The 55,102-nt window shown below is 65.0% G+C and carries 48 protein-coding genes and 1 pseudogene; 1 reads left to right on the top strand and 48 read right to left on the bottom strand.

Annotation, left to right across the window (positions count from 1 at the left end):
* Positions 1-66 precede the first annotated feature (66 nt).
* The 48 genes and pseudogenes from flhA to flgG form a co-directional block, all read right to left on the bottom strand.
* Complete coding sequence (gene flhA / locus ABS769_RS13330) at positions 67-2,160, bottom strand: flagellar biosynthesis protein FlhA (RefSeq protein ID WP_023903920.1); 2,094 nt, start codon at positions 2,158-2,160, stop codon at positions 67-69.
* Entirely contained in the window at positions 2,157-3,287 is a 1,131-nt protein-coding gene (flhB, locus tag ABS769_RS13325; RefSeq protein WP_317060726.1) for a flagellar biosynthesis protein FlhB, read from the bottom strand. Before flhB ends, flhA begins: the two co-directional genes overlap by 4 nt.
* A 265-nt stretch (positions 3,288-3,552) precedes the next feature.
* The gene (locus tag ABS769_RS13320; protein ID WP_317060755.1) at positions 3,553-5,115 is read right to left on the bottom strand and encodes a putative bifunctional diguanylate cyclase/phosphodiesterase; all 1,563 of its coding nucleotides are present in this window, start codon (positions 5,113-5,115) and stop codon (positions 3,553-3,555) included.
* A gap of 74 nt (positions 5,116-5,189) precedes the next feature.
* A complete protein-coding gene (locus ABS769_RS13315) occupies positions 5,190-8,111 on the bottom strand; it encodes a ligand-binding sensor domain-containing diguanylate cyclase (protein ID WP_317060727.1) in 2,922 nt (973 codons plus the stop codon).
* A gap of 291 nt (positions 8,112-8,402) precedes the next feature.
* Positions 8,403-11,351, bottom strand: coding sequence for a ligand-binding sensor domain-containing diguanylate cyclase (locus ABS769_RS13310; protein WP_317060728.1), 2,949 nt, complete (start codon positions 11,349-11,351; stop codon positions 8,403-8,405).
* A 107-nt stretch (positions 11,352-11,458) separates the two neighbouring features.
* Entirely contained in the window at positions 11,459-12,250 is a 792-nt protein-coding gene (gene fliR / locus ABS769_RS13305) for a flagellar biosynthetic protein FliR (protein WP_006449774.1), read from the bottom strand.
* 14 nt (positions 12,251-12,264) lie between these two features.
* The gene (locus ABS769_RS13300; RefSeq protein ID WP_005917968.1) at positions 12,265-12,534 is read right to left on the bottom strand and encodes a flagellar biosynthetic protein FliQ; all 270 of its coding nucleotides are present in this window, start codon (positions 12,532-12,534) and stop codon (positions 12,265-12,267) included.
* A gap of 312 nt (positions 12,535-12,846) precedes the next feature.
* Positions 12,847-13,686, bottom strand: a complete 840-nt coding sequence (gene fliP, locus ABS769_RS13295) for a flagellar type III secretion system pore protein FliP (protein ID WP_317060729.1) — start codon at positions 13,684-13,686, stop codon at positions 12,847-12,849.
* Between the two features lies 1 nt (position 13,687).
* Positions 13,688-14,095: a flagellar biosynthetic protein FliO gene (fliO, locus tag ABS769_RS13290; protein ID WP_006449776.1), complete on the bottom strand. Its 408-nt coding sequence runs from the start codon at positions 14,093-14,095 to the stop codon at positions 13,688-13,690.
* Entirely contained in the window at positions 14,092-14,430 is a 339-nt protein-coding gene (gene fliN, locus ABS769_RS13285; protein WP_006449777.1) for a flagellar motor switch protein FliN, read from the bottom strand. The genes fliO and fliN overlap by 4 nt, the downstream gene beginning before the upstream one ends.
* Positions 14,427-15,440 carry a flagellar motor switch protein FliM gene (fliM, locus tag ABS769_RS13280; RefSeq protein ID WP_023903929.1) on the bottom strand — a complete coding sequence of 338 codons (1,014 nt, stop codon included), beginning with the start codon at positions 15,438-15,440 and terminating at the stop codon, positions 14,427-14,429. Before fliM ends, fliN begins: the two co-directional genes overlap by 4 nt.
* Positions 15,441-15,449: 9 nt before the next feature.
* Positions 15,450-16,001, bottom strand: coding sequence for a flagellar basal body-associated FliL family protein (locus tag ABS769_RS13275; protein WP_006449779.1), 552 nt, complete (start codon positions 15,999-16,001; stop codon positions 15,450-15,452).
* 165 nt (positions 16,002-16,166) lie between these two features.
* Positions 16,167-17,468, bottom strand: coding sequence for a flagellar hook-length control protein FliK (locus ABS769_RS13270; RefSeq protein WP_317060730.1), 1,302 nt, complete (start codon positions 17,466-17,468; stop codon positions 16,167-16,169).
* The gene (fliJ, locus tag ABS769_RS13265) at positions 17,465-17,920 is read right to left on the bottom strand and encodes a flagellar export protein FliJ (RefSeq protein WP_006449781.1); all 456 of its coding nucleotides are present in this window, start codon (positions 17,918-17,920) and stop codon (positions 17,465-17,467) included. The genes ABS769_RS13270 and fliJ overlap by 4 nt, the downstream gene beginning before the upstream one ends.
* Before the next feature lie 3 nt (positions 17,921-17,923).
* Positions 17,924-19,306: a flagellar protein export ATPase FliI gene (gene fliI, locus ABS769_RS13260; RefSeq protein ID WP_176341940.1), complete on the bottom strand. Its 1,383-nt coding sequence runs from the start codon at positions 19,304-19,306 to the stop codon at positions 17,924-17,926.
* Positions 19,303-19,923 (bottom strand): FliH/SctL family protein, encoded by a 621-nt coding sequence (locus ABS769_RS13255; RefSeq protein ID WP_317060731.1) that lies wholly within the window; start codon positions 19,921-19,923, stop codon positions 19,303-19,305. Before ABS769_RS13255 ends, fliI begins: the two co-directional genes overlap by 4 nt.
* On the bottom strand, positions 19,920-20,909 hold the full coding sequence (gene fliG / locus ABS769_RS13250; RefSeq protein WP_317060732.1) for a flagellar motor switch protein FliG: 990 nt from the start codon (positions 20,907-20,909) through the stop codon (positions 19,920-19,922). Before fliG ends, ABS769_RS13255 begins: the two co-directional genes overlap by 4 nt.
* A 10-nt stretch (positions 20,910-20,919) precedes the next feature.
* Positions 20,920-22,650 (bottom strand): flagellar basal-body MS-ring/collar protein FliF, encoded by a 1,731-nt coding sequence (fliF, locus tag ABS769_RS13245; RefSeq protein ID WP_317060733.1) that lies wholly within the window; start codon positions 22,648-22,650, stop codon positions 20,920-20,922.
* A 13-nt stretch (positions 22,651-22,663) separates the two neighbouring features.
* The gene (gene fliE, locus ABS769_RS13240; RefSeq protein WP_006449786.1) at positions 22,664-23,035 is read right to left on the bottom strand and encodes a flagellar hook-basal body complex protein FliE; all 372 of its coding nucleotides are present in this window, start codon (positions 23,033-23,035) and stop codon (positions 22,664-22,666) included.
* Positions 23,036-23,499: 464 nt separating this feature from the next.
* Positions 23,500-27,000, bottom strand: coding sequence for a glycosyltransferase (locus ABS769_RS13235; RefSeq protein ID WP_317060734.1), 3,501 nt, complete (start codon positions 26,998-27,000; stop codon positions 23,500-23,502).
* A 213-nt stretch (positions 27,001-27,213) separates the two neighbouring features.
* Positions 27,214-27,945 (bottom strand): FkbM family methyltransferase, encoded by a 732-nt coding sequence (locus ABS769_RS13230; protein WP_317060735.1) that lies wholly within the window; start codon positions 27,943-27,945, stop codon positions 27,214-27,216.
* Positions 27,946-27,977: 32 nt separating this feature from the next.
* A complete protein-coding gene (locus tag ABS769_RS13225) occupies positions 27,978-28,727 on the bottom strand; it encodes a 3-deoxy-manno-octulosonate cytidylyltransferase (RefSeq protein WP_317060736.1) in 750 nt (249 codons plus the stop codon).
* Positions 28,728-28,770: 43 nt separating this feature from the next.
* Positions 28,771-30,045, bottom strand: a complete 1,275-nt coding sequence (locus ABS769_RS13220) for a hypothetical protein (protein ID WP_317060737.1) — start codon at positions 30,043-30,045, stop codon at positions 28,771-28,773.
* A 29-nt stretch (positions 30,046-30,074) separates the two neighbouring features.
* Positions 30,075-30,352: pseudogene (locus ABS769_RS13215) on the bottom strand (hypothetical protein); the annotation flags it as partial.
* Positions 30,353-30,402: 50 nt separating this feature from the next.
* Complete coding sequence (locus ABS769_RS13210; RefSeq protein ID WP_317060738.1) at positions 30,403-31,926, bottom strand: FkbM family methyltransferase; 1,524 nt, start codon at positions 31,924-31,926, stop codon at positions 30,403-30,405.
* Entirely contained in the window at positions 31,923-32,546 is a 624-nt protein-coding gene (locus ABS769_RS13205; protein WP_317060739.1) for a UDP-3-O-(3-hydroxymyristoyl)glucosamine N-acyltransferase, read from the bottom strand. Before ABS769_RS13205 ends, ABS769_RS13210 begins: the two co-directional genes overlap by 4 nt.
* A complete protein-coding gene (locus ABS769_RS13200; RefSeq protein ID WP_317060740.1) occupies positions 32,536-33,681 on the bottom strand; it encodes an aromatic ring-hydroxylating oxygenase subunit alpha in 1,146 nt (381 codons plus the stop codon). The genes ABS769_RS13205 and ABS769_RS13200 overlap by 11 nt, the downstream gene beginning before the upstream one ends.
* Positions 33,682-33,694: 13 nt before the next feature.
* The gene (locus tag ABS769_RS13195) at positions 33,695-34,339 is read right to left on the bottom strand and encodes a NeuD/PglB/VioB family sugar acetyltransferase (RefSeq protein ID WP_074375666.1); all 645 of its coding nucleotides are present in this window, start codon (positions 34,337-34,339) and stop codon (positions 33,695-33,697) included.
* A complete protein-coding gene (locus ABS769_RS13190; RefSeq protein ID WP_317060741.1) occupies positions 34,336-35,073 on the bottom strand; it encodes an SDR family NAD(P)-dependent oxidoreductase in 738 nt (245 codons plus the stop codon). The genes ABS769_RS13195 and ABS769_RS13190 overlap by 4 nt, the downstream gene beginning before the upstream one ends.
* Complete coding sequence (locus tag ABS769_RS13185; protein WP_317060742.1) at positions 35,070-35,834, bottom strand: SDR family NAD(P)-dependent oxidoreductase; 765 nt, start codon at positions 35,832-35,834, stop codon at positions 35,070-35,072. The genes ABS769_RS13190 and ABS769_RS13185 overlap by 4 nt, the downstream gene beginning before the upstream one ends.
* Entirely contained in the window at positions 35,831-36,871 is a 1,041-nt protein-coding gene (locus ABS769_RS13180) for a ketoacyl-ACP synthase III (RefSeq protein WP_317060743.1), read from the bottom strand. Before ABS769_RS13180 ends, ABS769_RS13185 begins: the two co-directional genes overlap by 4 nt.
* A 5-nt stretch (positions 36,872-36,876) precedes the next feature.
* A complete protein-coding gene (locus ABS769_RS13175; RefSeq protein ID WP_317060744.1) occupies positions 36,877-37,101 on the bottom strand; it encodes an acyl carrier protein in 225 nt (74 codons plus the stop codon).
* Positions 37,102-37,165: 64 nt separating this feature from the next.
* Entirely contained in the window at positions 37,166-38,275 is a 1,110-nt protein-coding gene (locus tag ABS769_RS13170) for a DegT/DnrJ/EryC1/StrS family aminotransferase (protein ID WP_317060745.1), read from the bottom strand.
* 121 nt (positions 38,276-38,396) lie between these two features.
* Positions 38,397-39,881 carry a sigma-54 dependent transcriptional regulator gene (locus tag ABS769_RS13165; RefSeq protein WP_317060746.1) on the bottom strand — a complete coding sequence of 495 codons (1,485 nt, stop codon included), beginning with the start codon at positions 39,879-39,881 and terminating at the stop codon, positions 38,397-38,399.
* Complete coding sequence (locus ABS769_RS13160) at positions 39,874-40,257, bottom strand: response regulator (RefSeq protein ID WP_005997154.1); 384 nt, start codon at positions 40,255-40,257, stop codon at positions 39,874-39,876. Before ABS769_RS13160 ends, ABS769_RS13165 begins: the two co-directional genes overlap by 8 nt.
* An 8-nt stretch (positions 40,258-40,265) precedes the next feature.
* Positions 40,266-41,669: an RNA polymerase factor sigma-54 gene (rpoN, locus tag ABS769_RS13155; RefSeq protein WP_317060748.1), complete on the bottom strand. Its 1,404-nt coding sequence runs from the start codon at positions 41,667-41,669 to the stop codon at positions 40,266-40,268.
* Positions 41,670-41,893: 224 nt separating this feature from the next.
* Complete coding sequence (locus tag ABS769_RS13150; RefSeq protein WP_003482986.1) at positions 41,894-42,526, bottom strand: response regulator transcription factor; 633 nt, start codon at positions 42,524-42,526, stop codon at positions 41,894-41,896.
* 70 nt (positions 42,527-42,596) lie between these two features.
* On the bottom strand, positions 42,597-43,163 hold the full coding sequence (locus ABS769_RS13145; RefSeq protein WP_317060749.1) for a PilZ domain-containing protein: 567 nt from the start codon (positions 43,161-43,163) through the stop codon (positions 42,597-42,599).
* The gene (locus tag ABS769_RS13140; RefSeq protein WP_317060750.1) at positions 43,163-43,456 is read right to left on the bottom strand and encodes a hypothetical protein; all 294 of its coding nucleotides are present in this window, start codon (positions 43,454-43,456) and stop codon (positions 43,163-43,165) included. The genes ABS769_RS13145 and ABS769_RS13140 overlap by 1 nt, the downstream gene beginning before the upstream one ends.
* 8 nt (positions 43,457-43,464) lie before the next feature.
* Positions 43,465-43,878: a flagellar export chaperone FliS gene (gene fliS / locus ABS769_RS13135; protein WP_023903949.1), complete on the bottom strand. Its 414-nt coding sequence runs from the start codon at positions 43,876-43,878 to the stop codon at positions 43,465-43,467.
* 151 nt (positions 43,879-44,029) lie between these two features.
* Positions 44,030-45,355 (bottom strand): flagellar filament capping protein FliD, encoded by a 1,326-nt coding sequence (gene fliD / locus ABS769_RS13130; RefSeq protein ID WP_317060751.1) that lies wholly within the window; start codon positions 45,353-45,355, stop codon positions 44,030-44,032.
* Positions 45,356-45,595: 240 nt separating this feature from the next.
* Positions 45,596-46,798, bottom strand: a complete 1,203-nt coding sequence (locus ABS769_RS13125) for a flagellin (RefSeq protein ID WP_317060752.1) — start codon at positions 46,796-46,798, stop codon at positions 45,596-45,598.
* A 318-nt stretch (positions 46,799-47,116) separates the two neighbouring features.
* The gene (flgL, locus tag ABS769_RS13120) at positions 47,117-48,322 is read right to left on the bottom strand and encodes a flagellar hook-associated protein FlgL (protein WP_317060753.1); all 1,206 of its coding nucleotides are present in this window, start codon (positions 48,320-48,322) and stop codon (positions 47,117-47,119) included.
* On the bottom strand, positions 48,322-50,196 hold the full coding sequence (gene flgK / locus ABS769_RS13115) for a flagellar hook-associated protein FlgK (RefSeq protein WP_317060754.1): 1,875 nt from the start codon (positions 50,194-50,196) through the stop codon (positions 48,322-48,324). The genes flgL and flgK overlap by 1 nt, the downstream gene beginning before the upstream one ends.
* Before the next feature lie 11 nt (positions 50,197-50,207).
* Positions 50,208-51,398: a flagellar assembly peptidoglycan hydrolase FlgJ gene (flgJ, locus tag ABS769_RS13110; RefSeq protein ID WP_023903954.1), complete on the bottom strand. Its 1,191-nt coding sequence runs from the start codon at positions 51,396-51,398 to the stop codon at positions 50,208-50,210.
* A 1-nt stretch (position 51,399) separates the two neighbouring features.
* Positions 51,400-52,518 carry a flagellar basal body P-ring protein FlgI gene (locus ABS769_RS13105; RefSeq protein ID WP_006452264.1) on the bottom strand — a complete coding sequence of 373 codons (1,119 nt, stop codon included), beginning with the start codon at positions 52,516-52,518 and terminating at the stop codon, positions 51,400-51,402.
* Positions 52,519-52,528: 10 nt separating this feature from the next.
* Positions 52,529-53,221, bottom strand: coding sequence for a flagellar basal body L-ring protein FlgH (flgH, locus tag ABS769_RS13100; protein ID WP_115038945.1), 693 nt, complete (start codon positions 53,219-53,221; stop codon positions 52,529-52,531).
* A 38-nt stretch (positions 53,222-53,259) separates the two neighbouring features.
* Complete coding sequence (gene flgG, locus ABS769_RS13095) at positions 53,260-54,045, bottom strand: flagellar basal-body rod protein FlgG (protein ID WP_006452262.1); 786 nt, start codon at positions 54,043-54,045, stop codon at positions 53,260-53,262.
* Positions 54,046-54,945: 900 nt separating this feature from the next.
* Between flgG and ABS769_RS13090 the strand changes: the two genes are divergently transcribed.
* A partial coding sequence (locus ABS769_RS13090) for a transposase (RefSeq protein ID WP_233368074.1) occupies positions 54,946-55,102 on the top strand: 157 nt, incomplete at its 3' end.

Here is a 55,102-nt window from a genome sequence, read left to right as displayed (position 1 = left end):
GGGCGCGACGGGCTGTCCCGGTAGAGCCCGTCGCGCCCAAGGGCGCTCCTACGAGGGGCGTCAGCCTCAGCTGATCGTGCCGACCAGCTTCAGGCGCTTGTCTTCCGGCACTTCGCTGTACGCCAGTACCGACAGGGTCGGCACGCTGTGGCGGACCAGGCGAGCCAGCGCGGCGCGGACCTGGCCGGGTACCAGCACCACGGCCGGTTCGTTGCGGGCCTCCTGCTTGCCGACGCAATCGGCCAGGCTCTGGTGCAGGCGCTCGGCCAGGCCGGGTTCCAGTGCCACGCCGTTGCCGTGGGTGGATTCCTGCAGCACGCGCTCCAGCTGTGGGGCCAGTGTGTAGACCGGCAGCTCGGCCGACATGCCGGCGATTTCCTGCACGATGAAACGGCCCAGCGAAGTGCGCACCGCGGCGGTGAGGGTGGTGGGGTCCTGGCTGTGCGGGGCGTGCTCGACCAGCGCTTCGACGATCTTGCGCAGCTGGCGCACCGGAATGCGTTCGATCAACAGGTTCTGCAGCACCCGCACCACCACCGACAGCGGCAGCGCCTTGGGGGTGAGATCTTCGACCATCTTCGGCGCGGTCTTGGCCAGGGTCGCCAGCAGTTGCTGCACTTCCTCGTGGCCGAGCAGTTCCGGGGCGTGTTCGCGGATCAGGTGCGACAGGTGGGTGGCGATGACGGTGGCCGGGTCGACCACGGTGTAGCCCATCGATTCGGCATAGGCGCGCTGATGCGGCTGGATCCAGGTGGCGTCCAGGCCGAATGCCGGGTCCTTGCCGGGAATGCCGTCGAGCTGGCCGAGCGCGCCGCCCGGGTCCAGCGCCAGTTCGCGATCGGGATAGATTTCCGCAGTGGCCACCGGCACGCCGTGCACCAGCAGGCGGTAGGCGTTGGCCGACAGCTCCAGGTTGTCGCGGATATGCACCGGCGGCACCAGAAAGCCGATGTCCTGGGTGAGCTTGCGGCGCACGCCCTTGATGCGCGCCATCAACTCGCCGCCCTGGTTCTTGTCCACCAGCGGGATCAGCCGGTAGCCCACTTCCAGGCCCAGCGGGTCGATCGGGCGCAGCTCGTCCCAGCTCAGTTCCGAGCTGGCCTGGGCGGCGGTGGCCGCCGCTGCGGCCTTGGGGTCGGTGGCGGGGTCGCCGGTGGGCGGGATAACCAGGCTGCGCTTGTACATTTTCCAGGCGATCACGCCCAGGATCAGGCCGAGCGTCAAAAACGCGACGTTCGGCATGCCCGGCACCAGGCCGACCAGGCCCAGGATGGCCGCAGCCACCGCCAACGCGCGGTGCTGGCCGAACACCTGGCTGATCATGGCGCCGCGCATGTCCTGCGCACGCGAGGCGCGGGTCACCAACAAGGCCACCGAAGACGACACCAGCAAGGCCGGCAGCTGCGCCACTAAACCGTCACCGATGGACAGCAGGGTGTAGGTGGAGGCGGCATCCACGAAGCTCATGCCGTGCTGGAACATGCCCACCGCCATGCCGCCGATGAGATTGATGAACAAAATCATGATGGCGGCGATGGCGTCGCCGCGGATGAACTTGTTGGCGCCGTCCATCGCGCCGTAGAAGTCGGCTTCCTCGCGCACTTCTTCGCGGCGGGCCTTGGCTTCCTCACGCGTCAGCAAACCGGCGTTGAGGTCGGCGTCGATCGCCATCTGCTTGCCGGGCATGGCGTCCAGGATGAAGCGCGCGGTCACTTCCGACACACGCCCGGCACCCTTGGTGATGACCACGAAGTTGATGATGGTCAGGATCGCGAACACCACGATGCCCACCGCGTAGTTGCCGCCGATGACGAACTGGCCGAACGCCTCGATGACCTTGCCGGCCGCGGCGTGGCCGTCCTGGCCGTTGATCAGGATCACGCGGCTGGAGGCGACGTTCAGCGCCAGGCGCAGCATCGTGGTCATCAACAGCACGATCGGGAAAATGGTGAATTCCAGCGGGCGCTGCACGTAGATCACCGCCAGCAGCACCATCAGCGAGATGGCGATGTTGAAGGTGAACAAGGCATCCAGCACCGGTGCGGCCAGCGGCACCATCAGCATGGCCAGCATGGCCATCAGCGCCAGCGGGGCGCCCAGGCCGTTGCGCAGCAACTCCATGATGCGACGGGCATTCAGCGGTGCGGGTTGGGCGCTCATGCGCTGGCTCCCTTGCCGAACTCATCCACTTCCAATGAGGGCAATTCCGGCATCGGGCCGCCGTTCCAGCCACGCAACTGGTAGACGTAGGACAGCACCTGGGCCACGACCGAATAGAGTCTCACGGGAATTTCCTTGCCAATTTGAGCTTCTCTATACAAGGCGCGTGCCAAAGGCGGGGCGGTGACGATCGACACCCGGTGCTGTTCGCAGACTTCGCGGATGCGGAAGGCCATTTCGTCCACGCCCTTGGCCACCACGATCGGGGCGCGCATCTTGCCGCCCTCGTACTTGAGCGCCACCGCGTAGTGGGTCGGGTTCATCAGCACCACGTCGGCCTTGGGCACCGCTTCCATCATCTGGCGCTGCGACATCTGCATCTGCATCTGGCGGATGCGCCCCTTGACCTCCGGGCTGCCCTCGCTTTCCTTCATCTCGCGCTTGATCTCCTCGCGGGTCATCTTGAGCTTCCGTATCCAGTTCCACTTCTGGTACGGCGCGTCGATGGCGGCCAGCAGCACCAGGGCGCCTGCGGTGTAGAACAGCAGGCTCTTGGTAAAGTCCAGACCGTTGCCCACGGCCTGTTCCAGCGGCTGGTTCACCAGCGAGCGCAGGCCGTGCAGGCCCTTGGAGATGCACAGGCTGGCGGCCAGCCCGACGAACAGCAGCCGCAGCACCGACTTGACCAGCTCGGCCAGGCTGTTGCTGCCCCACATGCGCTTGATCCCGTTGGCCGGGTTGAGCTTGTTGAGGTCGGGCATGATCGCCTTGCCGGAAAAATGCAGGCCGCTCATCAGCAGCGGGCCGGCCAGGCCAGCGGCCAGGCAGATGCCGATCAGCGGCACCATCACCCACAGCAGCTGCAGCAGCAGGTCGCCGAAGTGGCCGAACAGCGCCATCGGGTTTTCACGCATTTTCGGGTCCGGGCTGAGCGCGGTCTTCATCCAGACGCTGGCGCCATCGCCGATGCCGCGGGCCAGGGCCATCAGCGCGAACACGCCGGCGCCGAACACCGCGGCAGTGGACAACTCGCGCGATTGCGGGATGTTGCCCTGCTCGCGGGCTTCGCGCAGGCGTTTTTCGGTGGGAAGCTCTGTACGTTCGCCGCCGTCTTCGGACTCGGACATGGAGGTGCCGGTGACTTGTCAGCCCTGCCTCATGCAAGCGGCGTTCCAGTTAGTGGGGCTGGGATTGGGGAATCGGGATTGGGGAATCGGGACGTAGCGGCCGCGCGTGGAGCCGCTGGCGGGGTGTTGTAGTGGGTGGTTGGAGGGGAGGGCCGCAGGTCGGGAATCGGGCGCGAGGGCTGACCAACTGCAGGCTGGGGCTCGGCTCGGTTGGCGGGTCGTCGAGCGTGGATGCAGGTCTACGGTCGTTTTTTGATGCTTTTGCTCAGCTGGCCTGGCGGCGCACGCAGTCGCGCTGGGCGACCACCGTGGCGATAAAGCGCTCTGCGTCCATTGGCCGGCCCAGCAGATAGCCCTGCAGCTGGTCGCAGCCCAGCCGTTCCAGGGTGTTGCGCTGGGCGGTGGTCTCCACGCCCTCGGCCACTACCTGCAGGCGCATGGTGTGGGCCAGCGCCACGACAGCAGCGACGATGGCGATGTCTTCGGGGCAGGTGTCCATCGCCTGCACGAAGCTGCGGTCGATCTTGAGTTCGTGCGCGGGCAGCTTGCGCAGGTAGAGCAGGTTGGAATAGCCGGTGCCGAAATCGTCGATGGCGATGCGCACGCCCAGCGCGTTGAGCTGGCCGAGCGTGCGCAGGCAGGCATCGGCGTCGCGCATGGCCATGGTTTCGGTGATTTCCAGGGTGAGCTGGCCGGGCGGAATTAGATGCTCGGCCAGGGTGGTGGCTACTTCGTCCAGCAGGCTGGGCGAGGCCAACTGGGTGGCCGAGAGGTTCACCGCCACCCGCCAGTCGCCATGCCCGGCCTCGCGCCAGGCGCGCATCTGCCGGCAGGCCTGCTGCAGCACCCAGCTGCCGAGCGGGCCGATCATGCCGCTGCGTTCGGCCAGCGGGATGAAGCTGTCCGGTGGCACCAGGCCGCGTTCGGGATGTTGCCAGCGGATCAGCGCCTCGGCGCCGATCGGGCGGCCATCCTCGGCGCAGTATTTGGGTTGGTAATGCAGCACGAACTGGCCCAGCTCCAGCGCGCGCGGCAGGTCCTGCAGCAGCTGCAGGCGCTCGCGGGTGGTGCCGGTCATCGAACGCTCGAAGAAGCTGTAGCGGTTGCGCCCGGCCTGTTTGGCGTGGCGCATCGCCGCATCGGCATGGGTCATCAGTTGATGCTCGCTGCCGGCGTCTTCCGGTCCGGCGTCTTCGGGATATAGCGCAATGCCGACGCTGCTGCTCAGGCGAAGCTCCTGGTCGCCGACCAGGAACGGCACCGCCAGCGCCTGCAGCAGATGCGCGGCGATTGCGGCGGCGTCCTCGGGGTCGGCGATGTCGGACACCAGCGCGAACTCGTCGGCGCCCAGCCGCGCCAGGCTGCCGTTGGCGCGGCGGTGCGCGCTCATACGCCCGGCCACCGCCACCAGCAGCTGGTCGCCGAACTGATGCCCGTAGCCGTCGTTGACCGCCTTGAAGCCATCCAGATTGATCAGCATCACCGCAAAGCGCTGCCCGTCGTGCTGGGCGCGGTCGATGCTCTGCAGCACGTGTTCGTGCAGCAGCACGCGGTTGGGCAGGCGGGTGAGCGGGTCGTGCAGCGCGGCCAGCACCAGCTCGGCATTGGCCTGCGCGAGCGATTGCGCCAGCACATCGGTGCGCTGCTGGAAGCGCCGCGACAGCACCGAGATCACCAGCGCCAACACCAGCAAGGCCAGTGTCACCACCACCACCACCGCGGTCAGCCAGGACAACGGCAGCTGCGCGCCGGTTGCGGCGACGCAGAGACTCGCTGGCGCGAGATGCGCGGCAGCCGTGCCGTCGGCCGGGATGCAGCGCGCACGCATGCACGGCGGTTGCGGCACATCGCGCACATCGGCCCGGCAGCCGTTCGCGGCACTGGGGTGATGGGAGTGACTGCTCATGCCACCGACGACTCAGGCTCCTCCGGTTCGATGCGATTGCGTCCGTGGCGCTTGGCCCGGTACAGCGCCTCGTCGGCGCGCGCCAGCAGCGTGGCCGCCGTGTCGCCGATCCGGAACCAGGCCACACCGACCGAGCAGGTCACCGGTAGCGGGCGGGCGGCGCCCACTTCGTACGGGGCCACGCTGAGTTTTTCGTGGATGGCGCGCAGCCGGTGCTGGCTGTGTTGCGACATGCCCGGCAGCAACAGCAGCAATTCTTCGCCGCCGTAACGGCCCACGCGGTCCGAATCGCGCAGGCAGGCGGTCAGCCGCGCGCCGACCTTGGCCAGCACCGCATCGCCGACCAGATGCCCGTGTTCGTCGTTGACCAGCTTGAAGTGGTCCAGGTCGATCAGTACCACCGCCAGCGGATGCGCACCGTGGGCGCAGGCCTGCAGTTCTTCGGCCATCGCTTCGAGCACGCCGGAGCGATTGAGCAGGCCGGTCAGCGCGTCGTGGCTGGCCTTCAGTGCCAGCGCCGCGCGGGCGCTTTCCAGCTCGCGTTTTTCGCGCTCCAGCTGATAGGTGCGCTCGGCGACCAGCTCGGCGAGCATGCGTTCGCGCGCCACCAGATGACGGTGCCGCCAGCGCCACAAACCGGCCAGCAGGGCGCTGCCGATCAGCAGATACAGCGCGATTGCCGGCGGGCTGCGCCACCACAGCGGCGCCACCGCGAACGGCAGGTCGGCGATCGGCGAGGTGGTGCGTCGGTAGCGGTCCAGCAGCTGCACCTGCAGGCGGAAATGCCCGGACGGCAGCGGCGGTTGGTCGATGGACAGGGTGTCGCTCTGGATCCATTCGTTGTGCAGACCGAGCAGGCGATAGCGCACCGTGAGCCGGCTGGGGTCGTCGTAGACCTCCATGCTGGACAGCTCGATATGCAACGGCCTGTCGCTCCAGGCGAGCAACTGGCCGCGCTGCACCGGCACGCCACCGCGGCTGACGCTGTCGATACGCACGCTGGGCTGGCGCTGATCGAACAGGCGCGCCGGGTCGCGCAGATGGCTCACCCCGCGCGCGGTACCGATCCACACCGAGCCATCGGCATCTTCGGCAAACGCCGCTTCGGACACGTCGTCCCACAACAGCCCCTGCGACTGCGACAGATGCGCCCAATGCTCGCCGTCGTAGACCTCCACGCCGCGTGCGTGACCCACCCAGACCCGGCCGACGCTGTCGCCGCGCAACTGGTACACGCTGACGTCGGCGAGCGCTTCATCGCTGACCGCCTGCAGATCCACTTCTTCGTCCAGCAACAGGCCGTGCCATAGCCCGGCGCGATAGAACGCCAGCCACACTTCGCCGCTGTCGCTGATATGGAATTTGCTGATCCACGGGTCGGACGCGCCGCCATTGACCTTGACCTTCACCTTCGACCAGTGCGCGCCCTGCAGCCGAAACAGGCCATTGGCGCTGGAGACCCACAACGTGCCGTCGGCAGTCTGCTGGATATCGGTATAGGCGATGGCCGGCATCTGGCTCACCAGGTGCAGCGTGCCGCCGTCCAGCGGCCGTTCGAGCGCAAACAGGCCACCGGCAGTGAGCACCCACAGCCGGCCCTGGCGGTCGATGATCAGACGCCGCCCGGTACGCGGAAGTTTGGCGACCTCGGCGCTGCGGCCATCCGGCCAGTTGCGGCGCACGAAGCCGGCCGAGTTCAGCGTCCACAGGCTGCCGTCGGCACTGCGCGCCATGCCCACGATCTGGATCCCGGAGTGGGGTAATGCAGGAACGAAGCGCCCCTTCGGGTCGGCCTGGCGACCTACGCCATGTTCGTTGCCCACCAGCAGCGCGCCCTGCGCATCGCGGGCGATCGACCAGGTCGGCGCAACCGGCATGCCTTGCGAGGCGTCCCAGTTCTCGATCCACTCGTAGCCGGCCCAGCGCACAAGGCCTTCGCCGTCCACGGTCATCCAGATGTCGCCGTCGCGGTCCACCACGATGGCATCGCTGCTGCCCGGCGGCAGCCCGTTTTCGGTGCCGAAACTGCGCCACTGGTCGTTTTCCCAGCGCACCAGTCCGTCGTTGCGGCGCACCAGCACCCGTCCCTCGCGGTCGAGCACCAGCGGCGCCTGCTGCCCGACGGTGCTGCCATCCAGCAACGGCAGCGGCCGAATACTGAAGGTGCTTGCGCCCGGTGCGCGGTAGAGCAGGGTGCCGGTGCCACGTACCCACAATGCGCCGTCGTGGTCGCGCAGCACGCTGTACCAGCGATCTTCCGGCACGCCTTGTTCCGGCCCGTACACCTGCACCTTGCGCTGCGCATCGATGGCGCATAGCCGCTTGGCACAGCCGGCCCACAAGGTGTCGCCGTCCACCGACAGGCTCAACACCTTGGACAACTCGGGCACGCGCACGCGGGTGGCGGTATCCAGCAGCGGTTCGCTATGCCAGCGGCCGTTGCCGCGTGCACTCAGCCGCTCCAGCGTGCCGCCGTTGGCCAGCACCGTGCCCCACGCCGGGCTGGCCAACAGCATGCCTTCCTGCAGATGCTCGGCCTCGTACGGCGCCAGTCTGCGGAAGCCGTGTTCGTTGCCGACGAACAGCGTCTGGAAGCCGGCCACCCACAACGTACCGTCGGCGGTTTCGGTCATCGAGCTGATCGATTCGTTGCGCAGGCCATCCAGCACCACCTGCTGAAAACTGCGCCCATTGAAGCGATACAGGCCGCTCTCGGTACACACCCACAGCAACGTGGCGCGGGTCTGCAGCAGGCACGTGCCGGCCAGCCCGAGCAGGCCCTGGTCATGGGCGTAGCGGCGAATGCTTGCGGTCTGCGCGCCGGCCAGATCGGCCAACGACAGCAACGCCAACAGCAGCACCGCGGCAAACGGCGCGCGCTGGCTCGACGACCTCCACTGGCGGTACTCACACCCCACGAGCGTTGCACTCTCCCACGCGTCGGCAGGTGTGGTCCGCGCCCTTGAGCGGGTGTCTCACGCTTGCCATGGGCGGCCCCCATAGTAGGCCGCAGTAAACCGACTAACGGCTGTTCACGCGTGTTTCTTTAATGCGCGCAGCAACACGATGGCGTGATTGCCGCCCGACAGTCGATTGCATGCGAGCTCGACAGGCGCTGGCATCGGTTTGCCGGCAGCGCAGTCGAATCGAGTTGTGCGTTCGCTGGAACGCCGCTTTCAACGTATTTCAAGGCGCTTCGGCGCTAACGCTCAACTCTCAGCGGCGTGCCCAGACGCGGTGTGGTCGTAGTCGATGCGATTGCGTCCACTGCGTTTGGCGCGATACAGCGCCGCGTCCGCGCGCGCCAGCAACTGTTCCAGGGTTTCGCCCGGCTGAAACCACGCCACGCCGATCGAGCAGGTCACCGCCAGCACGCTGCCGTCGATCGGGTAATCGCCGCAGATGCCGCGATGCAAGGCCTGCAAGCGATGCGTGGAGTCGGCATTCAGACCGGGCAGCAGCGCCAGCAATTCCTCGCCACCGTAGCGGCCGATCCGGTCGTCGCCGCGCACCAACGTATCCAGGCGCCGGCCGACCTCGGCCAGCACCGCATCGCCGGCCAGATGGCCGTGTTGGTCGTTGACCAGCTTGAAGTGATCCAGATCGATCAGCACCACCGCCAACGGCTGCGCCTGGATCGTGGCACGCGCCAGCATGCCGCGCAGCGCGTGCAAAATGCCGGCGCGATTGAGCAGGCCGGTCAGCTCGTCGTGGGTGGCCTTGAGCGCCAGTTCGGCGCGCGCGACTTCCAGCTCGCGCTTGTCCTGCTCCAGTTCGGCGGTGCGTTCGGCCACCAGTTGCTCCAGCTCGCGTTTGCGCCGCAGCAGTTTGCGCGTGCGCCAGCGCAGCAGCACGATCACGGCCGCGATGCCCAGCAGCACATAGCCGATCAACGCGGGAATGCCACGCCACCACGGCGGATGCAGCACAAAACGAAAGCGCGTGATCGGGCTGCTACTGCGTTGATAGGCATCCAGCACCTGCACTTCCAGCGTGTAGGTGCCGGGCGGCAGCAGTGGATAGGTCAGGTGGCTGAGCGAGGTGGTGGTCCAGCGCGCCTGATGGCCTTCCACCCGGTAGCGGAAGCTGATCCGGTCGGCGCCGCCTTCCACGCCGGGCGTGGCCAGATCGATATCCAGCGGAATGTCGGACCACTCCAGCGCCGCCCCGGCGCGTACCGTCTCGGTGCCGCGCCGTACGTGCGCGATCTCCACCTGCAGCGGTTGTGCGGCGAACAACCGCTGCGGGTCGAGCAAGTGGCTCAGCCCGCGGCTGCTGCCGATCCACAGGCTGCCGTCGTCGTCTTCCAGAAACGCGTTGGACGACAGGTCGTCCCACAGCAGGCCCTCGCTGCGCGTGATGCGCGACCAGCGGCCTTGCTGATACAGATCCAGCCCCTGGCTGCTGCCGACCCACAGCCGGCCCTTGCGGTCGTGGCGCAGGATGAAGGGCATCACCTTGGAGATCAGCGGGTCGTCGACCGTCTGCACCGACACACCGCCGTCGGCTTGCAGGCGACCGTGCCACAGCCCGGCTTCGCGCAGCGACAGCCAGATTTCCCCGTCCGGTGCGAAGTCGATCTGAAACATGTCCTGGCTGGGCAGCGAGCCGCGCACCGGCACGCGCACCCACTGCGTGCCCTCGCGGCGATACAGCCCGTCGCCGGTCGCCGCCCACAGCCGCCCTTGGCGGTCGACATCGATGTCGCCGACAAACTTGCCTTGCAGTGCCGGCTCGAAGTTCAGCGCATAGGGCGGGGTGGTCTGACCGCGTGCCAGCCCGCGCGGGGTCGAGATCCATACCGAACCGGCGTTGTCGAACAACAATTTGTAGCCAGGCCTGGGCATGTCCATCACCACGTGGGTCAGCCCGGTGTGCGGATCGCGCCGGGCAATGGCGCCGGAAAAGTACGACACCCAGGCCGCACCATCCGGTGCCACCGCAAGGCTGAGCGTTTGCGACAACGGCTTGCCGTTGTCCAGCAACCAGGGCTGGGCGCGCTGGGCATGCCGGGGCAGCAGGGCGGCGCCGCCATCGGCGCCAACCGCCAGCATGCCGTTGGGCAGGCGCTGCATCGCCCAGGTCGGCGCCGATGGCATGCCTTGCGGCTCGGTCAGATGCTCGATGCTGCCGTAGCCGAGCAGGCGTTGCACCCCAAGCCCACGCGTGCCGATCCACAAGGTGCCGTTGCTCTGCAACAGCAGTGGGCCGACCATGGCATCCAGCTGCAGGCCCTGGTCGGGGCCGATGTCGTGCCAATGGGTGCCGTCCCAGCGCACCAGCCCATGATCGGAGCGGGTCAGCATGCGCCCGCGCGCGTCCTCCACCATGGTGGTGGCGCCGGACATGGTGCTGAAGCTGCTGTGCGCGCTGGCCGGATGGGTTTGGAAGCGGCGCGCGCCCGGCTCGCGCGACACGATGGCGCCGCCGCCACGCAGCCACAGCCGACCGCCACGTTCGCGAAAGATCACCCGCCAGCGGCGCGCTGGCACGCCATCGGCTTCGGAGAGGGATTCGACCACCTTGCCGGCTGCATCCAACCGGCAGACGCCAGCGCCGCACGACGCCCACAGAAACTGCCCATCGGCCAGCAGGGTACTGCCCGATGGCTGCAGGATTCCATCGGGCGTTCGCAGCGGCAGCGGTTGCACCTGCCATTGCTTGCCCGCGCCCGGCGTCACTGCTAGCAGCGCCCCTGCGCTGATCACCGCGACCCCGTCGCGGTAGGCGGCGATCACATTGCCGGCATCGGCGCGAATGCGCTTGCCCTCGCGCAGCACCTGGACGAACTGCTCGCCGTCGCGCACGAACACGCCATTGGCGGTGGCCACCCACAAGCGCCCGGCGCTATCCAGCGTGAGGCCGCGGGTAAAGCGCGCGTCCAGGCCATGATCCTGGCCGACGGCAATGAAGCGCTCGCGCTCGAACCGGTGCAACGCCAGTTCGGTGGCCACCCACACCACACCGCGGCGATCCTCGACCAGACCGGTGATGGTCATGCCCTGCAGGCCATCGGCCTGGGCGTAATCGCGGAAGCTGTAACTCTGCGCCTGTACGCTCGCAGTAGTGGCCAGGCCGGTCACAAGCAGGCAGAGCCATGCCCATGGCGCAATGCTGCGCACGGCAGAACGAGCGAACAGCGCAGACACGTTGGGCATCGGTTCCCGCAGGCGAGGCAGTGAGGATGTGATGACTGGCGATTGGCGTCGTCAGTGATCCTGTGGCGTTGACGGCTTGCCGGCCAAAAACTTGAGGCAGTTCACACTTAGGTCGTCAATGCTCTGGCGGCGTCGAACGCAGTGTCGAACATGCGCTGCACGGGCGGTGCGAATTCGCTGGCGAAACTGGAGAGCAGAAACAGGCCCAGCAACACTGTCAGCGGCAAGCCTAACTGCACCGGATTCAACGCCGGCGCCGCCTTGGCCAATGCGCCGAAGGCCAGGTTGACCGCCAGCATGGCCACCATCATCGGCAATGCCAAGGTGAGCCCGCCGCGCAGGATCTGCAGGAACAGCGTCGGCGCCACTTCGGCAAAGGCGGCCGCATCCGGCACTGCGGTGCCGATCGGCAAGGCCTTGTAGCTGTCCACCAACAGCGAGATCACCGCCAGGTGTCCATTGGCTGCGAAGAACAGCAGCCCGAACCCGATATAGAACCACTGCGCGATCACGCCGGACGTCACCCCGCGCAGCGGGTCGGACATCTGTGCAAACGACAGACCGGTGGATTGCGACACCAGCTCGCCGGCCAACGCGCCGGCCTCGAAGATCAGCTTGAGCATGAAGCCCATGCTCGCGCCCACCGCCAGCTCGCGCGCCACGCTGAGCACCGCCTGCGCGGTAAAGCCATCCCACTCCGGTACCGGCGGCAGCAGTGGCGCCAGCACCATCGACAAGGTGCCGGCCAGCATCACCCGCACCCGCCCGGGCACCGCACGCGTACCGATCAACGGCATCGCGGTCAGCAACGCACCGGTGCGCAGCATCGTCCACATGATCGCCCCGACCATCGCGAACGCGCGCTGGCCATCGATCACCATCTGGGTGGCAGCATCCATCCGGGTCTATCCCGCTAACCGATCAGATGCGGAATGCGTTGAAACAGCGCAATGGTGAACTCCACCAGATGCCCCAGCAGCATGCTGCCGGTGGCAAACAAGGTGGCCGTCAGCGCGACGGCCTTGGCGACGAAGGCGATGGTCGGTTCGTTCAACTGGGTGGCAGCCTGCACCACACCAATCACCACGCCGACCACCAGCACCGCCAGCAACATCGGCCCGGCAATCCACAGGACGGTGACCAGGCCACCACGCAATTCAGTCAGGGCGATTTCAGGGCTCATGGAGGGGTCTGATGCAAGTGGGGTGCCAAAGGACGGGATTGGGGATTGGGTATTCGGGATTCGGGAATGAGATTTGAGCTGGTGCAGCGGTGTGTGAGCTGACGAACGTGCGGTCTGCAGACACTAGCCCCTCTCCAGCGGGAGAGGGGTTGGTGAGGGTACGAGGCGAAGCCACGCGTGATGTGTGGCTCCGCTAGCTCTTGCTCAGCTGTGGGCTTCGGCCTCTATTGACTGCTTGGCCTCGGGACCTCACACCGAATCGGCAAGCCGGGTAGACACCCCGGCAGTGCAGCGCGCATGCAAGCCTCGTGGCTACGACGCGTTAAAGCTCGCTGCCAGCGTGCCCACCACCAGCACCCACCCATCCACCAGGATGAACAACAGAATCTTGAACGGCGCCGAGATCAACATCGGCGACAGCATCATCATGCCCATCGACATCAGCACGCTGGCGACCACCAGATCGATGATCACGAACGGAATGAAGATCAGAAAGCCGATCTCGAACGCGGTCTTCAGTTCGCTGGTCACGAACGAGGCCACCAGCACCGGGAACGGCACCGCGTCCGGGCCGGCATATTTGCCGTCGCCGGCCATGCCGGCAAAGGTCATCAGATCGGTCTCGCGGATCTGCGCCAGCATGAAGGCGCGTAGCGGCTGGGTGGTGAGCGTCCAGGCGGTGGAGAAATCGATCTGGTTGTTGAGGTACGGCGACAGGCCGGCGCCCCACATCTTCTGCCACACCGGCATCATCACCAGCGCGGTCAGGAACATCGACAGGCCCAGCAGCACCTGATTGGACGGGGTCTGGCCGGTACCCAGCGCCTGGCGCAGCAGGCCCAGCACGATGGTGATGCGGGTGAAGGCGGTCAGCACCAGCAGCATCGACGGCAGCAGGGTGATCGCCGTCATCAGCAGCAAGGTCTGCAGCGGCAGGCTCACCGGTTGGTCGCCGATGCGGCCGACGCTCACGTTCGGCAACGAAGGCAATTGATTGGTGCCGGCCGGCGCGGGCGCCGCAGCGGGAGCGGCGGCCTGAGCCATCGCCGGCAAGGCGGCAGGTGCGGCGGCGGCCAGCAGCGGGCAGCTCATCACCAGCAGGATCAGGATCAGGCGCAGGCTGCGCCCCCAGCGATTCCAACGACTGAACATGTCACGGGTCCTTGCGCAGCTTCTGTGCCAGCAGCTGGGCGAAATTGGGGAGTTGCTTGAAGTTGGGCAGGGTGGGGGCCGGCGTGGGCGGCAGCGGTTCGGGCAAGGTGTGCAAGGTGCTGATGCCGCCGGCGGTGACGCCGAGCAACAACTGCTGGCCGTTCACCTCCACCACCACCACGCGTTCCTTGGCACCGACTGCCAGGCTGGTCACCACGCGCAGGCCCTCGGTATTGCGGAAACCGCTGCCGGGCAGGCGCTTGAGCAACCAGCCCAGGCCGACGATCAGCGCGAGCACCAGCAGCAATGCAAAGACCGCGCCAAACAGGCTGGGCGAGGACGGTGCCTGCGCGCCGACCTGGCTGGCCTTGGCCGCGACCGGCGCGGCAGTGGCCAGCAAGCCGATCACCGCAGCCTCCGGATCCGTTCGCTGGGGCTGACCACGTCGGTCAGGCGGATGCCGAAGCGGTCGTTGATGACGACCACTTCGCCATGCGCGATCAAGGTGCCGTTGACGTATACGTCCAGCGGCTCGCCGGCGCCGCGTTCCAGTTCCACCACCGAGCCCTGGTTGAGCTGCAGCAGGTTGCGGATCGGGATGCGCGCGCGGCCCACTTCCAGCGACAGCGTCACCGGCACGTCCAGGATGACGTCCAGGTTGAGGTCGGTGGCATTGAGGTCGCGCTCGGGCTGCAGGCTGTCGAAGGTGGCGGGCGCGGCGTCGAGGATGTCGGAGTTGATCATTTGCTGGGGTCCTGGGATGGAACGGCACGCGGGGCTTGCACGCCGGGCGGGCGTACGGCGGTGATCTTGACGGCGTTGTTGCCATTGGAAACGCCGAATTCGCCGGTGAACAACGGGATTTCTTCCACGCACAGCGGCACCTGTGCAGGCAGGTCGATCGGCAGGATGTCGCCGATTTTCAAACCGGTGAGCTGACGCAGACTCATGCGCTTGCTGGCCAGCACGCTGGACAGGGTGACCTCGGCAGTGTCCAGCTGCTCGCGCAGCATCACGTTCCAGGAGTCGTCGCGGTCGTTGCGGTCGCTCTGGATGCCGGCATCGAGCAATTCGCGGATCGGCTCCAGCATCGAATACGGCAGGGTGATGTGGATCTCGCCACCGCCGCCTTCCAGCTCTACATGGAAGCGGCACACCACCACGTACTCGCGCGGGGTGACGATATTGGCGAAGTGCGGGTTGATCTCCGAGTTGATGTACTCGAAGTCCACTTCCATCACCGGCGCCCAGGCTTCCTTCAGATCGGCGAAGGTCTGCTTGAGCATCAGCTGCACCACGCGCATCTCGGTGGCGGTGAATTCGCGCCCTTCGATACGGGTGTGGTAACGGCCGTCGCCACCGAAGAAGTTGTCCACCACGGTGAACACCAGCGTGGGTTCGAACACGATCAGGCCGGTGCCGCGCAGCGGCTTGAAGCGGATCAGGTTGAGGTTGGTCGGCACGTACAGCGAGTGCATGTACTCGTTGAACTTGACCAGGTCGATGCCGCGCACCGACAGGTCGGCCGAGCGCCGGATCAGGTTGAACAGGCCAATGCGCCACAGCCGCGCAAAGCGCTCGTTGACCATCTCCAGGGTCGGCATGCGCCCACGGATGATGCGGTCCTGGCTGGACAGATCGTATTGGCGCGCCTCGCCGGGCAACGGCTCCGGCTCGGTGTTGACCACGCCCGAATCCACGCCGTGCAGCAGGGCATCGATTTCGTCCTGGGAAAGCAGATCGCTGACGCTCATGGGCAGGCCTTACTGGGTAACGAAACTGGTGAACAGCAGTTCTTCGACGCACTTCTTGCCGGTCTCGCTGGTCATGACCTTCTGTGCTTCGACCAGAGCGGCTTTCTGCAGCTTCTGCTTGCCGACCAGGTCGGCCACGTCGGTGGCCTTGGTCTGCGACAGCAGCATCAGCAGATGCGCGCGGATGGCCGGGGCGTTCTCGGTGATGAGCTTGAGTTCTTCCGGGTCGCGGGTGACCAGCTGCACTTCGACCTGCAGGTACTGCGGGCCATCGCCGGGGTCGGCCAGATTGACCACGATCGCCGGGTCCATCGGAAAGTACTGGGCCGGCTTGGGCACTTCGGCGACCTTGGGTGCGGCGTGCTTGCCGCCTTTCTCATCGCCCTTGTGGCCGAAGAAAAACCAGGCGCCGCCGCCAGCGGCCGCAAGTACCACCACACCGATGGCGATCAGCAGGATGGACTTCTTGCCACCCTTCTTCTTTTCGCCTTTCTCGTCTTTGTCTTCGGTCTTCTTGGGTTTTTCGGCGGCTGCCACAGTCTGCTCCAGGGGAATGCTCACCCTGTGGATGCAATTGGCATGCCAAAACCGCGACGGTTTCCTGGCGCAGCCTGCGCGCCAACGCGAAAAGCCCCGCAAGCCTTGCGCTGCGAGGAATATGAGGCACGTCGACATAGCGCCGATGCGCGTTTTTCAGCGACGCCGGGGCCAGCCCGGCGCAGGACGTCAGGCGTAGGCGTCCAGCAATCCACGCTGGCGTAACACCACCGACGGAATTCCGACGGGCGGGCTATCGTCCAGGGTGAGGCCGTTGCCATCGCGCCCACTGCCGTTGCGGTTGCCGGCCTGGCCCTGCTGTTGCTGGCCCACATCGGCCTGGCCCAGCTGGAAGCCGTTCTGGCCGAGCATTTCGCGCAGCCGCGGCAGGCTTTGTTCCAGCGCCTGGCGCACCTCGGCGTTGGCCGAGGTGAAGCTGGCGCTGACCTTGTCGCCATCCAGATGCAGACGCACCTCGACCGGGCCCATCTCGTTCGGGGTCACCTTGATGTGCGCATGGCCGATCTTCTGGTCGGCCAGCCAGCTCATACGCGCGCCGATGGCGTCGTCGAAGTTGTCGCTGCCCATTTCCGGGGTCGGGGTGGGCGAGGCGCTGAACACCGGCGCCGGATCCTGCAGGCGGCCGAGCGTGGCGGCCGTGGTAGTCGGCAATACGAACGCCGGGGCGTCCGGCGCTGCCGGGCCTGCGGAGTCGTCGGCGCTCGGGTCCAGTGCCTTGGTAGCCATGCTCATCAGCGCGGCGGTCTGGGCATCGCCGCTCAAGGCGGTGACGGAAGTGGGCTTGGCGCCTGCGGCGGCAGCCGGTGCCAGTGCGCCCAACGAGGGCAGGGCGGTGCCGGTTGTTGCCGTTGCGGCAGGTGCGGCGGCATCGGTGGGCAGGGCGGTTGCACTCGCCGTGCCGCCCGCTGCCCCGGCCATGCTGGCGGTCAGGGCCGCTGCCGCGGCAGCCAGCACTTCGCCACCGGGCAGGGCTTGCGCCAGCAGGCCCATGCCGAAACCGCCCAGACCTGGCGGCGGCCAGGTCGAGTCGGTCGCCGTGGCTGCCTCGGCCGGTGCGTCTTCGCTGGCAGTCGCGGGTTTTGCGTTCTTGCCGGTCTTGGCGGTGCCTGCGGCAGAGCTGCTCTCGGCTGTAGTTGATTCTTTTGTGGAGCCCGACTTGGCGGGCTTTGCGGCCTTGCTGTCGCCGTCCTGCGCACGCGGCCGTGCAGTGGCATCGCCGGCTGCATCGTCGCCGTTATCGTTGTCGTCGCGCTGCTTGTCGGACTGGCTGGGCTTGGGCGCGGCCTGCTTGGCCGGCACGCGCTCGGGCGCCTGCGGCGGGGCCTGGTTGGGCGTGTTGGCCGGATTGAGCATGCGCGCGAATTGGTCCTGGCCGGCGTCCGGCTCGGACGACGGGTCGCTGTAGCTGGATTTCTTGCCGGTGCCGGCAAGCGCGCCAAGGCCGGCGGCAAAAGCGGACAGGGGGTTCATGCGGATTCTCCGTGAGTGTCTTCGCTGCGGGCCAGGCGCGAGCGGCGCGCGCCGAGGTCGTCCATCTCACGCTGGTCGCGGCGTTCGATCACCTTGTTCTCCTGCGCGCGGTAGCTGGCCGCCAGTTGCTCCAGCACCTGCTTCTCGCGGCTGGCCAGCAGCAGCCGGGTGCGTTCGGCCTCCACCTTGTTGCGGTTGCTTTCCACGGTCTGCGCCTGCTGCAGCACGGCGCTGTCGAGCCGGTCCAGAAAGGCGCGGCGGTTGGTCAACGCCGCGGCGCTGGTGCCGGCCATATGGCTGTTGGCGTATTCCTCGGCGTAGCGGCGCAGTTCTTCCAGACGCGACTGGTGCGTGTCCAGCGCGCGCTGACGCTCGGCCAGATCGCGCGCGACCTGATCTTCCTGTTCCTGGGCGCGGCGCAGTAGGGGGTCGATCCGTTTGGACTGCATCATGGATTAGTTCTCGGGTTCGACCAGCCGCTGCAACGCGGACAGGCTGTCGGGCAGGTGGGCGGCCTTGTGGACGTCCTGTCCAAGGAATTCAACGATGTCCGGCCAACGCGCCAATGCTTCGTCGGTGGCCGGGTCGCTGCCGCGCTGGTAGGCGCCGATGGCGATCAGGTCGCGGTTGGACGAATACGCCGAGAGCAGCCGCTTGAGCTTGCGGATGCGCAGGCGCCAGGTGTCGTCGGCGATGTCCTGCACCACGCGGCTGACCGAGGATTCCACGTCGATGGCCGGGTACAGGCCGCTGTCGGCAACCCGACGCGAGAGCAGGATGTGGCCGTCGAGAATGGCACGGGCGGCGTCTGCGATCGGGTCCTGCGGGTCGTCGCCTTCGGTCAGCACGGTGTAGAAGGCGGTGATCGAGCCGCGGCCCTTGGCACCGTTGCCTGCACGTTCCACCAGCGCCGGCAATTTGGCGAACACCGACGGCGGGTAGCCACGGGTGGTCGGCGGCTCGCCCACCGACAGTCCGATCTCGCGCTGCGCCTGGGCGAAACGGGTCAGCGAATCCATCAGCAGCAACACATTCAAGCCCTGGTCGCGGAACCACTCGGCGATGGCAGTAGCGCGGTAGGCGCCGTGCAGACGCGCCAAGGGTGGGCGGTCGGCCGGAGCGGCCACCACCACGGCGCGGCGCAGGCCTTCTTCGCCCAGGGTGGTTTCGACGAAGTCGCGCACTTCGCGGCCACGTTCGCCGATCAGCCCGACCACGATCACGTCGGCCGAGGTGAAGCGGGTCATCATGCCGAGCAGTGTCGATTTACCGACGCCGGAGCCGGCGAACAGGCCCACACGCTGGCCGCGGCCGATCGGCAGCAGCGCGTTGATGGCGCGTACGCCGACGTCCAACGAGGTGGTGATGGGCTCGCGCGCCAGCGGGTTGATCGACACGCCGGCCATGCTGACGCTGCCTTCGCCGCGGATCGGGCCCTTGCCGTCGAGCGGGGTGCCGTCGCTGTCGATGACGCGGCCGAGCAGGCCTTCGCCCACTTCCACGCCGCCGCGGCGCCGCGAGGGCACCACGCGCGCATTCGGGAGCAGGCCATGCAGCTCGGCGCTGGGCATCAGATAGGTGCGTTCGCCGGCAAAGCCGACCACTTCGGCATCGACCCAGCCGCCGTCGACTTCGACCTTGCAGGTGGCGCCCATCGGCGCTTCGCAACCGGTGGCTTCCAGGGTCAGGCCGACCGCGCGGCGCAGGATGCCTTCGCGGATCAGGGTGCGGCCGGCAGTGGGCTCCAGTCCCAGCCCGCTCAGGCGCGTGGCCAGGCGCAGGTTGCGCGCGTCCAGCCAATCGGCCGGGGCCGGGGTGGCTCCCAACACGTCGCTCACAGGCCCGCTCCGGATTTGCGCATGACCGTCTCTAGCGCGGCCCGCAGGCGCGCATCCAGGGTTCCATCCACGCGCACGCTTTCGGCGTGCACGCGCAGGTCGCCACGGCTCAGGCTCAGGTCCGGGGCCACGCGGGTGGTGCTGCTGGGTGCCAGATGCGGCAGCAGCGCGGTGATGTCGTCCGGGTGCAGGCGCACCTCGACTTCGCGACCGGCACTGCCGACCGCGTCGATGGCTTCGTGCACCAGATCGGCCAGCAGCTGCGGTTCGACCTGGTAGGCACGCCCGACCAAGGAACCTGCGATGCGTACGGCCAGCTCGCCGAGCGCACCAACCACTTCGTTCTCCAGCCGCGCCAGCGGGCGGGTGAAGTTGTCCAGGATGCCGTCGATCTGCGCAGTCAACCGGCGCACCTCGGACTGGCCCTGGGCGAAGCCTTCGGCATGCCCGCGCTCCAGACCTTCCTGACGGGCGGCGTCTTCGATGGCCTGGATCTCTTCCAGGGTCGGCGGACGCAGCACCGGCTCGTACACCGCCGGTTCGTCGAAGTCGGTTTCCGGCAGCGCCGGTGCCATGTGCAGGTCGGGGGCCAGCCAGCGGGTGACGATGTCGTTCATACCATCGCCTCCGCACCGGCGCCGCCCAGGCTGATGGCGCCTTCGTCAGCCAGGCGGCGCACGATGGTGAGGATTTCCTTCTGCGCCGCTTCCACGTCGGCCAGGCGTACCGGGCCGCGCGCTTCCATGTCTTCGAGCAGGATTTCGGCGGCGCGCTGGGACATGTTGCGGGTGATCTTCTCGCGCACCTTGGTGTCGGCGCCACGCAGGGCCAGGCCCAGGCGCTCGCCGGAGACTTCGCGCAGCAGCGTCTGCAGGCCGCGGTCGTCCAGGTCCACCAAGTTGTCGAACACGAACATCAGGTCCTGGATCTTGCTGGCCAGATCGGCATCGATCTTGCCGATTTCGCCCAGCACGCCCTGATCGGCGCCGGTGTCCAGGAAGTTGAGGATGTTGGCGGCGACCTTGATGCCGCCCACGTTGGACGACTTGAGGTTCTGGTTGCCGGAAAATTGGCGTTCCATGATGTCGTTGAGCTCGCTCAGCGCATTCGGCGGAATGCCGTCCAGCGTTGCGATGCGCAGCAGCACGTCGGCGCGGGTGCGCTCGGGCAGCAGCTTCAGCGCTTCAGCGGCCTGGTCGCTGTCCAGATGCGCCATGACGATGGCGATGATCTGCGGGTGCTCGTTGCGCACCAGGTCGGCGACCGCGCGCGGGTCCATCCACTTCAGGGTGTCCAGACCGGTGGTGTTGCGGCCGAGCAGGATGCGGTCGATCAGGCCACCGGCCTTGTCGGCGCCCAGCGCCTGGATCAGCACGTTGCGGATGTAGTCGTCGGCGCCCACGCCCAGCGAGGTCTTGCCGGCCAGTTCGCCGTTGAAGTCGTCCATCACCCGCTCGACCTGGTCGCGCGAGATGCCGGTCATGGTGGCCATGGCGATGCCGATCTTCTGCACCTCCTTGGGATCCATATGCTTGAGCACTTCGGCGGCGTCGCTTTCCCCAAGCGACAGCAACAGCACGGCGGCGCGCTGTACTCCGGTCATCGGCGGTGTATCAGGCTTCACTGGCGACCCATCCCTTCACGACTTGTGCGACACGTTTTGAATCGGCTTTGACGGCTTCGCGTGCGACCCGCATGCGTTCTTCGTAGGCGTCCGGCAGGGCGATCGGGACTTTCTTGTCCTGACCGAGCTGGGCGGTGTCTTCTTCCAGGCGCGGCATCAGGTCGTCATCGTCGACCATCCGCACATCCGCGCTCTGCGGAGTGCCATCCTTGCCGCCCTTGCCTTGCTTGTCCTTGACCACGGTCACGCCGGTGAGCTGACGCAGGGTGGGGCGCACCACACCGAACAGCAGCGCCAGCACCACCACCGCACCGACCAGCAGGCGCAGACCGTTCTGCACGCGCGGGTCTTCCCACCACTTCGGGCCTTCTTCGCCGGCCACCGCTTCACGCACGAACGGGGCATTCATCACCGACACCGTGTCGCCACGTGCCGCGTCAAAACCCACTGCCTGCTTGACCAGGCCCTCGATGCGGGTGAGCTCGGCGGCGGTCAGCGGCTGCTCGACGATCTTGCCCTTGGCACCGGGGCGCGGCACGTTGTCCAGCAGCACCGCCACCGACACCCGCTTGATGCGGCCGGCCGGCTGACGGGTGTGTTGCAAGGTGCGGTCCAATTCGTAATTGCGGGTGGCGCTCTTGGAACTTTCGGTCGGCGCGGCAGGCGTGGCGGCCTGGCCATTGGCAGCGGCCGGGGTGCCCGGTGCGCCGGCAGTGGCGTTGGCGGCCGGGGCCGGCGGCTGGCCGGGGCTGTTGCTGGTGGCGCCCGGGGGACCTTGCGGGCCGGTGGCGCTGGTGCTGGTGTCGTTGATCTGCTCGCTGCGCAGCTTGGCCGGCTCGCCGTTGTAGAGTTCGCGGGCTTCTTCGACCACCGAGAAATCCATGTCCACGCTGACTTCCGGGTTGACCCGGCCGGCGCCGGTCATCGGCTCGAGCAGCTCGCGAATGCGCTGGTTATAGGAGCTTTCCTGGCGACGCACCTGTTCGAACTGGGCGGCGTGCTGGGCGGCGTCGCTGTTGGGATCGGCGATGGAGAGCATGCGGCCGCTCTGGTCGACCACGGTGACGCGCTCGGGGGTCATGTCCGGGATGCTGGAGGCGACCAGGTTGACGATGGCGTCGACCTGATTGCGTTCCAGACCCTGGCCGCCGCGCAGCTCCAGCACCACCGAGGCGCTGGCCACATCACGCTGGCGGGTGAAGGCGCTGGGCTTGGGAATGGCCAGATGCACGCGGGCCTCGCGCACCGGGCGCAGGGTGCCGATGGTGCGCGACAATTCGGTTTCCAGGGCGTGCTGGTAACGGGCGTTTTCCACGAACTGGCTGACGCCGAAGCCGGGGTCTTTTTCCATCAGCTCGAAGCCGCCGCCGGTCTCTTTACCGGTCAGGCCGGAGCCGGCCAGCTTCAGGCGGGCGTCGTACAAACGGTCCTGCGGCACCGAGATGGCGCCGGTGTTCTGGTCGATCTTGTACGGGATCTGCGCGGTACGCAGCAGGTCGGCCGCTTCGGCATTGCCCTTGTCGTCCAGGCCGGTGTACAGCGACTGATAGCCGGGTTTCTGCGACCAGTAGAACACCGCCAGACCGGCGCCCACCGCCAGGGCGATCATGGCCATCATGGTCAGTTTGCGGGTGATCTGCAGGCTGCGGACACGGTCGAACCATTGCCCGGCCTTTTCGGCGTTCTGGTTGATGTTTTCTTTGGAAATCGCGAGTGCCATGTGTCGTTAACCCTTACAGCGGCATGTTCATGACGTCCTGATAAGCCTGGACGAGACGGTTGCGGACTTCCACGGTGGCGCGGAAGGCCACCTGGGACTGCTGAGAGGCGACCATGACCCGTGCCAGATCGGCACTGGGGTCGCCCATTTCGAATGCTTTGGCCAGCGCGCCGGACTTCTGCTGGGCCTCGTTGACGCCGCCGATGGCGCCGCGCAAGGTCTCGCTGAAGCTCGGTGCCTGGGTGGCCGGGGTGCCCTGCGTGCCGGCCAGCCCCTGGATCTGATTGCCGCGCGCCGCATCGCCCACCGCGCCCATCGGGCCTTGGCCCATCTGCGTCTGGTAGCTGCGGATCTGCGAGAGGATGGAGGTAACGGAATCGCTCATGGGTGCGGTCAGCCAGGGAGGCATCCACACCAATGCAAGCGGCGTGCCGAAACCGCGCCGGGATTCCGGCGCCGGGAGCGGGGAGGGTGCTGTCGCTGGGCTGCGGGGCGGTCTGCGGCCGCGATTTTCTCTGCGCTAGCGAGGCGGGCACCTAAGTGTAGAGTCCGGTGCTTCTTTAGCCGGGCCTTGTCGACAGGGCGCGCGTCTGTTCAGCCGGTTTGTCCAGCAAGACGCGGGACTGTCTGGCGAAGAGCGACTGATCTGGGGCTTGGCTGCAGGGCCCTTGCCCGCCCACCATCGCGGGACACGCTGCAAGTACGTCCTTGTAAGCTCTTACGCGGCATCCATGCCGCGTAAGGTCCCGCGACGGTGAGCGGGCAAGGACCAGTCGAGACGGTCGGTGTGCACAGTTTCATCAAAGCAGCCGACTAACTCTCTGGCGATGGCACCGCACCCTTGACCAACTAATCCGGCAACCACGCCTTACTCCACCGATCGAGATTGCTGCCGGTCAACATCCAGTCGCGGCGAACGACTTCACGCAATGCCGCGCCCTTTGCCGCCGCAGCGGCCGGGTCGGCCAGGTGCTCCCGGATCGCACCGATCCAGTCGCGATAGCGGTTTTTCACCAGCGTCACCGGCAGGTTGCCTTGGTAGCAGCGCACGTCGCTGGCGATCACCGGGTAGCCGCAGGCACCGTATTCGAGCAGCCGCAGGTTGCTCTTGCACTCGTTGAACAGGTTCTGCTCCACCGGTGCCAGCGCCAGATCCAGGTCCAGCGCGACCAGCGCGGCGGGATAGTGATCGATCGGCACGCCGGGCTGGAAGTGATGGATGTGCTGGCGCAGCGCGAACGGGTACATGCCCATGAACACCCAGTCGACCTCGTCGGCCAGCTCGCGCACCACATCGGCGATCAATTCAAGATCCCCGGTGTGGCTGGCGCCGCCGGCCCAACCGATGCGTGGGCGACGTCCGCGTTCGAGCGAACGCTCCGGCAATACGTTCCACCAATGTGCTGGCAGGCGGTTTTCGGCCACGCGGATGTCGCTGTGCAGCCCGGCGAATGCCTCGGCCAGCGCCGGGGTGGAGACCACGAAGCGGTCCACCATGCCCAGGCCGCGCCGCACGGTCTTGAGGATGTCCTTGGGCATGTGCTCGCGGTGGGCATTCTTCAGCGGCAGGTTGGGCAGGTAGTCGTCCAGCTCGTAGACCTTGAACGCGCGCGATAGCGCCTTCATCCGCCGCATCGCTTCCAGCCGCGGCTCGCCGACCTGGCGTTGCAGGATCACCACGTCGGGATCCTGGCGCGCCAGCTCGCTGATCTCCAGATAGCCGTTGAACAGCACGCCCTCGACCATCCCGGCTTCGCGCAAGGCGCGCAGCGGCTGGATCACCCGATAGTGGCCGCAGCCTTCGATATCGGCCGGCAGTGCGATCACGCTCGACAGCGGCCGCCACGGCTGTAGTGGCCGCCAGCTGGCGCGCGGATCGGCCAGTTTGAAGCCGGCGCCGGGATCCAGCGAAAAACCCGGGTTGTAGGCCGGGTCGTTGGCCATCACCGGCAGCCAACGCGCGTACATCGCCTCTTCGTCGAGAGCGCTGGCCGGCGCTGCTTCGGGCGGGTCGATCAACAATTGCGCGCGCGCGGCATACACATTCAGATAGCCGGCCTGCTGCAGGCGCAGGCACAGATCGACATCGCTCCACTGCGCCAACGCCGGCTCCTGCGCAAAGCCGCCGGCGTCCAGAAACAGCTGGCGTGGCAGCATCAGGCATTCGCCACTGAGTGCGCTGTAGTTCTGATCCAGTTGCAGCCGCTGCAGGTAGCCCGATTCGTCGAACGCGGCGCCTTCGAATGCGCGTGCTGCCGGTGCACCCAGGCCAAGCAGCAAGCCGGCGTGATGCACGATACCGTCGCCGCGCAGCAGCTTGCCGGCCACCGCGCCGACCTCCGGGCGCAGCGCGTGGTTGAGCAACTGCGCGAGCCAATCGGTTTTGATCGCTGCGGCGCCCGCTGCCAGCCACAGAAGCATGTCCCCACGTGCCTGCTCGGCTGCGGCATTGCAGGCCGCCTCGCGCGAAGGTTCACCCTCAAAGTGCAGCACGCGGATCTGCTGCAGGCCCAGGTTGTCGATGCCCGTCAGCCAGTCGCGCAGCTCCGGCTCGGTGCTGTCGCCGCGATCCAGCAACAGCAACTCATAGTGCGGATAGGCGGTATTGGCGAGCACGCTTTCCAGGCAGCGCTGTACCTGCGCCAGGCGTCCATCGACCAGCACCATAATGCTGACCAAGGGCTGCTGCGCGTGGCGGTAGTCCACCGTATGCCGGCCGGGGCCATTGCTGCTCACTAGCGCGTCCACATAACCGCGCGCGGCGAGATGGCGGGTGATGGCGCGTTGTTCGTCTTCGTCGCCATGCCGCGCAGTGGCCGATGCCACCAGCAAGGGCTCAGCGATGTGCTGGATGCAGGCCAAGCCGTAACGTTCGACCAGCCCGAGCTGATAATCCAGTTCGAATGCGTCGCTTGATTCAGTTGGAAAGCCGCCATCGGCAAGCAACGTGCGGTGCCGGAACAGCCAATGCTGCGACAGCGTGGACGGCGCGCTCAGCAACATATCCAGATACAGCGCCGGCCGCATCGCTAGCCCCAACTGACCGTCGTCCAGCGCAACCACCTCGTCGGCGTAGACAGCCTGACACGCGTCCGGCAGCGCAAGCATCTCCAGCGCCAGCATTAACAGGCCGCTGGCAGTGAACAGGCTGCCGGCTTCGACCAGCAACACCCAGTCGATGGACTCCTGCGTGGCGATGGTTTGGTTGAGTTTCGCTGCCAGGTCGTGCGGGCCAATCAGCACACCGCACTCCCCATGCTCGGCAACCTGCTGCGCCGAGCTGCTGAAAACCCAGGTCTGCTGATTCCGATAACACGCCACCGCCGCCAGACTGGCCTGAGTTGCGGCCACCGCTGCCGCATCGCCATTGCTGTCGATCAACATCACTGCGATCCGCGGTCCGCCTGCATGCGCCTGCAAGCGCGCCTCGATCAGTGAGCGCTGGACGTTGCTGGGATGGCGCACGCCCAACCAGGTGGAGGGCGACACCCGCTCGGCCAACCCGGCGCTTTGCATCAGCGCATTGACCAGATCCACCGACTTGAACACCCGCGCCTTGTGCGGGCTGAGCGGGGCCACGCGCACCTGGCGGTTGTCGCCGCTTTCGCGTCGCCAGCCGAGCTGGCGGATGCCTTGGCGCAAGTCTTCATGGCCCTGATCGCCGATGCCGGGTTGATCGCGGCCGGCCTGACTGAACTGCGCGCTGGACACGCGAAAATGCGTGAGCGTGCTGGACAACAAGGCCAGGTTGCCGTGACGCAGCAGCTTGACGTAAATCGCCAGATCGCCAACCCAGTGGATGGCCTTGCCGTTCAACATCATCAGCTCGCCACCCAACGCCAACAGGTCGGCGCGCCGTGCAAGCACGCAACTCGGCTCGCCGATAAAGTTAATGGCGTGGTCGGCCAGGAACGACACCAGCTCTGGCCCGTCGATCAGCACATCCTCGGCAAACGGAAAGCAGGTGGCCAGGATGTCGGGCAACGGCGCACCGTCATCGTCGATCCGCAGCCGGCGCGAGGACGCAAGCGCCGTGCCAGAATTGCGCTCCATTGCGCTGACCAGCTGCGCAATGCATTCCGGCTGCAGCACGTCGTCGTCGTGCAGGAGTTTGACGTATTCACCCTGCGCCAGCCCGATGCCCTTGACGGTACTGGCGAGTTCGCCAAGCCGGGGCGTGTTGCGGTGGTAGCGGACCGGAAACGGTGCGTCAGCCAGCCTCGACGCCAACACGGCCTCGATGGCGCCATCGGCGTTGTCGTCGCAGATCACCAGCTCCAATGCCGTGTAGGTCTGCGCCAGCACGCTGTCCAGCGCCTGCGCGAAATAACGCAGCTTGTAGGTCGGCATAACGATGCTGACCAGAGCGTTGGAAGTCAGCGGCGATCGATCGTCTTGAACAGTCAAAGGTGCATCCACAGCGCGGCAACGGGGGAGGGCACAGCACCCCATCATGCACCGGTCGAGGGTGCACCTGGTTAGTGCTCAGCCTAGCCGAAGATGCAACAAGCGTGCCGTTGGCGGGGAAGGTGGCCACAGACCCGGCGACGGCCGGCGCAGCACTTATGGGAGCTGCAGATTTTGCAGTTGTGCGGCATCCTTGCGATATACCACCTCAATCCAATCGGTGCGCAAGCTCTTCGGGTTCTTTGACAGCTTGGCGATATCCCACAGCGAAAAGCCCGCGGCCTGCATCAGGTTGACCACGTCGACGAAGCTGTTGGTCTTGCCGTAGAAATCGTACAGACCGATCTCGATCACCGCGCAGTCAGTGTGCTGCAGGATCGCAGTTGCGCCCTCCAGTACCTGACGCTCAAACCCCTGCACATCGATCTTGAGAATATGTACGTGGGCGATCCCTAGCATGGCGCAGGCGTTGTCGAGGGTGGTCTTGCTGACCGCAATTTCCTCGTTCTTCGCCTGCTGCGCATAGCCAAGCGAGTCGGTGGAATCCGCATTGATCGGCAGCAACCCGCCCAGGTGCGAGATGCTCTGCCGGTAGTAATGACCGACTTCTTCCTTCTCGCCCAGTGCAATGCACATGGTGCTCGTGCCGAACTGCGCAGCCACTTTTTCCAGTTCGGCAAAATTCTGCGGGTCCGGTTCGAACGAATACAGCTGGCAATCCGGATAGATCGACTTGAAGTGTTGGATCGACTCGCCGCGATGCGCGCCCACGTCCACTATCACCGGGGCGTTGGTCGTCAGTAACTGGTCGAAGAACCGTCGTGGCGAATACGCCTGAGCATGTTCTTCGTTTCTGAGATCGGAAGTGCCGCAGATGGGTGAATGCATGCCGAGCTGCGTATGGGGCATCTTATCCTGCGTCATGGCGCGTTGTGCTCGCCGAGCTGCATCATGCGCAGTGCTGCTTCCACCCGCACTACATCAGCCGGCGTATCCACCGCGATCGATTGGTTACTCATCTGCACCATGCGCACTTCAAAGCCTAGTTCCAGAAATCGCAGGATCTCGATGTCTTCGATTTCTTCCAACGTTGTCTTGCAAGACACCGAAGCAAACGCCCGCAACGCCTGCTTGGGAAATGCATACGCACACACCTGCCGCCAGGCATGCCGAAACTCGCCTTGCTTGGTGATCGGGATCGACGCGCGCGACATGTACAACAGGCGCCCGTCAGGGCGTAAGACCACTTTGGGCACGCTCGGATTATGGAACTCGTCGATGTTGGCGACCGGGCAGTAACCGTTGATGACGTCATTCGGCGCCGCCACTGCAGCATCGATCAGCAAGCGCACGTCCTGCGGATTGAATAGCGGGTCATCGCCCTGCACATTGATGTAGGTGTCCACATCGAGTTGCTGTGCGACCTCGGCAACACGATCGGTGCCGGTCAGGCAGTCGCTGGAGGTCATCAAGGTGCGGATGCCGGCCTGCTCGCAGGTATGTTGAATCACATCGCAGTCGGTGGCGACCAGAATGTGTTCGGCCGGCGCGGCTTTGGCGCATTGCTGATAGGTACGCACGATCATGGGCACGCCGCCCAACTCGATCAGCGGTTTTCCGGGCAGGCGCGAGGAGTCACGCCGCGCCGGGATGATGATGGCGTAAGTCATAGAAGCCTCCTGGCAACCGATGGCGTTGAGTAGCGAGGGCGGCTCAGCCGACTCTACCTTGCCAAAAATCGGTGGAGTTGAGATCCAGCTGGCTGACTGCCTCGGCAGCCTCGAGTACTGCATCGGTGTCAGTAAATAGGCGGTTCCACAAGTCCATCGAGAAACCGTAGCTGTTGTCGCGAGCCACATTGAACAACGACACAAGCTTCAACGACGTCCAGCTCAGATGCGGCTCCAGTGCCAGCAGACGTGACTGTGCAAAACGGTAGCTATCGACCAGGGTCTCGGCCGGGAATCCAAGCTGGCGTGCGTAGTTCTTCCACAACGACGATTCGAAGGCGTATTGGCTGAGTTCTTGAAAATGCCGATCGGGCGCAAGTTCGTTCATGGGAGAAAATTCGTCGTCCGCATGATTTGCCGGTCGCGGATCCTCTGGCATCGACCACAATGCCAGCATGTCCTGCGTCCTACCAAGCATTGCTTTCTCGGTGAAAAGGAACGGAATGTTTCGAAACCCTGCTCCCAAAGAAATTGCGATCTTTCCTTGATTGCGTTTGCCTCTAAAATGGACATTGATGGCGTCGTGGGTTGAGCCGGTCAGCACGTTGTCGCTACGGCAACGCACCGCAAACTCGATACCTTGCTCGGCCAGATGCTCCACGCCCAGGCGTGCGGAGCGCAGCACCGCATTGCGGTAGTGCAGGCCCAGGTTTTCCGGCTGAGGCACCAAAATCAGCTTGTCCAGCCAGGGCCTGCAGCGGTCCAGCAGCGCACTTGGTTGGTGGTCCCAGGTCACCATGCACTGGTACGCCCAAGGGAAACGCAGGCGATTCCAGGCCAGCACCAAGGGCGTAAAGTCGAACGCGAGCCCCTGCACGAAGATGCCGGTATCCGCCTTAGTCAGTTGGCGCGACAGTTGCAGCTCGGGCAACAAGCGCGAGAAATCCTGCAATTCCTGCAGCAGTGCAATGCTGCCCTGGTCGTAATCGACGGCACGTACCGTGCGGAAACGGCCATGTGCCTTTGCAATCTGGTTCATCACCTCTGCCGCGTGATTGGAGAAGATGACGATCAGCACATCATTGACCGATTCGTCCTCCAGCGCCGAAGGTGGTCTGACCGGCAGGCCATGGACAGTCGTGCCCTGATTCTCCGGCCGTGGGCAGATGGTGTACTGCAAGTTCAACTGCTGAGCGATGGCTGGATAGAAATCGCGGAAAAACTGTCCCGCACCCCAGCCGATCAACTTAGTGTTGCGCGGATTCAGTCCTGGATATTTGATGGTGGCTCGCTCGATCGAGCCGATTGCTAACGCCATGACAGGCTTCCTTGTGTGCTTTGCTAGTTTTACTGTGTCATTAAATTCGGAGATACGGTTGGTTTTCGTCGAGCAGCTTCGCGCCGATTGCGATGGCGATCATCCAGCGCAATGTCGCGATCGAGTCGGCGACATGGCGCTGGGCGCCTGGCGGGTGCGCCGGGTGGGCCGGGTGGGCCGTCATCTTCCGGTAAAGCAGGTTGCGCGCATCGTGACGGTTTTTTTTAAGCACTCCGCGCAGGCGTGCGGCCACCCGAAACCCATAGGCAGCGATGCAGAGTGTGGCGTGATGGTGTAAGCCCCGCCAACAAAGAAAACTATTGCGGGATCTTTTCCAAGTCGTAAATTTCCCTGGGCTTACTCCGCCCAGGGCGGCGGTGCGGCACCGGCGACGGGCGATGCATACAAAACGAGGTCGTAATAGTGGCCGGGAGAGTGCTGGCGTAGACGGAAGTGATAGCCATCCACCAATTTGTCCAGTTGTTCCACGATATCCAGTAGATCCTGGGCGTAGTGATAGACGCAAATAGCCATACGGGGGCGCTGGGTACGGATGAGGTGAGATGCGCCTTCTAGTGCCCTGGCTTCAAACCCTTCGATATCCAACTTCAGTAGCGTCAGTTTTTCCAACTCGTCGTCCAGGCGCGTAGTAGTCACGGAGATTCCGCCATCCGGCGATACATGGCTGGAAACGGTGCCGGTCTCCTCGAAGCGCAGCGTCGTATGTTCGTTGGAAATGGCTTTTTTTATGGCCTTGAAGTTGTACGGGGGAAGGGGGAGGGCACTTGCGATGCCCTCCAATTTCTGGAAGTTGATGCGATCGGGTTCAAAGGCGGTGATGCTTTCGTAGTGATAGCGGGATGCTTCTAGAAACTTGTGGACGATGGGGCCCTGGAAGGCACCGCCATCGCAGAAATGTTCACGCTGGCCCAGCTGGAATGTGCTGCTATCGGCGTACGTTGAAAAGTACTCGTTGATCGGCGTAGCCCAGCAGTCCAGCAGGAGGCTGGAATCGTAGGTCAGGCGGAACAACAGGTTGCTGTAGAGCGTAAAAACACTGAAATCGTCGTCCAGTCGATCCGCAAAACGCAGGAATTCGTCCAGGCGCGCAAGCGTCCGCTGACGGTATACCTGGGCAGACTCGTATACGGCGGGCAGCCCACAGTGAGCAACGGCCAGGCAGGCATCTACCCTTTCAATGCCTGCTTGCTCGCAGAGCTTGCGGGCCAGGCCCGATTCTCCCGGGCTGTAAGAAAAATCGATGGCCAATGCCTGGGAATGCTGCGCCGCTTGTTCGATGAACTGACGGGAAGTCCAACGCGGCACCCCATGAACGGTGTCGCTGTCGCTTGGCTGGTCATCAACGGCGGCAATGACATGGCTGGGGTGCTGGACGATCTTTGGCCCATAAATGTTGCCAATGTCCGAGCGCGGTTGGAGCAGAAAGAGGGGGCGCTGCTCGAAACCCGGGATCAGTGGATCCAGGGAAGGCGCAATGCTCAGTTGCTCAATGCCCGCGCTGGTGCAGAGGTCATTTGCAAACGCCCGTCCGCGCGGGCTGCAAGAGAAATCGATAGCGATCGCATCCGCATACTGACCCGCCTTGGCCAGAAACTCCTGACTGCTCCAGCGCGGCGCGCCGTGGATGCGGTCCAGGTGGATGCTTTGATCATCAATTGCGGCAACAACATGGCGCAGGTTGGCAACGACCCCGGGACCATGCACCACGCCTGCATAGGACTCGGGAGCGACGAGGAATACAGGGCGGTTGGCAATCGCGGGGAGGCGCGCAATGACATCCTCGAGTGCAGGGCGCTCCTGCTCCGCAATACGTAGAATCCGTTGGCGAAGCTGCTCATTTCTTGAGTTCATGAACGTCATCTCTCGTAGGTATGAATGGGGGTGTCGTAGCGGGCGTCGAAATAGGTCTTGGCAGGCACGTCCTCGCGGTAGACACGTGGCCAGCCAAGTTCGCAGCTTCGTCCCACCTTGACGCCTCCGCTCACGATGGCGCCGGTGCGCAGGATGCTATTGCCGCCGATCTCGACGCCCGCGCCGATTTGCACGCCATTCTCTATCCAGCATGAAGATTTGACGCGGCATGCCGGTCCGAGGTGCGCGCCGGCGTGGATGACGGTGTTGTAGTCGATCCTGCACGCGTGCCCGATAACAGCATTGGCACCCACGAATGCGTTGAGCCCGATGACCGTGTCAGCGCCGATGGCTGCGCTGGAGTGGATGAAGGGCTCCAGCTTGAAGCCACGTTCCATTGCTGCCTGCATCAGTTCCATGCGCTTGAAGTTGCCGAAGCGTTCGTCGAACGCCACGAACATGGCCCCGTCGCTCGGATTTAGTCCATCCAGCACACCAAGATCGAATTCGTGTTCCGCGTCTTGTGGCACGTCGATCCTGATGACCGTCTCGTCCTGACGGGCCTGCTTCCAGGCGTGAAAAGCCAGGTCGAGGTATTCGTTGTGGCCGATGATCCACCTAGATTTCATGTTCGGTCTCCACCAGCATCGTGTACCAGCGCTCGACCAGGCGATTCATGGATTCATAGGCACCCTGGGTGGGCAGCGGAGCGTCTGTGTGCAATGCCGCCTGCACCCGCTCCATGATTTCTATGTCTTCACCCACCACCACCTTGCTGCCGTGCATCTGTGCCAGTAGCACTTGGCTGGAAGAGCCGTAAGGCTGTTTCCTGCGTGCGCTAAACCAATAGATTTCCAAATCGGTCGTGTCCGGCGCAACGGGGATATGGTGCTCCAGGGTGAAAGAATAGCCGCCATTGGAACTGGCGATATGCATGTTCGGGAAAGCCAACCAGTTGAAGTAGGCATCCTGCTTGCCCCAGCGTTCCACTTTATCGTGCCAGCCGAAGTGCTTAAGGTTGGGTATTGGTGCTTCCGGGCCGCCGAAACTGAAGCGGCGCATCTCGCGCCTCAAGGCAGCGGGCGAGCTGTCTTGCAAAGCTTCCATGGACTCCTTGGCTTGTTCTTTGTTTACCTCGGCAAAGAAGCTGACACTTTTGGCCAGGGTTTTAGGGTGGACGAAGCGCGGGTGATTGGCATCCCGAAGATTTTCGTAAGCGAGTTTCCAGTTGTAACGGCCACGCCATGTGGTCACCATGACCTCAGTGTCATAGGCGTTGGAACTACTTTCTAGCAAGGCGATGAAGTCTGCCGAAAACTGCTCCTCGATTGGCATCGGGTCGGGATCGAGGTTGACGAACAGCAGGTTGCCCACCTCGCGCAGCGCGAACTCGCGCAGCTTCAGACCGTGCCGTTCCTCATCGCCGAAGCCATATAGGGCATCGCACTCGGGGATGTTCTCGACCCGGCCGTCGGCGTCGTACTTCCATGCATGGTAAGGGCAGACCAGCGGGCGCTTTCCCACCGCAGTGGTCTGTAGCAGCGCGCTGCGGTGTAGGCAGACGTTCTCGAATGCGCGCAGGCAGCCCTGGAAGTTCTGGATCAACACCGGAATGCCAGCGAGCCTGCGGGTGATGAAGCAGTTGTTATCGGGCACAAGCGTCTTAAGGCCGGCAAACAGCCAGACCTTGCGGAAGATCTTGCGCTGTTCGCGGGCGAAGATGTCCGTCGACAGGTAGTAGCTGGGGTGCATTCGCGATCGCATCGGCGCGGCTTCCTCAGGAATCCTTGTGGTAGATGACCCGGGCCGGGTTGCCGAACACGCTGGCGCCGGCCGGCACGTCCTTGACCACGACCGCACCGGCGCCGACGACGGCGCTGTCGCCGATCTGGATGCCGGGCAGGATGGTGGCGTGCGGGTGCACGATAGCGCGCTCACCGATCCGCGCGCCGCCGCCGACGAAGGTCATCGCCCCGATCTGCGCGTAGTCACCGACATGGACGTCGTGCCCGAGCATGGTGTTGGCATGCACGTTGGCGAAGTCGCCCAGCCACACGTCGGGGCTGAGCTGTACGCGATGGCTCAGGAAACAGCCCTGGCCGATGTGCACGCGCGGGCTCAGGAACGCGCCAGTGAGGATCGGAATGAATTGCGCGCCTTGCGCCAGCAATGGCTGCGCATAGCGCTGGCGCGAATGCGGATCGCCGATCGCGCAGACGAAGCGTTCTTCGTCCTGCGGCTGGTACGCGAGCGGGCTGCCGACGATGGCGAGGTCGCAGCCCAGACCGTCCAGCATCTGGGGGCGCGTGTCCAGAAAGCCCACCGGACGCCACTGCGTTCCGCACGCCGGATCGCCCTGCATCTGTGCCAGGACCTCGCGACCCCATCCGCCGGCGCCGATGATCAATACGGGATGGGTCATAGGATCGAGCCGCCGTCCATGACCAGACTGGTCCCGGTGACCCAGCGGCTTGCGTCCGCCAGCAGGTAGATCGCGGCATTGGCCACGTCCTGCGGCTCGCCCAGGCCCAGCGGATGCCGTGCCTTCTGCGCCTCAAGCTGGTCGGCGCCCCACATCGGCGTGGCCACGGCCGACGGGGAAATGCCGTTGACCCGGATCCTGCGCTTGGCCTGTTCCAGCGCTAGGCACTTGATGATGCCGATGAGGCCGGCCTTCATCGCCGAATACGGCCCCACGCCGCGCGTGCCCAGATGCGCGGCAGTGGAGAGCATGAACACGATCGAGCCCTGCGGGGCGATGGCATTTGCCTGCAGCAGGCGCTGCGTCAGCATCACCGGAGCGAGAAAATTGACCGTGTACATCTCGGTCATTGCCGCTTCGGTCAGCTGCCGGATCGGGCAGTGCTTCTGCATGCCCGCGCAGTGCACCACGCCATGTACCGTCGTACCCGCCGCAGCAGCCAGTGCCTCGCGATCGGCGGCGTTGGTCAGGTCGCCGAGCACGCCTACGTGGCCCGTGCCCTGCAGCTGCGCCTGGGTCTGCGCGAGGCGGTCTTTGTCGCGGCCGGCGAGAACGATGCAGGCACCTCGTTGCGCGCAGGCTATAGCGATCTGCCTGCCGAGCCCCGACGAGGCTCCCGTCACCAGGATCGTCTTGCCCTTGAGCGAGAACGCAGTGCGTGCCGGTGTATTCATGCGTAGATGTCCATTGGCACGGTGAGGCCGCCGTCCACGACGAAATAGTTACGCGTGATCCAGCGGCTCGCATCGGCCATCAGGAACGTGGCGGCATAGGCGACGTCCTCCGGCTCGCCCATGCCAAGCGGTGTCAGTTCGAACAGCCCTTCCATGTTGCCGCCGCTGCCTTGCAGGCCATCCAGCAGCGGCGTGCGCACGTAACCCGGGGCGATACAGTTGGCGCGGATGCCATTCTTGGCAACTTCCTGCGCCAGTGATCTCACCATGCCGAGCAGGGCGCTCTTGCTTGCCGCGTACGCGCTGCTCGCCATCGGCCCGATGTGCGAGGCGACCGAAGCGACGAACACCAGCGAGCCGTTCGCGGCGATGCGCTTCTTTGCCAGCAGGCCCCGGGTCAGCAGCATCGGTGCGAATGTGTTGCTGGAGAAGATGTCGTCCAAATGCGCCCGATTGACCAGGCGCAGCGGAACCAGCCGCGAGATCCCGGCCGCGTGCGCCATCCCGTTCAACACGCCGACCTCGGCGACCAGGCGATCGATGTCCTCCTGCTGGTCCAGGTCTGCGGCGATTGCCACGTGCCCCTCGCCCGGCAACGCCTCCAGGGTCGACGCCAGCCGCGCGCGGTCGCGCCCGCTGATCGCCAACTGGGCACCCAGTTCGGCGCAGGAAATAGCGATCTGGCGGCCGATACCCGAAGAGGCGCCGGTGACGAGGATGCGTTTGCCGGCGAGCGAGAAGGGGTCGGGAGTGATGCTCACGATTCGATGAGATCTGGAAAAACGGCCCCTTCGATGGTGAGCAGGCAGGTGCCCCACGATAGCCCGATGCCGAAGCCGCACAGCAATACGCGTTTGGTGCCGGCTTCCAGTTCCTTGTTGATGCGCGCGGTCATGGTGACCGGCAGCGAGGCGCCGCTGGTGTTGCCGAAGTCGCGCAGCGTGGAGGGCACTTTTTCCGTCGGCAGGCCGAGCTTCTTGCGGATGGTTTCGTTGATCATCCGGTTGGCCTGGTGGAAGACGAAATAGTCGATCTCCTCCTTGGACACGCTCGCATACTCGAGCAGCTTTTGCACCGCTGGCGGGATACGTTGGGTCGAGAAGCTGAGTACCGCCACGCCATCGAGGATCAGGTCCACTCCACGACGCCACGGGCCATTGGGCTCCTCACGAAACGGGATCAGATGCTGCACCGCAACCGGTTCGCGTTGTCCGCCTACGGGCAGGATGATCGCCTTATAACCGCTACCATCGCTGTTGAGGTCGAAATGCATCGGCGGCGCATCGGCGCTGAACTCCAGCGCGGTAGCGGTGCCAGAGTCGGAAAAGATCGGATCCTCAAGGTTCGCGCTGCGGTCGCCGACCAGCAGCAGGCCTTTCTTGACGCCGCCGGCGGCGATCATCGAGCCGAGCAGGTTGATGCCGAACGGGTAGGCCGAGCAACCGAGGTTGACGTCGAAGGCGACCGTGGCGTGCGAGAGCCCCAGCCGGTCCTGCAGGATGATCGCGGTGGCCGGAATCGGATAATCCGGCGATTGGGTCACCACGATCAGTGCGTCGATCTCCTCGCGCTTCCATTGCAGTTTTTCCAGCAGCACTTGCGTCGCATCGAAGGCCAGGTCGGAGAAGCACTGCCACTCCGAGGCCATGCGGCGCGTCTCGATGCCGATGTTGCGCACCAGGCGCTCACGCTCGGAACGGATCTGCGGCCGGCAATCGGTGAGGTTGGACACGACCCGCTTCGGCACGCATGTCGCCATGCCGGCAAAGCGAACGTTGTGCAGCGTGGAAGTCGGCATGGTGCTTACGCCTCGGTCAGTTTGTAGAGATCGCCGACAGTGATGGCCGTGGTCAGGTCTTCGCCGGTGATGGTCTTGCCGTATTCCATATCGAACATCACGATCACGCCCAGCGCGGCCAGCGAATCCCATTCCGGGAGTTCGAGCAGCACGGTGTCGGTGGTGACTTCGACCGGCTCCTGGAAGTCGGTGGCGGCGATGAAGTTCTCGATAAACGTTGCCTGGGTCATGCGATCTCGCCTGGTTGCCTGTTGAAGTTGCGGGAGTCTGAAATGCAGGTGCAGCATGTTGCCATCATGTGGCCTGTTGGCCGGCGATCAGGTCAGCAATGGTATCGACCTGGTCGCGGGTCAAGCCAGGAAAGATCGGCAGACACAACACCTGTGCCGCCACCGAACGCGCCACCGGCAGCCATGCCGGTGCGGACGAGGGCAGGGCGCGATACATCGGGAAATCGCTGATCAACGGATAGAAGTAACGCCGTACCAGGATGCCGTGCTCGCGCATCAATTGGTATAGCGCATCGCGCGCCAGCGGGTAATCGTCCTGCACCAGAATCGGAAAATACGCGTAGTTGGCCGTGGCGTGATCGGGCCGCGCAACGCAGCGGATGCCGCGAATGTCGTTCAATCGCTGCCGGTACTGCGCATCGATGGCGCTGCGCTGCGCGATGGCGTGATCGATGTGCTTGAGTTGCAACAAGCCGAACGCCGCGCTGATCTCATTCATCTTGCCGTTGATGCCCGGTGCGACCACCGTGGTTTCGTCGACGAAGCCGAAGTTCTTCAGATGCCCGATACGTTGATAGGTTTTTTCGTCCGGGCAGATAATCGCGCCGCCTTCGAAAGTGTTGAACACCTTGGTGGCATGAAAGCTCAACACGCTCAGGTCGCCATGGCGCAGGATCGAGCCGCCGCCATCGCGCACACCGAAGGCATGCGCCGCGTCGTAGATCACCTTGAGGTTGTAGATATCGGCGATGCGCGTGATGGCGGCGGTGTCGCAGGTCGTGCCGTAACAATGCACCGGCATGATCGCAGTGGTCTGCGGCGTGATGGCCGCTTCGATCTTGGACGGATCCATGTTGAGCGTCACCGGGTCGATGTCCACAAACACCGGGGTGATGCTTTTCCACAGCAGCGAGTGCGCGGTGGCCACGAACGAGTAGGGCGTGGTGATCACTTCACCGGTGATGCGCAGTGCCTGCAACGCGGTGATCAGCGCAGTGGTGCCGTTGGTCAGCAATGCCAGATGCGAAACGCCCAGGTAGTCGCACAGTGCGCGCTCGAGTGCCCGATGCATCTCGCCACCGTTGCTGAGGATGCGGCTGGTCCAGATCTGCTCCAGATAGGGCAGAAATTCTTCCAGCGGCGGCAGCAGCGGACTGGTGACGGGTATGGTCATCAAACACTCGGCAAGTGGAGTCGGCACGTCGATGTCGATTCCGCTCGCAGCCGATGACTGCGAACGGAGTGATCCTGCTGAAGCAAGCGCTGTGCCAGCAGACGTGGCCGGCGCGCTGGTCCTAGTTCGCCAGCTCGGTTTGCTCGCGATCGATGCCGTACTTGCGCAGCTTTTCCACCAGCGTGGTGCGGCGCAGGCCGAGCAGCTGCGCTGCATGCGCCACCACGCCCTGGGTACGTTCCAGCGCTTCGTTGATCAGCGCCAGCTCGATGTTGGCCATGTGACCACGCAGGTCGATGCCATCGTCGGGCAGGCTGGACGCGGTGGCCGGTTCGGTGGTGGCCGATTTGGGCTGCAGCGTCACCACATTGCTCGGCAAGGTGCTGACCTCTGCCGGTGCGGCAACCAATGCCGGCTCGGGCGGAAGTTCGAGCGCCGTGGCTGCAGCAAAATCGCCGCGATAGCGTGCCGGCAGATCCTGCACGCGCACCAGACCGCCCGGGTGCAGCACCGCAAGGCGCTCCACCAGGTTGGTCAGCTCGCGCACATTGCCCGGCCAGTCGTAGCTGCGCAGCGCCTGCAAGGCTTCGTCGGCAAAGCGCACTTCGCCGCGCCCGGTGCGCGCCAGCTGCCCGGCGATTGTCTGCACCAGAATGGCCAGGTCGTCCACGCGTTCGCGCAGCGCCGGCATTTCGATCGGAAACACGTTGAGGCGATAGAACAGATCCTCGCGGAACTGGCCATCGCTGATGCGCGTTTCCAGATTGCGGTGGGTCGCGGCGATCACGCGCACGTTGCAGCGGATGGTCTGGCCACCGCCCACGCGCTCGAAGCTGCGCTCCTGCAGCACACGCAGCAACTTCACCTGCATCGGCACGCTCATGTCGCCGATTTCATCGAGCAGCAGCGTGCCGCCCTCGGCCATTTCGAAGCGGCCCTTGCGGGTGCTCAGGGCACCGGTGAAGGCGCCTTTTTCGTGGCCGAACAGTTCGCTTTCCAACAGGTCCGGCGGAATCGCGCCGCAGTTGATCGCCACAAACGGCCCATCGCGCCGTGGCGAGTGCTGGTGGATGGCGCGTGCGACGACCTCCTTGCCGGTGCCCGATTCGCCCAGCACCAGCACGGTGGTGTCGAACGCCGCCACCTGGTCGATCAAGCGGCGCAGACGGGTCACCGCCTCGCTATTGCCGGTCGGGCCGGTGTCCTGCTGCACGCCGGCCTGATGCTCGGCATCCAGCCGCTTGAGGCTGGCACGGCGCAACAAGGCTTCCAGCTGCGCGTGACGCAGCGGCGTGTCCAGCGTCCAGACGTTGGCTTCGTGCAGCCCGTGCGTCTGCGCGAACGCGCTCGGGCTGCCTTCCATCAGCAGCACCGGTGGCGGCAGCTTGGCATCGGCCAGCCAGTCGAAGAACTTGTCGGCCTGTGCAGCATCCTGCGCCGAGCCCACCATCACCGCCATCCACTCATCATGCCGATGACGGCCAGGATTGATGTCGGCGCCGTCGGTGACCCAGCGTGGATTGAAGTCCATGAACTCGAGCAGCGACACGGTACGCTCGGCGCGCACGGCATCGCTGTCGATCAGCAGAATGCGGGACTCACTCATTCCTGGCTCCTTCCGTCAGGCCCTCCAGGATTGGCATGACTTCCTGGATATAGGACAGCTTGCTAACAAAATTGTCAGCACCCGCGCGAAGGGCATGTTCACGATGCTCTGCATCGTCAAAGTGGCTCGCGATGACAATATACGGCGGATCGTCCTGCGTCTTGATCAGACGGGTCGCCTGCAACCCGCCCATCTCCGGCATGGCCAGGTCCATCAACACGACATTGGGGCGCAGCGACTCAGAGCGCTCGATCGCTTCCAGTCCATTGGCGGCACTGCCCACGATATTGAGCCACTCCACTTTGCGAAAATGACGCATCGCAGCGTTGATGAAGCCCTCGTGGTCGTCGACCAGCAGCACGGTGAGTTTGCTCATAGTAGTCCTTATCCTGCCCGGGCAAGCAGCGGTTTGTTGATGCGGCGGCGCTCGCGTGCCGGGGCGATGTCGAGTTGTTCGCGGTACTTGGCCACAGTGCGACGGGCAATGTTAACGCCCTGACGCGACAACAGCCCGGCGATGGCTTCGTCGGCCAGCGGCCGGCCGGCCGGTTCGCTTTCGATCAGTCTGCGCACCATCGCCTTGACTGCCTGGCCGGAGACGCTGGCGCCTTCCAGACGCACGGCAAAGAAATGCTTGAGCTCGAAGGTGCCGCGCGGTGTCTGGATGTATTTACCGGTGGTAATGCGCGAAATCGTCGATTCGTGCATGCCGATCTCATCGGCAATTTCCTTTAGCGTCAGCGGTGCCATGGCTTCTTCGCCACGCACCAGAAACGCAGCCTGACGCTCGACGATGGCGCGCGTAGCACGCAGCAAGGTCTCGTAGCGCATCGACAGGCCACGGGTCAGCCAGCGCGCTTCTTGCAGCATGTCGCGCAGCGGTTGTGCGGCTTCGCCGGCCTCGGCCAGTGCGCGCTCGTGCACGGGATTGATGCTCACGCGATGCGTGGTGGCTGGATTCAATGCCACGCGCCAGCTGCCATCGGCATGCCAGGCGAGCACATCGGGAATCACGCTGGCGTTGCTTTCCTGCAGCAGGTCGTCGCCCGGGCGTGGCTGCAGCGAGAGGATCAGGCGCACCGCTTCGCGGGCGTCGTCGAGCTCGGCGTCGTGCGCGCGTGCCAGCAACGCGTAGTCGTGGCTGGCCAGCAATTCCAGATCGCCCGACAGGATGCGCGCAGCCAGATGGCGTGCCGGCACGCGGCCGGGCAGGGCGCTCAGCTGGGCCTGCAGACACTCGCGCAGATCGCAAGCGGCCAGGCCGGCCGGGTCGCCGTGCAGCAGGCGTTGACGGATCGCTTCCACTGCCTGCACGGTCATACCCAAGCGAGTGGCGCCGAGCTGCTGCAGGGCCGCCAACGCTTCGCTCAGATAGCCGGCGTCGTCGGTCTGCTCCAACCAGAACGCGGCGGCCGCCAACGCAGCCTCGTCCAGATCAAGTGCCAGTTCGCGCAGGATGCGCACATGCGGGTCGGTGGATTCGCCAGCGGCAACGCGCTGCATGCGGTCGTCGTCGCCATCGTTCCAGCTGCTGCTTTGCACGTCCCACATGGTGCTCTCGGGCAGCTCGTCGAAAGCGGCGATATCGGAGGCGCCATCATCGCTGGTCGCGACGTCGTCGCTGCTGTCGGCCAGTTCTTCCAGCTCCAGCAGCGGATTGGTTTCCAGCGCGCGACGGATTTCCAGCTCCAGCTGCATGCCGTCCAATTGCAACAGACGGATCGACTGCAGCAACTGCGGGGTCAGGTGCAGTTGCTGGCCAAGCTGGGCGGAAATGGTCGTCTTCATCGAAGCGCTTCCGTAAGGCGCCGCATGTAGCGGCGATGGAACGCATCTTGCAGGACAACGCGACGGGTTTCTAATCAGGGAGTGGTGTGAGGTGACTCATGATATTCCTGACAGCATGTCAGGAATTTCCTGACACTACAGGCGGGCTCAAGCATGCCCGCCGGAATCCCGTCACTGTTTTGGCCTTCAACGGCCTGCCAAGCGCTCGCAACCGAGCGAACGCCTTAGACCAGCTCGTTGTGATGTTTGGCGGCCAGCAGCACCAGGTCGTTGGCACGCCGGCAGCCGAGCGATTCCATCATGCGCGCGCGATGTGTCTCCACCGTCTTGACGCTGATGCCCAGGTCGGCGGCGATTTCCTTGTTGCTCTGGCCGCGGCCGATCTCGCGCAGGATCTCGCGTTGACGCGGGGACAGCGCGGCGATGCCGACCGGCTTTTCGCGTCCCAGCATCGGCGCGATCATCTTGGAAGAAATCTGCGGGCTCAAAAACACCTGGCCGGCGGCTGCAGCACGCAGCGCCAGTTCCAGTTCGAGCGGCGCGGCGTCTTTGACCACGAAACCGACCGCACCGCGATCCAGCGCGTCGCGCACATGCACCGGGTCGTCGTGCATCGACATCATCACCACATGCGTACGCGGCGCAGCGCGCAACACATCGGTCATGGCATCCAGGCCGCTACGGCCGGGCAGGGACAGATCCATCAACACCAGATCGGGTCGGTGCAGGGATGTCATATCCAGGGCTTGTTGCGCATTGCTGGCCTCGCCAACGACATCAATGCCGGCGAAGGTTTGCAGCAGCCTGGACAGGCCGGCACGTACAAGGGTGTGATCGTCGACGATGATGACTCGCACGGCGCAGAAGAGACCTTTTTTCAGTAAAGGGCACCTTAGCCGACCCAGCGCCTCGCGCCAACAGGCGGCGTCAGCGCTGGCGGCGGGCGTCGGCGATCTGACGGCGATGCAGACGGAACAGATGGCGTTCCAGTGCGTCCTGCAGGCCGGGCGAGAGCGGCGCAAACCGCAGCCACAGCCAGTGATCGTGGCCATCGTGGGCGCTCGCCAACACCTCGGCGGGCAGCTGTACCAGTTCAGGAAGCCAGTCGGATGGCTGCAGGCAAACGCTGCCAACCGTGCCCGGCGGCTGGCTGCTTGCGCAACTCAGGCGGATCCCTCGGACCGACCAGCGCACCGTGCCCTGGATCAGGCCGGTGTCGGCTTGCCGCACCAGGCGGCCGATCAAGGCCAGCATCAGGTCGAGTTTGGCATCCATGCGCTGCACCAGCAGCGGCAGGTCGCCGCGGTCTTCGCTGGTTTCTTCGCTGCGCAGGTCTTCCACCTGGCCCAGGCTGCGCAGCAGGGTTTCTGCGGCGCTGTGCGAGCCGGCATCGCTACCGGCGCGAAAACCGGCCGGCAGACGCAATTCGCAGCTGAGCGTGTCGGCGAACAGCGCGGCATCGGCCGATGGCGCGAGGGTGCCGAGCGAGCTCATCAGATCCGTCCGACCCGTGCGTAGGCGCGGCTGGCCGACGAGGAGGTGCGCTGTGCGCGGATCAGATCCAGCAGCTTGCGGCGACGCTCGAGCATCATCCGCATCAAATCCTGCTGCATGGTGTGCAAGGTCTGCAGCGCGTCGCGGTCCTGGCTCAGGTCCACGTGCTGCGCGTATTCGCGCAGGTGCAGATCGTGGCTGTCCAGCAGGAACGGCATCACCTCGAACTCCTCCTGCGCCATGGCGAGGCGGATATCGGCGATTTCGGCTTGAAGGCTTTGCGCGCTATGCATGGCTGGACTCACGAAACGGCAGAAAGGCCGCGTTGTTCGAGGGGAATGGAGTTCCACGCCGAGTCGATTTCGCTGAGCAGTTCCAGCGCTTCGGTCAACGCAGTTTCGTCGTTATGCAGATTGGCTGCGGTCAGGCGCTGCATGACGTAGTCGTACAGTGCCGACAGGTTACCTGCAATCTCGCCGCCGGCTTCGTGATCGAGCGAGCCGTTCAAGTGACCGACGATGGCGCAGGCTTCGCCGATGGCCTTGCCCTTGCGCGCCTGGTCGCCCTGCGCCAGGCAGGCCTGGGCCAGACGAATGCGCTGGCAGGCGCCGGCAAACAGCAACGACACCAGCTTGTGCGGGTCGGCTTCGGTCACGCTGGTGGACACGCCGACCTTGCGGTATTGCTCGGCATATTGGCGATTGGAACCGTACATGGATGACTCCCTCAATTGGCTGGCCTTCGCGGGTCCCGGAGCGGGGTGCTCCTGCGACAACGCTCCTGCCAACAGGCAAGGCCGACATCACGATAGGTACTACTTGTATCGGCAACACCGGCGTACGACTTGAGGACTGCGATCACGGAAATCAGCTTGTCAGCAGGCTGCTGAGCGAACTGGTACTGCTTTGCAGCTTGCTGATCATGGTTTCCATCGCGTTGAACTGCGCGGTATAGCGATCGCTGAGCTTGACCATGCGTGCGTCGAGGTCGTCCAGGTCGGACTCATAGCCCTTGATGGCCTTGTTCAAGCTGTCCGAACGCAGGGTCAGGGTGCCATTGGTGACGTTGACATTGCTGTCGAGCAGCTTGGTCATGGTGGAGCCGTACTTGCTGTCCTTGCCGAACACCTCGGCGGCGGCACCGCCGTCGGCGGCGATGGCCGTGTCGAACTTGCCGCCGTCAAAGCTCATCACCCCATCCTTGTCGATGGTCAGGCCCAGTGCCCTGAGCTCGGTGAGATTGCCGCTGACCTGGCCGCGCAGCTGCTGCTGCAGGCCGCGCACCAGCGGGTCGCCGGTCAACGCTGCGGCAGTCTTGGTGGTGGCGTCGTAGGCGCTGCTCTTGGCCAGCAGCGTGTTGGCGGTGTTGTAGGCCGCGGCATAGGCAGTGAGGTTCGCCTTGAGGCCGCTGGTGTCTGCTGCAACGCCCAGCGTGACCTTGGTGCCTTCGGCGGCCTTGGTGAGGTTGAGCACCACGCCCGGCACGATGTCGGTGATGGTGTTGGAGCTGGAGGTGCGCTCGAAGCCATCCACACGCACCAGCGCGTCGGCCGCGGCCACGGACTGGTTCAAGCCGCCGGTGACGCCGGGGCCATAGGTGAGGCTGCTCAGGCTCGGGTCGCTGGCACTGACGGTCAACGCGCCCTTGGTGCCGGAGTCGACCGCGTTGAAGACCAGGTGCTGACCATCGTTGGCGGTGACCACGCTGGCGGTGACGCCCTTGCCACCGGCCGCCTTGTTGATGGCGGCAGCGATGTCGGTGAGTTTGTCGGTGCCGCTGACATCCACGGTGATGCTCTTGTCGCCATAACCAATCGTCAGCGTGCCGCTGCCGACCGTGGCATCGGCGGTGAACGCGCCGGAGGCCAGCTTCTGCGAGGTGGCCAGCGAAACCACTTCCACCGAGTAGCTGCCGGGTGCGGCCGAACTGGTGGTGGTGGCGGTGAAGCCCGCATCGGTCTGCACGGTCGCCTTGTAGGCGTTGGTGTCGGCGCTGCTGACGACCTTGTCCAGCGCAGATTTGAGCGTGGTCATGCTGCTCTTGATCTGGCTGATGGCCGACAGCTGGGTTGTCGCCGCAGTGCCGGCCTTGTTGATGCGCGCCTGCTCGGGGTCCTTCTGCCGTGACACGAGCGTGGACACCACTGTCGGGATGTCCAGTCCGGAAGCGGAAGTGCTGATCACCGATGCCATGTTGCATTCCTCGTCTGGGCGTCCAAAAAGAAGGGACGCATGGGATTACGAGACGGGTATCGGCCGCTTCCGCGAGGACTTTAGCGGCGGCGACGCGTCTCGCTCACGGAATGATTCGATGCAAATTCCATGCCGCAACGTGCGTCAAGAAAACAGCGTCAACAAAACGTAAGCCAACAAAAAGCCCCTCCGAAGAGGGGCTTTGGACTTGCTGCGAAGCGTACCGCTTACTGCTGCGAGTTACTGCAGCAGGCTCAGCACGTTCTGCGGAACCGACTTGGCCTGGGCCAACATCGCGGTACCGGCCTGCTGCAGGATCTGCGTGCGGGTCAGCTCGGCGGTTTCCTTGGCGTAGTCGGTGTCGCGGATACGGCTACGCGAGGCCGACAGGTTTTCCGAGGTTGCGCTCAGGTTGGCGATGGTGGAGGTGAAGCGGTTCTGCACCGCACCCATGTCGGCGCGCGAGGAGTTGACTGCGGTCAGCGCCTTGTCGACGATTTCCAGAGCCTGCTGCGAACCGGCAAAGCTGGAGATATCCAGGCTGCTCAGCGTGACTGCGGTAGAGCCGGAGGCGGCCGAGGCGGTCTGCAGGCCGGCACCGACGGTAACACCGGTGGCGCCCGTGGTGCTGCCCATGGTCAGCGAGGTGAAGTCCTGACCAGCCTTCAACGATTCCAGCTTGATGTTGCCGCTGTTGTCGATCGAGGCATACATGCCGGTCTGGTCGAGCTTGTCGTTGATCGCCGAAGCGACCTTCTTGTTGATCGCCGCTGCGTCGTCGCCGCTGGCGATCTTCACGTCGCCGATGGTGACCGTCTTGGCGCTGCCGCTGGCGTCGTTGAATGCAAGCGAGATACCGGTGATCGAGCCAGAAGCGGTCGCGGTGCCGGTCACGCCAGCGCCGGAGACGGAGGCAGCGAAGTTGGCCTTGCCCAGCGAATCGACATTGGCGTCGACGATGCTGTTGATGCCGATGGTCTGACCGGCGTCGGCGCCGACCTGGAACAGCGCGCCGGAGAAGTCGCCGTTCAACAGCTTGGTGCCGTTGAAGTTGGTCTGGTTGGCAACGCGGTCGATTTCGGCGGTCAGCTGCTTGACTTCGGAGTTCAGCGCGTCACGGTCGGTGGCCGAGTTGGTGGCGTTGGACGACTGCACCGACAGCTCGCGGATACGCTGCAGGTTGCTGCCGATTTCCACCATCGCGCCTTCGGCGGTCTGGGCCAGCGAGATACCGTCGTTGGCGTTGCGCGAGGCAACGTCCAGGCCGCGGATCTGCGTGGTGAAGCGCTCGGAGATCGCCAGACCTGCGGCGTCGTCCTTGGCGCTGTTGATGCGCAGACCCGAGGACAGACGCTGGATGCTCGTCGACATGCTCGCGCTGCTGGTGTTGAGGTTCCGCTGAGCGTTCAGCGACATTACGTTGGTGTTGATTACCTGTGCCATTTTGATTTCTCCTAAGCGATTTTTCCGGCAAGGGGGACTTGCCCGGAGCCTCCGCAGGGGGGCCATCAAGTTGGCCGTTGCCGCTGCTGAGATGAATAACGGCGTTGCGTCGGGAACCTTTAGCGAAATCCAGTATTTTTTTACTGTTTTTCTGCTGCAGGACGAAATACGGAAGCGTTGTGTATCAAGGGGTTTGGTTTATTCGGCAGCACCCCGTGAATCTTTAGTGTTGGTATAACTTTCTACAAATAAACTCCGTCCGCCTGCACAATGCTCACGCGCAGGAGCGAAGAAAAACCCTGGTTTTCTGCTGCAAAATCAGCGGAGCAGGTTGAACAACGACGACGACTGCATCTGCTGAAAAATCGTTTGAGCGGCCTGCAACGAGGCCTTCTCGAGTTCGTACTGCCCAAGTGCCGAGGCGTAATCCAGATCGCGGATCGACGACAGGGTGGTCTTGAGCGTGACTTCGTTGGATTCGAGCAGCGAATTGGCGTTGTCGATCGCCGACAACTGTGCGCCGCCCGAGGCGCGTGCATCGATCATCTTCGACGAGGCCTGACTGATGTTGCGCATGGAGGTCTGCAGCGTGTTGATCATCGCTGCCTTCTGCGGCTGGGTCAGGGTGTCGGAGTTGAGTGCGCCGACCAGGTCGTCGATGGTGGAGAACACGTCCTTGGTGGTGGAGGCGCCGATCTGGAAACTGTCGCCCACTGCCGGTGCGCCGCTGATGCGCATGCCCACGCCGGCGGCGGTGATGTCTTCACCATCTTTATAGGTGCCGGTGCTGACCACTGCGTTGGTGCTGTCGCGCACCTCGTAGGTGTCGGCGGCGGTGAACTGCACGCTGTAGCTGCCGCCATTCCAGCTGCCGGTACTGGCGTCGCGGCTGAAATCCAGCAGCAGCCCGGTGCCGGTATTGGTGTTGGCGGGGTGCGCGTCCACGGTGCCGTCGCCGGTGCGGATACGCATGAAGATTTCGCTGCCGGGCAGGGTGTCGCTGACAAAGGTGTCCGGCGCCACTTCGACCTGCTTCTGGGTCTGGTCGCCGTTGTAGACGACGCCGCCATTGCTCTTGATGAACGGTGCGCTGCCATCGGCGGTGCCGCCGAACAGATAGCGCCCGGTGCCGTCGGTGCTGTTGGCCAGACTCACCATGCTGTCGCGCAGCGCAGTCAGTTCCGAGGCGATCGCCTTGCGGTCGTCGGGGCTGAGTGAGGAGTTGTTGGCCTGTACCGCCAATTCGGTGACGCGCGCCATTTTGTCGCCGGCTTGCGACAAGGCGTTTTCCTGCAGGCCGAGGCGGTTCTGCACGTTGTTGGCGTTCTCGCCGAAGCGGGTGATCGCTGCCAGGGCGCGATCCAGGCCGACCGCGGTGCCGGCGGCGACCGGGTCGTCCTTGGCGGTGACCAGGCGCTGCCCACTGGCGAGCTGGGCCTGGATCTGATTCAGCCGCGACTGCTTGGCCGTCATCGACGACACCGACTGGCTGTACATCATGCTGGTGGAGATACGGTCGGTCATCAGCGTACGGCGCCCAGGATGGCTTGGAAGATGGTGTCGGCGGTGGAGATCATCTGTGCGGCGGCCTGATAGGCCTGCTGCAGTTTCAGCATGTCGGCGGCTTCCTCGTCGAGGTTGACGCCGGAAATCGAATCGCGGCTGGCCTGCGCCTGGTCGTTGATGACCTTCTGCGCATCGGCCGAGTAACTGGCCGCACGTGCAGCCGAGCCCACCGAGGTGGTCAGGCCGGACAGCGCGCCATTGAGCGTGACCGTGCCGCCATTGAGCGCCTTGGCGTCTTCCACTTTGGCCAGCAGTTTGGCGTTGCCGTTGTCGCTGGAGCCGGCGCCCATCGGGCCGACGCCGAAGGTGTCGCCGGCCTTGGGCGCGCCATCCAGCGCAAAACTCCAGCCATTGGCGCTGATGGTCTGGCCGGCGGTGTAGGGAAACGGGCCGTTGCCATCGATGGTGTACTGGTTGGCGTCGATGAACTCCACCGACGACGGCGTCAGCAGCGCTGGGTTCTGCGCATTGGTGACCTTGACGTCGCTGATCTTGCCGGTGCCCAGGTTGGCGAGCGTGGCGGTGGCCTTGACCGGCGTTGCCGCGGCAATGCGCGAGGGGTCGGTGATGGCCACCGAGATGCTGCCAGCCAGCCCTGCGGTGGGCTGCAGCAGGAACTTGTCGCCGTTGGCCGGGGTGCCGCCGACCACCAGGCTGACACCGTTGAGCACCAGTGGATCGCCCGTGCTGCCGGTGCCGGTGATCGGCACGGCGGCGCCGGTGTCGGCGCGCGTGGCCTTCCACGCCGCACCGTCGAAGCTGAGCGTGACGTTCTGCCCGTCCACTGCGCTCATGTTGCTGAAACTGGCGCTCAGCGAGGCAGTGCCGGTGTTCTTGGGATTGGCGGCGGTGGTGGGCGAGCCGATGTTGAAGAAGTTGCCGCCCATCGCGCCGTACAGGTCCATGCCCTGGGCGTGACCGGCGTTGAAGGTGCTGGCCATGCCCACGGCCAGGCGCCCCAGTTCGGCCTGGGTCGGTTCGAGCACGCTGCTGCGGAACTCCAGCAGGCCGCCCATCTGGCCGCCCAGCGAGTTGGCGCTGAGGCTGACGTTCTGGCCCTGGGTCTGCAACGCCACCTGCAGCTTGGTCGGCTGATACGGGTCAGCCACGGTGGTCAGTTTGGCCGCCGTGGTCCCCACCACCAGCGCCTGGCCGCCGGCGGTGAAAACGTTCATGAAGCCGCCGTCCTGGATCACCGCGGTGCCGCCGGTGAAGCCGACCAGCTTGGACACCAGCGCATCGCGTTGATCGAGCAGATCCGGCGAGGCGTTATCCACGCTGTTGCCGATGGTGCCGTTGATCTTGGCGATCTGCTGGGTCAGGCGATTGACCTCGTCCACCGAGGACGTCAGCCCGTTGTTGACCTCATTGCTCAGGTTGTCCATCTGCCCGTTGAGCTGCTTGAAGCGCGTCGCCAGCGAGTTGCCGCTGTCGAGCATGCTCTGACGCTCGGCGGTGGAGGAAGCATTGGACGACACCGCGCTGGTGGAATCGAAGAAATTCGACCACAGCCCGGCGACATTGGTGGCGGTGTTGGAGTACAGGCTATCGACGCGGTTGGTCAGCGAGGACAGCTGCTGCAGGCGCGAGAGCTCGCCGCCGCTGTCGAGCAGGCGCGAGATGGCCAGCTGGTCGGCCACCCGGCCCACGTCGGTGATCTTGGCGCCATTGCCCACGAACGCGTAGCCCATGTCGGTGGGCGTGCGCGTTGCAAATTCCACACGTTGGCGGCTGTAGCCTTCGGTATTGATGTTGGCGACGTTATGGCTAACGGTCGACAACGCCCGTTGGAAGGCGATCAGCGCACTGGTCCCGGTGGACATGATGGACATGGGCGTTTACCTCAACGACGGATGGTGCCAAGCCCGGCGGGCTCGGCGGTGCTGGCATAGCGGTTGGACAGGTCGGCCGCCGCGTTGCCGATGGCGGCCACCGCGCGGTCGATGGTCGGACCGTTGGCGATCGCCGCGATCTTGGCTGCATAGCCCGGATCGGTGGCGTACCCAGCCTGTTGCAAGCCGCGTGCAAAACCCTTGATATCGGTGCCGGCCTGCAGCGCGGGCTGGTAGCGACTGTTGTTCTTCAGCAGCCGCACGTAGTCGGCAAAGCTCTCTTCGGCCGAGCCGTAGGCACGGAAATCGGCGGTTTCGGTGGTTTTGACGCCATTGACGTACTCGTGGGTGCCGGTGGTGACCTTGTCGCCGCTCCAGCCGGTGGCCTTGATGCCGAACAGGTTGTTGGAATCGCCGCCATTGCCGATCCCGCGACGGCCCCAGCCGGTTTCCAGCGCGGCCTGTGCGACCAGCGCACGCGGATCCACGCCCAGTTCGCGCGCGGCTTTCTGCGCATGCGTCCAGATCTTGGCGACGAAGCCTTCCGGGGTGCGCTCGCCCAGGCTGGCGGCGGCGCTGCTGGCCGCGCTCGCATTGACCGCGGCACTGGCATCGGCGGCATCGCTGACCGCCACATCGCTCCAGCGATCGTTGGCCGACGGCCAGCTCAGTGCGGCCGCATCGTCGCCGCCGGACTCGCCACCGCCGGTACGCCCGGCGATCAGATCCAGCACCTGGCTCATGCCGATACCGGTCAGGCCGCCTGCGCCGATGCCTGCAGCGGTGCCGACAGCTGCGCCCAGGCTCGCACCGACGCTGGTTGCCGCGCCATCGCGTGCCGGCAGCGGCAACGAGGCATCGCGCTTGCCGGCCACCAGGGCGTAGGCCTTGGCCGCATCGGCGGTGCTCAGCGAGGTGTTCAACGCCGGGCCGCCAGTGTCGCCACTCAACTGCTTGGAGATCATTGCCGACAGACCCAGGCCCTTGCCTTCGGTCAGCGCCTTGGCCATCTGCTGGTCGTACATTTCGCGGAACATCTGGTTTTCACCCGGAAACATCGGGTCGCCGGAGCTCGCATCGCGCATGCTCTTGACCAGCATCTGCGCGAACTGGCCTTCGAGCTGACGTGAGACCTTGTCGATCTTTGCCGGATCGGCCTTGGTGCTCGGGTTGAGATCAATGGGCGAGGCTGCGATACGCATGTCAGATGACCTCTAGCTCCGCCGTCAGCGCGCCAGCCTGCTTCAGAGCTTCGAGAATGGCGACCAGGTCGCCGGGAGCCGCGCCCACTTCGTTGACTGCGCGCACGATCTGATCGAGCGTGGTGCCGCCTTCGAACTTGAACATGCGGCTGCCTTCGGAGGTGGCCGTGATGGTCGACTGCGGCGTCACTGCCGTACGGCCGCCACTGAAGGCACCGGGCTGGCTGACATTGGTGTTTTCGCTGATGGTCACGGTAAGCGAGCCATGCGCAATCGCCGCCGGCATCACCCGCACCAGCTGGCCGATCACCACCGTGCCGGTGCGTGCGTTGACCACCACCTTGGCCGGCGCGTCGCCCGGCGAGAGTTCGACGTTTTCCAGCCGCGCCAGCAGGCCGATACGGGCGCCCGGATCGGTGGGCGAGCGCACCGACACGGTGACCCCATCGACCGCACGCGCGGTGCCGGCGCCGAAGCTGTTGTCGATCGCCGCGACCATGCGCGAGACGGTGGTGAAGTCGTTCTGATGCAGGTTGAGCGTGATCTCGCCGGTGCCGGCAAACACGTCCGGCAATGCGCGTTCGACCGTGGCGCCGTTGGGAATGCGACCGACGCTGGGAATGTTGACCGACACCCGCGAGCCGTCCTTGCCCTGTGCGCCGAAGCCACCGACTACCAGGTTGCCCTGGGCCATCGCGTAGACCTGGCCATCGGCGCCTTTCAGCGGGGCCATCAGCAGCGAGCCGCCACGTAGCGACACCGCGTTGGCGATCGAGGAGACGGTGATGTCGATCGGCTGGCCGGGCTTGGCAAACGGCGGCAATTCGGCGTGGATGGCCACGGCCGCGACGTTTTTCAGCTGCGGATTGACGTTCGCCGGAACATTGACGCCCAGCTCGCCGAGCAGGTTCTTCAAACTCTGCACGGTGAAGGGCGCCTGGCTGGTGCGGTCGCCGCTGCCGTCCAGGCCAACCACCAGGCCGTAGCCGACCAGCGCGTTGCCGCGCACGCCGCCGACCTGGGCGAGATCCTTGATGCGCTCGGCCGAGGCTGGCGCGGCAATCGCGCAGACCGCAACAGCGGCAGCGAGCAGACGGAAGGGCAGGGAAGACAGATTCATGGTCGCAGGCTCAGTAGGGCGACAAACGGGAATTGAAGAAGCGGCTCAGCCAACCCATCGCGTTGGACTGCGCGATCGCGCCGCGGCCGCCGTAGGCGATGCGTGCGTCGGCCACCTTGCTGGAGGGCACGGTGTTGTCCGGGGAGATGTCGGCGGCGCGCACGATGCCTTGCACCTGCACCAGTTCGTCGCCCTGGGTCAGGCGCAGATTCTTCTGCCCCTGGATCACCAGATTGCCGTTGGGCAAGCGCTGCATCACGGTGACGGTCACGCTGCCCTGCATGCGGTTGCTCTGCGCGGTGTTGCCCTTGCCGTCGAAGCTGCGATCGCCGCTGGTGGAGTTGCGCAACACATCGGTGCCGTTGACGGTGAGCGGCACGCCGAGCAGCGTGGGCGTGCTCATGTCCACGGTGTCGGCCTTGCTGATGCTGGTGTTGGCGGTGGAGGAGGCGGTGGTGTTTTCCACCAGGTTCACCGTCAGCAGGTCGCCGACATCGCGGGCACGGCGGTCGCCGTACAAGTTCAAGCCCGGGCCGGCGGCATAGATGGCACCGGCGGTGGGCTGCGCCACCGGCGCGACCACCGGCACGATCGGCGCCAGTTCGGCGAACGGCCGCACATCGCCGGCTGCCACGCAACCACCCAGCAGCGCGCTGCAGGCGAGGGCAAGACCCAGAGAGGAGAGAGAGGGCAGGCGTGACATGGCGTGGATTCCTGAGAGGGCAGCGACCGGCGAGCCGATCAGACGTTGTTGTTCAAGTAACCGAGCATCGAGTCGGTGGTGGAGATCGCCTTGGCATTCATTTCGTAGGCGCGCTGGGTCTCGATCATGCTCACCAGCTCTTCCACCGTATTGACGTTGCTGCCTTCCAGCGCGCCCTGCACGGTGGTGCCCAGGCCATTGAGGCCGGGAGTGCCGTTCTGCGCGGGACCGGAGGCGGTGGTTTCGACGAACAGGTTCTCGCCCTTGGATTGCAGGCCCGAGGGGTTGATGAAGTCGGTCAGCGTCAACGCGCCGATTTCCTGCGCGGCGGCCTGGCCGGCCAGGGTCACGCTGATGGTGCCGTCGTTGCCGATGGTCAGCGACTGCGCGCCTTCGGGCACCTGGATACCGGGCTGCAGCGGGTAGCCACTGTTGGTGACCACTTCGCCCTGTGCATTGATCTGGAAGGTGCCGTCGCGGGTGTAGGCGGAGGTGCCGTCGGGCATCTGCACTTCGAAGAAGCCGCGACCGTTGACCATCACGTCGAGCGCGCGGCCGGTCTGCTGCTGGCTGCCCTGGTCGAAACCCTTGAAGGTGGAGACCACCCGCACGCCGGTACCCAACTGCAGGCCGGTCGGCAACTGCGTCTGCGCGGAGGTGGAACCACCCGGCGCACGCACCTGTTGATACAACAGGTCTTCGAACGCAGCACGATCGCGCTTGAAGCCGGTGGTATTGGTATTGGCCAGGTTGTTGGAAATGACCGACATGCGCGTCTGCTGCGCATCCAGTCCGGTTTTGGCGACCCACAAAGCCTGATTCATGACCCGATTCCTCGTTAGACCCGGGGATGTGTTCCGGGCACGGCTGGGTATATGCACGTGCTGTGCCAAACCCGCGCCGGATTTTTGCCGGCTGTGCGCTGGATCACGCGGAGTGGGCGCGGCGGCCTTCGCGAGGCAGGGCTGGCGGCGGGTAGGCCGCGGCTAGGCGGAAGCGGTGGAACCTGCGCGGCAGATCAGGCGCGGTAGATCGGTTGCCGGTCAGCGGTGTGTTCGACGACGTGTGAACCTTTGGCGCTGCGTGCGGAAGGGTTCTTGGGATTTGCCGGCTGGCACTGCGACGCAGTCAAAAGCCTGGTTGGTCGAGCGCGCGGTGCCCTCAAAAGCCTGCTCAGTCGAGGGTGCGGTGCCCTCAAAAGCCTGGTCAGTCGAGGGCGCGGCGCCCACACCGCTCGCGGGACACGCCGCAAGTACGTCCATGTAGGCTCGGTGGCGGCATCCATGCCGCCACACGGTCCCGCAATCGGCGAGGGCACCGCACCAGAAAGATTGCTGGTCGCTTTGTTAAAAGCCATGCACACCGACCATCTCGACTGGTCCTTGCCCGCCCACCGTCGCGGGACCTTACGCGGCATGGATGCCGCGTAAGAGCCTACACGGACGTACTTGCGGCGTGTCCCGCGATAGTGGGCGGGCAAGGGCCCTGCAGCCAAGGTGGTTGGGCAAAAACCCTGCAGCGAAGCCGCAAATCAGCCGCAGCGAGAGCCCAGATCATTTGCTCAGCAGTAGACCTGCGTGTGCAAGACGATAGTGGCCAAACGACATGCCGATTGCGTAAGCCTGCCACGCCGCCTTACGCCAGCTCTCGAATTGACTGGCAAAACCCAGCGGGCCGACTAGGGCCTGTTAACACTAATGGCCCGAGCGATTAAACTATCGTGCATGGAGATCACGCCAGCACAATTTTCTCTGATCGAACACTGCCTGCCGGCGCAGCGCGGCAATGTCAGCATGACCAACCTGCAAGTGGTCAACGCCATCCTTTACGTTGCCGAGCATGGCTGCAAATGGCGCGGCCTACCCAAGCGCTTTGGCAACT

The organism is Xanthomonas hortorum (assembly GCF_040279205.1).
GTDB classification, from domain to species: Bacteria; Pseudomonadota; Gammaproteobacteria; order Xanthomonadales; family Xanthomonadaceae; genus Xanthomonas; species Xanthomonas hortorum_F.
This window is presented reverse-complemented; position numbering and strand designations above follow the sequence as displayed.

Coding starts and splice junctions, on each gene's coding strand:
- ABS769_RS13175 (WP_317060744.1), bottom strand. CDS start 37,101: ATGACCCAGGCAACGTTTATCGAGAACTTCATCGCCGCCACCGACTTC.
- ABS769_RS13190 (WP_317060741.1), bottom strand. CDS start 35,073: ATGAATACACCGGCACGCACTGCGTTCTCGCTCAAGGGCAAGACGATC.
- fliE (WP_006449786.1), bottom strand. CDS start 23,035: ATGAGCGATTCCGTTACCTCCATCCTCTCGCAGATCCGCAGCTACCAG.
- flgK (WP_317060754.1), bottom strand. CDS start 50,196: ATGTCCATCATGTCCACCGGGACCAGTGCGCTGATCGCCTTCCAACGG.
- flgH (WP_115038945.1), bottom strand. CDS start 53,221: ATGTCACGCCTGCCCTCTCTCTCCTCTCTGGGTCTTGCCCTCGCCTGC.
- ABS769_RS13255 (WP_317060731.1), bottom strand. CDS start 19,923: ATGAACGACATCGTCACCCGCTGGCTGGCCCCCGACCTGCACATGGCA.
- fliJ (WP_006449781.1), bottom strand. CDS start 17,920: ATGATGCAGTCCAAACGGATCGACCCCCTACTGCGCCGCGCCCAGGAA.
- ABS769_RS13235 (WP_317060734.1), bottom strand. CDS start 27,000: ATGCCGACCTACAAGCTGCGTTATTTCGCGCAGGCGCTGGACAGCGTG.
- fliP (WP_317060729.1), bottom strand. CDS start 13,686: ATGTTCAGTCGTTGGAATCGCTGGGGGCGCAGCCTGCGCCTGATCCTG.
- ABS769_RS13160 (WP_005997154.1), bottom strand. CDS start 40,257: ATGAGCAAACTCACCGTGCTGCTGGTCGACGACCACGAGGGCTTCATC.
- fliG (WP_317060732.1), bottom strand. CDS start 20,909: ATGACCGGAGTACAGCGCGCCGCCGTGCTGTTGCTGTCGCTTGGGGAA.
- flhA (WP_023903920.1), bottom strand. CDS start 2,160: ATGAGCGCCCAACCCGCACCGCTGAATGCCCGTCGCATCATGGAGTTG.
- ABS769_RS13220 (WP_317060737.1), bottom strand. CDS start 30,045: ATGGCGTTAGCAATCGGCTCGATCGAGCGAGCCACCATCAAATATCCA.
- ABS769_RS13125 (WP_317060752.1), bottom strand. CDS start 46,798: ATGGCACAGGTAATCAACACCAACGTAATGTCGCTGAACGCTCAGCGG.
- rpoN (WP_317060748.1), bottom strand. CDS start 41,669: ATGAAGACGACCATTTCCGCCCAGCTTGGCCAGCAACTGCACCTGACC.
- ABS769_RS13195 (WP_074375666.1), bottom strand. CDS start 34,339: ATGACCCATCCCGTATTGATCATCGGCGCCGGCGGATGGGGTCGCGAG.
- flgL (WP_317060753.1), bottom strand. CDS start 48,322: ATGACCGACCGTATCTCCACCAGCATGATGTACAGCCAGTCGGTGTCG.
- ABS769_RS13225 (WP_317060736.1), bottom strand. CDS start 28,727: ATGACTTACGCCATCATCATCCCGGCGCGGCGTGACTCCTCGCGCCTG.
- fliS (WP_023903949.1), bottom strand. CDS start 43,878: ATGTACGGTTCCAATCGCCAATATGCCGAGCAATACCGCAAGGTCGGC.
- flhB (WP_317060726.1), bottom strand. CDS start 3,287: ATGTCCGAGTCCGAAGACGGCGGCGAACGTACAGAGCTTCCCACCGAA.
- ABS769_RS13300 (WP_005917968.1), bottom strand. CDS start 12,534: ATGAGCCCTGAAATCGCCCTGACTGAATTGCGTGGTGGCCTGGTCACC.
- ABS769_RS13200 (WP_317060740.1), bottom strand. CDS start 33,681: ATGCGATCGCGAATGCACCCCAGCTACTACCTGTCGACGGACATCTTC.
- ABS769_RS13180 (WP_317060743.1), bottom strand. CDS start 36,871: ATGCCGACTTCCACGCTGCACAACGTTCGCTTTGCCGGCATGGCGACA.
- fliF (WP_317060733.1), bottom strand. CDS start 22,650: ATGGCACTCGCGATTTCCAAAGAAAACATCAACCAGAACGCCGAAAAG.
- ABS769_RS13310 (WP_317060728.1), bottom strand. CDS start 11,351: ATGCCCAACGTGTCTGCGCTGTTCGCTCGTTCTGCCGTGCGCAGCATT.
- fliN (WP_006449777.1), bottom strand. CDS start 14,430: ATGATCAACTCCGACATCCTCGACGCCGCGCCCGCCACCTTCGACAGC.
- fliD (WP_317060751.1), bottom strand. CDS start 45,355: ATGGCATCGGTGATCAGCACTTCCGCTTCCGGACTGGACATCCCGACA.
- ABS769_RS13205 (WP_317060739.1), bottom strand. CDS start 32,546: ATGAAATCTAGGTGGATCATCGGCCACAACGAATACCTCGACCTGGCT.
- flgG (WP_006452262.1), bottom strand. CDS start 54,045: ATGAATCAGGCTTTGTGGGTCGCCAAAACCGGACTGGATGCGCAGCAG.
- ABS769_RS13145 (WP_317060749.1), bottom strand. CDS start 43,163: ATGAGCTCGCTCGGCACCCTCGCGCCATCGGCCGATGCCGCGCTGTTC.
- ABS769_RS13210 (WP_317060738.1), bottom strand. CDS start 31,926: ATGACGTTCATGAACTCAAGAAATGAGCAGCTTCGCCAACGGATTCTA.
- fliM (WP_023903929.1), bottom strand. CDS start 15,440: ATGAGCGTCAGCGATCTGCTTTCCCAGGACGAAATCGATGCCCTGCTG.
- ABS769_RS13105 (WP_006452264.1), bottom strand. CDS start 52,518: ATGAATCTGTCTTCCCTGCCCTTCCGTCTGCTCGCTGCCGCTGTTGCG.
- fliR (WP_006449774.1), bottom strand. CDS start 12,250: ATGGATGCTGCCACCCAGATGGTGATCGATGGCCAGCGCGCGTTCGCG.
- ABS769_RS13230 (WP_317060735.1), bottom strand. CDS start 27,945: ATGCATTCACCCATCTGCGGCACTTCCGATCTCAGAAACGAAGAACAT.
- flgJ (WP_023903954.1), bottom strand. CDS start 51,398: ATGCGTATCGCAGCCTCGCCCATTGATCTCAACCCGAGCACCAAGGCC.
- ABS769_RS13140 (WP_317060750.1), bottom strand. CDS start 43,456: ATGCATAGCGCGCAAAGCCTTCAAGCCGAAATCGCCGATATCCGCCTC.
- ABS769_RS13320 (WP_317060755.1), bottom strand. CDS start 5,115: ATGCGTGCGCGCTGCATCCCGGCCGACGGCACGGCTGCCGCGCATCTC.
- ABS769_RS13270 (WP_317060730.1), bottom strand. CDS start 17,468: ATGAACCCCCTGTCCGCTTTTGCCGCCGGCCTTGGCGCGCTTGCCGGC.
- ABS769_RS13170 (WP_317060745.1), bottom strand. CDS start 38,275: ATGACCATACCCGTCACCAGTCCGCTGCTGCCGCCGCTGGAAGAATTT.
- ABS769_RS13165 (WP_317060746.1), bottom strand. CDS start 39,881: ATGAGTGAGTCCCGCATTCTGCTGATCGACAGCGATGCCGTGCGCGCC.